Consider the following 52,759-nt stretch of genomic DNA (forward strand, 5'->3'; position numbering starts at 1 on the left):
TATGCCGATAAAACGGGTCAGACCATAGCAAAGATTGAAAAAGATATGGATCGTGACTTTTTCATGTCTGCCGAAGAGGCAAAACAATACGGTTTAATTGACCGTGTGATTGAAGAACGAACCTCTGTAATAACAGGGGAGTAGGGGGAATGAGGGGGGATGAGGGAGCATGGGAAGAATTCTAACTCCTAACAGACGCGATTAATCGCGTCTCTCCCCACTCCCCAATCCCCTTCCTTAAACAAACTGTCAACATTGAACTTTAAAATCGCAAATTAGCCCTTATTATTAATAGTTTAGGCTGAAAGCAGATAGCTGATAGCCCCAAGCTGGATATTCGATAGCTCATAGCTCAAGATGGATCTGGGAGATTGCTACCGTTTATTGGGTTTAAGGTCGGGAGCTTCTTTTGCTGACATCAAATCGTCTTATCGACGACTGGCGCAGCAATATCATCCCGATATCAACCCAGACGACAACAAAGCCAAAGATAAGTTTATTGCTTTGACAGAGGCTTATAAACTCCTACTGACGGTAGTACTGCCAGAGGAAACAGCTGCACATTCAAGTCAGGTGTCAACTGGGCGTGATGATGCCAAGGCAACGCAGTGGCCGAAAACACCAGTAACAACGGTGACAAGCCAACAATCAGGAAGACTAAAGCCGCCTAATCTGTTGGAAATAGAAGAACGGCTGAAGTGGAAGACTTATGACCAATTGCAGCGATTTTTGCAAGAAAGACGATTTCCTCAAGCGATCGCCCTGGCGGAAGCTTTAGCAGATCGTTTGTCAACAGATGCAGAAGTCCGCCAATGGCTAGCGATCGCCTATCAAATTTGGGGACGGGCACTAATTACCGAAAATCAGCTACTCAAAGCCAGGATTTATCTCAAAAAAGCTCTGAAGACAGACCCCCATAACAAGAGTCTTTGGTATGAAGTGCAGCGCGATTTCCAACGCTTAGAACAAATTTTTTAAAGATTTATAAAATTTATAGCACTTATCGTTTGTATGCAATACGCTTTGACCTCTCTCCTAAAAAGGTACCGTGTACACACAAGTTATCCAATTACCCAAAAGTCCTCCAAAACCTCACCCTGTCCTGACTTTAATCCCTCTCCTTACTAAGGAGAGGGACAGGTTTTGCGTAGCATAACCAGGGTGAGGTTTCTTTGGGCTATTCGATAAACCGTAAATGGCCTCATGGGACTGCTGCTGAGACGGGAGGCTCCCGCCTCCCAAAGAGCATTCCCAGTCAGAGATAATCTCTAAAAACTTGTTCTAGACTGGCTTTCACCTGAAGTTGACATTTATGATAGATGTACGCCCCTACTAGCTATTTTCTAAGGCACCTCAATCGGAATCAAAGCATTTTCTGGCAAATAGTTGCAAAAATGGCCTTCATCTGCAAGCACCAAAATCAGGTGCAGGGGATAATCTGGCGGAACTTGCAAGTCTGCCCACGGTACTGCTAACTCTAAACAATTATTTATTGCTACTTGAGCGCGACTGAAACGGGGATGCCATTGATGATTGTCTCCAGCTTCCCGAAACTGAATCGATTGCGTCAGCAAGTTAACTTCTAGAAGATGGTGGAAAAGGTAATTAAGTGGGGGTACATCTGGTACATCTGCCAAGGGAATTGGACTGTTGACCATTGTTTTTTCTGGATATAACCACAGCAAATTCAACTCTGCTGGCAAATCCTGCCCTGGTGCAGCGCCACTTTTAAAATCTAGCCGCAAATAGAAATTCAGGTGATCCACGCCATACCAAAGTCGCTGGATGACGCTGCTATTGTGCATCGTCCCCCGCGCCCCGCCGATTTCTATCCGTCCAGCTTTGTCCCAATCTTGTTCATCACCCTTACCATCAATGACGGGATGAATAAACCCTTGTGGGGCGTGGTTTGTCTGTGCTTGGTGGATTTCCACTGGTTGCTTGAGATATGGCGGTACAGGTTCATTTAATGCCTTGTAAATGCCAAACAGGTGTTCTCGAAACAACCGATCAAAGATGGCATCCTGATTTGAAGAATGTCCTGCACCAAACCACCAGAACCAATCGGAACCCTCTGCGGCATACAATGCTTCCCAGGCTTCTGGGTTGTTTTCTTCCGTCGCTTCGGGATGACTTGCGAGCATAACCCTTGCTGCTGTCAAATAATCCCAAGCACGATTTTTGGCGCGATCGCCGATCCAAGTGGTGAAGTTGCCATCCACCCAAGAACCACTATGTAGTTGCTCTCCGGGAATGGTGGCTGTGGCTGGAAATTCTTCCAGAAATTCGGAGACGGTGACAAGTTTGAGATGGGGTTCGTCGCTCAAACTTTGATACAAAGCTTCTAGAAAGGGTTTGCCGTCTTGGGGATAAAATTCCCAACAATTCTCCCCATCCAAAGCGATAGTAACTAGCCAAGGTTGTTCACTTTGACTGTCTCTTTGCATTTTAGCGATCGCTTGCAAATGTCCCACTAAATCCGCAGCCGCCTTTTTTGCTGGCATGGCGCTGTAGGTAAAGCCAATCAAATCTGATAATCTGTGGTCACGAAACACAATTGACAAGTCACCCTCGGCAGTTTGCAGGCGATAAGGTCGATACAACAGTTCTGGTTGCTGTACATTCCCCGCCCCATCCCGATGAAAAAAGTGTTTCAGCGTCCACCCTAACACGGCTTCATCTGAGCATATCCACTTAAATCCTTGGTTAATAATATCTGGAAGTATTGCCGGACTTACTGACTGTTCCGAAGGCCACAAACCACGAGGTATCTGTCCAAAGCGGTCTTTATAAAAGTTCCAAGCTTTCCGCAAGTGGCGGGGGATATCTTCTGCCCACTGAAATCGCTGCTGAGGTAGTGTCATATTGGGCACAGCTACCCGACCGGAGTTAGTATCAGCTAGCAAGGGCAAAATCGGGTGAGTGTAAGGCGTGGTAGTAACTTCCAGCTGCCCCGCCTCCTGCATTTTCCGATGTTGGGGGATAATGCGGCCCAGGATTTCTCGTTGTTTGGAATAAATGCGCTGGCGATCGCTTAAAGTAAAATTCCGACCCTGTTTTAACCAAGCAGCAATTTGTGGGTCATCCCAAAACAGAGGATCGATCCAAGCCAAATTGTGCCAAGCTAGCAAATCACCATAATCTGGCAATTCCCAATTTGCTAAACACCAAGCTTGCCCTTTTTCCTGCCTTTGCTGGTACAACTCGGCATAGCGGGGATGGGGGTCAATCAGAGTGTGGTGATTGGCATCGAAAAAGTGTTGGATAATGAATTCGCGCTGTTGCTGGGTGAGTTGTTCATCTGGTGTCAAGCTGGCTGTGAGATAAGGGTCAAAAGCAGTGCCAGCAATATAATCTTCCAGTTGTAATATCAGCGATGGAACTAAATTTACAGTTTGGTGTAACTTAGGATACCGCTCTAAGAGCAATACCAAATCCAAATAATCTTTAGTCCCATGCAAACGTACCCAAGGTAGACGGTACTGCTGACTCGGAGATAGTGAAACGTCGCTACCAGGGGATTTGTACAGTGGCTGATGTTGATGCCAGATAAAAGCAATGTAGAGAGGATGGGACATAGGAATAGTTAGGAGTTAAGAATGAGGAGTTAGGAGTTGAGTGAGAACTTCTAACTCCTAACTTCTAACTCCTCACTTTTACACCACTTGCTCAATTTCCGCAATTTCAGGAATCATTTCCTTTAGGCGGCGTTCAATACCCATTCTCAGGGTCATTGCAGAACTGGGGCATGAACCACAAGCACCTTGCAACCGCAGTTTCACAACAGGACCATCGAGTTCTACGAGTTCCACATTACCGCCATCAGACATGAGATAAGGGCGCATTTCATCTAAGACTGTTTCAACGTTGTCAATTGTGAGTTCCATAGTTTAGACCGGGTAAGTTAATGATGGGCATTGGGCATTGGGAATGGGGCATGGGGCATGGGGCATTGGGCATTGAATAATAATGATCCCTGTGCCAGATGCGCCGTTACTCATTAACCATTATCCAAAATTTTCTAATTAGCTTTGTTAAATCGATCCTAGACGCAATTGCAGCTAGTTTGTCAGTTGTTTAATTGACATTTAGCATTTGTGTTCACACGCGCAGCGCTTTTACTACACACTTACAGTAGATTGCAACAAGCGCCTCTGTACAGATTATTGTCAGGGCACAACAATCTTGTGCCCCTACCTGTGTACCTCATTTACCTGAAAAACGCTGTATCTAGAAGCTTAATATTAGAGTAACTGAACTCAGTAGTGCTGCGATCTCCATCTTAATAGTCATGCACAACCTGTTTGGTGATAAAATAAGACGTTTGCTGTTGTTTGATCTCTGATCGTAATCACTTTGACTTCACTGATATTTAGTTTAGTCCAATTTTCCTTAAGGGCATACCTCACAGCTTGGTTAGGAACAAGCTATGTTTTGGGTATTACTGGTTTATTTGCGATCGCATAGCAACTTTTACGGCAACTTTATCATTATTTAATAATAAAAAGCTATAAACACAGGCATAACTAATTAACCTGTCTAATTTCATTATCTGTAAAAGGATTTAGGAAACCTGGTTATTAAAGCAGCCCTCTAACCGATATAATCTGAGTCGCTATCAATAGATGAAACCATGACAGGTTGTTGATATAGTGGCACTGTAAATGTGACTGTTGAGCCAAGTCCTTCGCCCAGACTATAAAAATGTACCTCACCGCCCATTGCCTCCACTAGCTTCTGCGATATTGCCAGTCCTAAACCTGTACCGCCATAGTGGCGAGTGCGGGAGCCATCCACCTGAGAGAATAATTGAAACAGTTTATCTTGTTTGTCCAAAGAAACACCGATGCCAGTGTCTGCCACCCGGACTCTTACCATGCCAGGAAATTGCTGACATTGAAAGTTCGGCTTCGCTTTTTTGAGTACTAAATCAGCGCTGACGGTGATACCACCTTCATGGGTAAATTTGATGGCATTACCTACCAAATTGAGCATAACTTGTAGCAACCGTTGGTAGTTGCTTTGGACAATAATTTCATCGGAGATAGCAGGCATTTGCATTCGGAAGCTGAGGTTTCTCATTTCTGCTTGGGGACGCATGAAATTTTCTACAGCACTGAAGAGCTCATCTAGCTTGACTGGAGCGTAAACTAGCTCCATTTTACCAGCTTCGATTTTGGCAATGTCCAAAATATCGTTGATGATATTCAGCAGATGTATAGATAAGTGGTGAGCTTCTGCCAAAAATTGGTTTTGTTCTTCTGGGTCATCTGCCATCCCTTCTAAAATCAGCTTCAAGAAGCCAATCATGCCGTTGAGGGGGGTACGAATTTCATGGGATACATTAGCCAGAAACTCGCTTTTGAGGCGGGAAGCTTCTTCGGCTTTTTGACGCGCTGCTTCTAATTCTTTATATAAAGTAGCGTGTGCGATCGCAGTTCCCAATTGATCTGCTGCTTCTTTTGCCAGTTCTAATTCCGATTCTGTTAATATATAGCATTCATCCTGCCAATTCAAGGCAACCAATCCATTGGCCTGGTCTTGATAGCAAGTCGCAACTACCAAAGTTTTCTGCCGCCCAGACTCCGTGTATCCAGGCACTTCCATCATAACTGGTTCTAGGGTTGCCAAGACATGAGCAAAGGCAGGGTCAGAAGCTATATCTATTTCTAAGCCAAGCATTGATTTGAGTTCTGGCTGGCGATACTCAGCCTTCACCTCTACCTTTGAGCTTGAGGGCTGATAAGGACAAATAATGCAGCGCTCTAGTCGCAGTGCTTTACCCAAACTGTCAACTGTTTGCTGCCAAATAATATCTAAATCCAATGTCCGCCGAATATTTCTGGTAATCCGATTTATCAGTTTTTGGTGTTGCTGTGATCGTATTGCCAACTCTATTTGTGTGGGCGTTTTTGATGCCACACCCACTTGTTTTTTGTTGAGTGTCGCTTGCACTAACCGTCCCATCACTAAAACTGTAGTGGCAGACATTCCCAAACTCGGCATAATCGGACTAATCACTAAGTCCAACTCAAATAATTCCTGGTGGTAGCTAAACCAACACTGAAACCTTTCTGGCACCAAACTGATCAAAATTCGGTGCAATCGTTCCAAATAAGTAACCTTATCAACTGGGGCAAAGGTTTGGATTTCGTTCAGATCGTCAACTATTTTTTCGGTATTTAACCCCAGGAGTTCGCTATGCTGCCAACAAAAGGTCAGATAGCGCCCTGCCCCATCTTGCGTATACACCAACTCAGCTCCTAGAGTTGGTAATGAGCCATCAGTTTTACTGGTAATAGATTCCAGATTTTGGGAAAATAAATTCGGCAATTGGGAATTGGCAGTAATAATCATTAATTGAGTTGGATAAACAAAGGGTATCCGACCGTAATTTTACTAAAGCTGCTCAAATTCTCGCATAAATTTTTACAGCTTTTTTGTTTTTTATTGTGTATTTCTTGGTGTTTTGAAATCCAAATTGGCAAACTTCACTTTTTTAAGTTGTATTGACAAATGACTGATGGCGTTAATCGTTCCATTCACCGCGAGGAGGAACAGGGGTACGCACAGGGGTGCGCGTCAATTCATCATCTCTGAGAATTTCACCTCGCAACCACTGGCGAATCGCCACCTCAATCACTTTACTTGGATCATTAGTGAGATGCTGAATTTGCTCTAGTAACTTGGAGTCTAGGCGGACAGCAATTTCTACCTTTTCCGCTCGTGTGTTTTCCGCTTCGGTAGTTTTCTCTTGCATATTCATAGGTTTATATACTCTGAATTGGTTTTGTCTAAAGCTTTGTGAAGTAGTTATATTGATCATTTGGGCTAATTCACTGAAAAACCTTCAAGGGCACAATTACATGGTTCCCCAAAATAGCACTAAAGTAACAGCCTTAAGTTTCAAATCACATTTTTCATATAACTGACTAAACAATGGCTCTAGAACTTTTGTCGGTAAATCGGCGATAATGTGTAATTACAAGTCGCAATTGCCCATTATCCCTACATGATCCCGACATGTACTTATTTACATTCATTGTACGCTCCTAGCTGTTGAATACTAGCAGCGACAAATAGACTTTCATAATATTCTTAAAAGTCCACCTATTTAGATCGAAAGTTAAAGGGGGGGTGAAGAGGGGCATTGGGCATTGGGCATGGGGAATAACTCCCCACTCCCCACTCCCCACTAAAAGCTAGGAGCGTCTTGGCTAAGAAAGCATTAAAATACATTAAGTAAATTGCTCTTTTAACTTTGGTTGCTGCTAAGGCAAAGATAGTATATGACTGACGTTCCCGCAGTTCGCATTCGCAATTTTTGTATTATTGCTCACATCGACCACGGGAAATCAACCCTCGCCGATCGCTTGCTGCAAGCTACTGGTACTGTTGAAGACCGACAGATGAAGGAACAGTTTCTCGACAATATGGATCTGGAACGGGAGCGCGGCATTACAATTAAGCTGCAAGCTGCCCGGATGAACTACACAGCTAAGGATGGTCAGCAGTATGTGCTGAATTTAATTGATACCCCTGGACATGTGGATTTCTCTTATGAAGTCTCCCGCTCTCTTGTTGCTTGTGAAGGAGCGCTATTGGTAGTAGATGCGTCCCAAGGTGTGGAGGCGCAAACTTTGGCAAACGTATATTTAGCCTTAGAGAGTAACCTGGAAATTATCCCGGTTTTGAATAAAATCGATTTGCCAGGGGCAGAACCAGAACGGGTTATTGGCGAAATTGAAGAAATTATCGGTCTAGATTGCAGTGGGGCGATTCTGGCCTCTGCTAAAGAAGGAATTGGTATTGCTGAGATTTTAGAAGCAGTTGTCGAGCGCATACCGCCACCACCCAATACGATAAATGAACGCTTACGAGCCTTAATATTTGATAGCTATTACGACAGCTACCGGGGAGTAATTGTGTATTTCCGGGTGATGGATGGCACCGTGAAAAAAGGCGATCGCATCCATTTAATGGCATCCGGTAAAGAATTTGAAATTGATGAGTTAGGTGTCCTTTCTCCGACGCAAAAGCAAGTTGAAGAACTGCACGCTGGAGAAGTAGGCTATTTGGGAGCGGCAATTAGAGCTGTAGCTGATGCCAGGGTAGGAGACACAATTACCCTCAGTAAGGCGAAAGCAGAGTCAGCCTTACCAGGTTATGCAGAAGCGAACCCGATGGTTTATTGTGGGATGTTCCCCATTGATGCTGACCAATTTGAAGACTTGCGGGAAGCCCTGGAAAAGCTTGAACTCAACGATGCGGCGCTGCACTATGAACCAGAAACTTCGAGCGCGATGGGGTTTGGTTTCCGTTGCGGGTTCTTAGGCTTGCTGCACATGGAAATTGTCCAGGAACGTCTAGAGCGAGAGTATAACCTAGATTTAATCATTACAGCCCCCTCGGTGGTTTATAAGGTAATTACCCTGAAAGGTGAGGAACTGTACATCGATAATCCCAGCCGCTTACCTTCTCCCAATGATCGCGAAAGAATTGAAGAACCCTACGTCAAAGTAGAGATGATTACGCCGGAAACCTATGTGGGCAGCTTGATGGAGTTGTCACAAAATCGCCGTGGGATCTTCAAAGATATGAAATATCTCACCCAAGGACGAACCACACTTACCTATGAGCTACCCTTGGCGGAAGTTGTGACTGACTTTTTTGATCAGATGAAGTCGCGATCGCGCGGTTATGCCAGCATGGAATATCACCTGATTGGCTACCGTGAAAATCCTCTGGTGAAACTAGATATCATGATTAACGGTGATCCGGTGGATTCCTTGGCGATGATTGTGCATCGAGATAAAGCTTACAACGTCGGGCGGGCAATGGCAGAAAAACTCAAGGAACTAATTCCCCGCCATCAATTTAAAGTGCCAATTCAAGCGTCTATTGGCAGTAAAGTGATCGCCAGTGAACACATTCCCGCCTTGCGGAAAGATGTGCTAGCCAAGTGCTACGGTGGTGACATCAGCCGGAAGAAGAAACTATTACAGAAGCAAGCAAAAGGTAAAAAGCGGATGAAATCTGTAGGTACTGTGGACGTACCCCAGGAAGCCTTTATGGCAGTACTGCGCTTGGATCAAAGCTAATTTAAGAGTGCTTAATCCTCAGAGACTATAGTGGTTCTCACTTTAGTGCAATACAGTCTCAACCTCATCCTGTCTTATCTTTAATCCCTCTCCTTACTAAGGAGAGGGACAGGTTTTACGTAGTAAAACCAGGGTGAGGTATTTCATTCTCAGGGCTATTTCATTCTCATCTAGCCCGCCTCAGAATGAATTCTGAGTCTAATAGCGAAAGTCGTCTCAAGACGACTGAGAAAAGATTATAGTCGAATGGCACTAGGCTCCGCCTCCCCTTTCTTCACCAGAGGCAGCAGCCCTCTGGGAACACATTAAGAGCCTGAAGGCTCTTAACGAGGTAACACAAGGCTTTGGGCTTGATCTTAGTGCCATTCGATTATAGTCCGTTAAAACCTACTTTAGCTACGCAATCGTTTCACGGCGTCCTATTGTCACGTCCGACTTATCCCCATGTCTAAAGCCATTTGCTCTGCGTCTCGCTTTCTGGTCAAAGGAGCCACGAAAACAATATAATTCACCCTACTTACAGATGAGAAAGACAGCAGTTATTATGGCTCAATACTGATTATCGTCAAAAAGCTTGTATATTAGCACAGGAAACAACGTATTAGAATCCTAACAGAGGAATAAAACATGCTGGAATTATTGGGTTCAGGTTTGGTGTCGCTCTGGCTGGAAATGGCCGGAGTACAAATCAAGCCATTAGATGCCTTAGATGCATTGACTTGGCAAAGTAGCCCTGGCTTAGTTCTTGCCCCTGATCCCAATCCAGCTGGGGCGACTACGGTGCAGGAATATCTGAAAAAGTTGATCACATCAAAAGTGGTAGCCCCAAATCTGGCCCAAAGTCAGGGAATTTGGATGCAATCGGGGCCGATGCTGATGGCAAATCACCAAGGTACAACACCTCTGCCGGCTGCCTCATTAACCAAAATTGCCACGACATTAGTTGCTTTGAAAACTTGGGGGCCAGATTACCAATTTGATACTTTGGTTAGCGTCACTGGCCCAGTGGTAAATGGGGTTGTGCAGGGCGATTTGGTGATTACAGGCAGTGGCGATCCTTTGTTTGTTTGGGAAGAAGCGATCGCTCTTGGTAATACTCTCAATAAAATGGGCATCAAGCAGGTAAAAGGAAATTTGATCATTACTGGCAGTTTTGCCATGAATTTCCAACGTCTGCCGATGCTAGCGGGTCTGATGCTCAAGCAAACACTAAATCGTGCGACTTGGGGCCGCCCCGCTATTTACACGTACTCAATTATGCCGAAGGGAACGCCCAAACCTCAAGTTGTGATTACAGGTGGGGTGAAGGTTGAAGCCCAACCAAACGCTCAACAAACTTTGTTACTGCGTCATCGCTCCTTGCCCTTGAAGCAACTAATCAAGGAAATGAACGTTTACAGTAACAATGATATGGCAGAGATGCTGGCAGACTCAGTAGGGGGAGCAAATGTGGTGCAATCAACCGCCGCCAGCCTTGCGAGGGTGCCACAAATGGAAATTCAGTTAATCAATGGTTCTGGACTTAGCCCCCAAAATCGCATTTCCCCCAGGGCTATCTGTGCCATGCTCATGGCTATTCAAGTTGAGGCATCTACCCATCAACTAAATCTAGCTGACTTGTTCCTGATGTCTGGATTTGATCACCGAGGGACACTGCACTCCAGACACATTCCCCTTGCTACTGTGATCAAAACTGGTACCCTCCGGGATGTGAGCGCTTTAGCAGGAGTGATGCCCACACGCGATCGCGGTTTAGTTTGGTTTGCGATTATCAACCGGGGGACAAATCTCTCGGGTTTGCGGACTGGACAAGACCAACTATTGCAAAGTGTTGTCAAACAATTACAAGTATCTCCAACCGTTCCTGCTGCCCTCACTCCCCACTCAGCTATCAACTCTTTACCCCCGCTAGGCGCAACCAGTCGGAATAAAATCTTGTTCAAAAGTTAGTTTATCTTGGTAAAAATAACTATATATAGATTTGTCACGACTAAGCAACAATTAGGCTTATAAGAATGTTGGCTGTGATTATGCGATTTCCCAAAATATCCCGATCTCTACGTCAACTTACTACTCATGTTTTAGCGATCGCGCTCGGAGTTGTACTAATGGTTAGTACATTGCAAGTGTTGCCCTCCCAAGCCGAACCAGCACCCAGAGTAACTGCTCTTGATACTTCAAAACTAGCTGTCCAACGGCAATCACCAGCTAGTGCTGCCATCGGTAGCACTAGCTTTGTCACAGCAGCAGTGAATCGTGTGGGCACAGCAGTTGTCCGAATTGATACTGAGCGGACAATTACTCGTCGCGTTGATCCATTTTCGGAAGACCCCTTTTTCCGTCGGTTTTTTGGTGACGGGTTTTCCCAACAGATGCCTTCTGAGCAGCAGTTGCGCGGTCTAGGCTCAGGTTTCATTATTGACAAGAGCGGGTTAGTTCTGACTAATGCTCATGTGGTCGATAAGGCTGATAAAGTAACAGTCCGGCTCAAAGATGGCCGCACCTTTGAAGGGAAAGTTCAAGGTATTGATGAAGTCACAGATTTGGCAGTAGTCAAGATTAATGCTGGTAACGATTTGCCAGTTGCGCCCTTGGGTTCTTCCAGTAATGTCCAAGTAGGAGACTGGGCGATCGCAGTTGGTAATCCTTTGGGATTTGATAACACCGTTACCTTGGGAATTATCAGTACCCTCAAACGCTCCAGCGCCCAAGTTGGTATTAATGACAAACGCTTAGACTTTATTCAGACAGACGCCGCCATTAACCCTGGTAACTCTGGCGGTCCACTATTAAATGGTCAAGGTGAAGTGATTGGAATTAACACAGCCATTCGTCCTGACGCGATGGGTATTGGGTTTGCCATTCCCATCGATAAAGCCAAAGCGATCGCCGCGCAACTGCAACGTGATGGTAAAGTTGCTCACCCATATTTAGGCGTGCAAATGCTAACTTTGACACCTGATCTTGCCAAGGAAAATAACACTGATCCCAACTCTCCGATTCAGATACCAGAAATTAATGGTGTTTTTGTGATGCGAGTTGTCCCAAATTCTCCCGCCGCATCTGCCGGTATCCGGCGCGGGGATGTAATTCTTCAAGTTGATGGTAAAGCTATTACCAGTGCTGAACAATTGCAGAACTTTGTGGAAGACAGTCGTCTTGGTCAAGTATTACAGGTGAAAGTGCAACGGGGTAATCAGACACAGCAGCTTTCAATCCGCACAGCCGAATTGCAAAATAATTCGTAGAGCCGCACATCTGTTACTGGTGTCAACTTAAGCTGAAAGCCAGTCTAGAATAACCTTTCTCTCGTTCCCAGCCAGAGGCTGGGAATGCCCCCTGTGAGGCTCCACCTCGTTTATTAGCGGCAGCAGTTGCCGTAATCATTAAAGCATCTGTCTTAGCTAACCCCGCGTAATGCTGAAATAATATTATGTCCGTTTGATTGCTTATTAAACCCGAATAACTCCAAAGAGCCAAAGCTGTGCTTTGTCTTCCCTCCCCGCAAGCTCTTAGGGGTTGGGGGTGGGGTTCTTTTATTATGGGTAATTTGGCGGACATGAAATAACATCTTGGGCTGAGTGATGCCGAAATTTACCTTAAATCTACTTACCAACAGTTAAAACTAGACCTTCATGGGCTAGTATTGCTTGAGGAAAAGCAGATTTAATATCGACTTGAACCCGGTCAAGAAAATCATCATGGTCATCTGGGTGATGATGAGAAATGACTAGCCGTTGGACGCCTGCATTTAGAGCTGCATTCACCGCAGCTTGCCAGAGTAAATCAGCAGAGTCATGATTGTGAGACGTAGGAGGAGTGTAAGTGGCATTGGCAATCAGCAAGTCAACGCCTTTAATAAATTGTAAAATCCGCTCTCGCTCCACTTGATCTGCATTCTGGTGCAAATCCGTGACATAAGCAACACTATAGTCTTGCCAAGTAACTCGGTAGCCAACTGAGCGCTGAGTTTGATTGATTAATGCGGTTGTAATGGTGACATCATCTAGCTTCACCTCACTGTCTGGAGTCAGATTGTAAAACTGCAATTCCGACTGCATTACCTGTAAAGGGTAAGGAAAGTGTGGTTGGAGCATCTGGTCATACAGACATTGTTTGATTGAGGCTCCATTTGAGGCAGCTGTGCCGTAAATGTGAAAACAATTTTCCCCAATAAATGCGGGAGCGAAAAAGGGAAACCCTTGAATCCGATTTGCTTGGCAGTTGGTAAAAAATAAATGGGCTTCTAGTGGCTGTTGCAGTTGTTGCCAAGTTTTACCCAGTATGCGTAAGCCAGTACCGCCATCAAAAATCAAGCGTTTCCCAGCTACATGTATTTCTACACAAGCGGTATTACCACCATAACGATTGGTGTTGCTACTTGGGGTGGCAATCAAACCTCTTACACCCCAGAATTGCACGATAAATTCACTTGCTGGACTACTTGGCATGGTAGCTGACTTTTCAGATAGGTATGTAGCTCTGGGAACCCGACAACTCAAAATTTGACATTTTCCTTGAAATTAGACCTTAGTGAGCAGGTCATCGTAGCGCCGCACTTCCAACAGCCTGTTTTTTTCGTCCACAATGACTACCGTAGGAGAGTAACTTTTTAACTCTTCTGGAGTGAACTGCCCGTAAGTCATTATAATCAAGCGATCGCCAATAATGCCCAGACGTGCCGCACCCCCATTTAATTCAATGACTCCTGAATGGGCTGGAGCCGGGATCGCATAGGTAATAAAGCGCTGACCGTTGGCACTATTAACTACTTGCACCTGCTCATAGGGTAAGATACCAGCTTTTTCCAAAAGGATTTCATCAATGCTGATACTACCCACGTAGTTGATATTTGCCCCTGTGAGGGTGCAGTTATGAATTTTTGCCAAAAGGAGAGTACGCTGCATTTGGTTTGGGATTAGTGGCAGTTTTTGCGTTCCGTAACAAGCGAAAGTTATTAGAGTGAGGAGCGAGAAGTGAGGAGTTAGGAACGCGATTAATCGCGTCTCTAACTCCTAACTCTTGTACAGACGCGATTAATCGCGTCTCTCCTAACTCTTCTATTATCCTCTATAAGCTTTAACGGATTTTTCTACTAAAGCTGCAACCTTGTCCACATCTTGCCAACCGAGAATTTCAGTCACCTTTTTTTCCAAATTTTTATAACTACGGAAAAATTCGGCAATTTCATCTAAACGGTGTGGCGCTAGGTCTTTCAGTGATTTTACTTGAGTGTAGCGCGGATCTTTGTCAGGAACACAAAGGATTTTCTCATCGCGATCGCCTCCGTCAATCATCTCCAAAAAGCCAATCGGTCGTGCGGCAATAACACAGCCTGGAAAGGTTGGCTCGTCAATGATCACCATACCATCTAGGGGATCGCCATCTTCAGCCAAAGTATTGGGTACAAAGCCGTAGTCATAGGGATATTGTACCGAAGAATAAAGTACTCGGTCTAGAGCAAAAGCTTCTAGTTCCTTGTCGTATTCGTATTTATTTTTACTTCCGCCAGTAATTTCAATCAGAACGTTGATTAGACCCGGTTTTGGTTGGGCAGGAATACGAGATAAGTCCACAAAAAAACTCCTCCGGTAACAGTGAATCATCAGGGAACTCAGCTTCGCTCCCCGTGTAGAATTTTAGGGCAATATGGATCTCTTCCCAAGGTATTTATTCTACGGGATGGGGCATTGGGCATTGGGCATTGGAAACAGACAAGGAAGAAACTTATCCCCTTGTCCCCCACTCCCCTTGAAATGGAAAAAGCGTTGCGAGGAAACTTCGCAACGCTTTTTTCAAGAGGGTATTATGGATATCCTCCGCCCTTGATTGCTGTTAGAGGCATTTCTGCCACTACTTTGTCAAGACAACTGAAACCCGGAGTCACACAATACAGATTCAGCTTATTCCTGATAAGCTAAATCCAAATCTACAGAGATTGTCTCAAAATCTGTTTTCTAGCTTTCCTGCTGGCGAAATGCTACTGGGAAGCTTTATCAATCTTTACTTCCTTGGAGGTTTTGGATTAGGGGTTGCTGGTTATTTTCAACATTCGTTGAAGAATAGTGGGCGATAACAAATACGGGTAGGGTGAGAGTTAACAGAGCGATCGCAGTTCCCACAATGTCTGCCAAACGTTGGGAATATGTGTCGGCAGAATTGGCAGACTGGCTATTTGAATTCATACAAAATTGAAGTTATTCGTAATACTGTGCAGGTCTACTCTCTCAATGAGAGTCTTGATGCTATTTTAGCTATTTTTCAATTGTAAAATGTCTAGCATTGTACAAGCTAAACCAGTTTTACAACTGTCATGATAGCGTTTTCATACATGAAATTCTTAATACCAAATTACAAGTCAACAAATCATGTTTTATTTTGTGATTAATGTTTTCAGATGTTTCCCTGTATGGTGTAACAGTTCGCATACGCAAACCCAACTTTAACAGCATCATAAATTACATTTTTTCGCTGCTTAAAGATTAATTAGCAAAATGTATTTGTCCGATACTTTATGATTATATCATTCTGCAACGCCTTTGATAAGGTCATTTTACTGAAATTGCTAATTTGTGATACAGAACACAAATTAGCAATTTCACTGAATATCTATCGCTGCTTTCGATTGTTGTATAGTAGATATACACAAAAATATTTGACACAAAAGAAGAAACTGGTAGGAATGATTTTTGTAACCACTCATAACTACCGAATAAATACAGATACCTCAACTGTTTTGTGCAGCATGGATTCAGTAATACCACTAAACAAATATTTCAGAATTTCAATTTTCAAATCTATGTAATATCACAGCAATTTTGTCAATCTATATATAGGTAGAGTAAAAATGCTTGTCAGTTCTGCGGTTCTAGCTGACAACGAGTTGCTGCTTGGACGCGCAGCAGAGAAATTGAGCTATTAATAATGTAGCCTGTATAAAATTGCATTGAGGCAATGTGCAATCTTCACTCCGCCTAGTCTATTTACCTGAAAATAACTGTAAAAAAGGCGATCGGTATAGTAGACATCTTCAGAAATGAATTATGCCTTACGTGTTTAGAGATATCGATGTAGTATAAGTCGCATTGGCATTGTCAGCTGATGCATTGGCATTGCAGGGTATTACGCCATGTGCGATTTTCTCTCAAACCTAACCCCCAACTTCTTCCCTCGTTCCCATACGGAGTATGGGAATGCATTCGTTGAGTCTCTGGCTGAATGTCTCACTGGAGGCAGTAGCCCCTAATCAGCCATTCCTAGCTTTGCATGGGAACGAGAGAACCAGAGAACAATGGAAAATCGAGCTTTTTTCGACTTGTGTGTACACCGTAGCCTTATTAAGGAGAGGGATTGGAGGTGAGGTTTTGATATGTACTTCATGCAGATGGGAACTGCTATGACAAATTAATCAGCTAAAAAAACCGCCACTAACGTATGATAGGGCGGTCTGGTTAAGCAATCGGAGGGTAATTACAGATTAATCTGCTAATAAATGAAATTGTTGTAACGAAGTTTGCACTTGCAAATTCGGGATTGGGTAATTCAATTTTGGATTTTGGATTTTAAATTTTGGATTAAATTTCAATCTAAAATTCAAAATCTAAAATTCTTGCTCACCCACTCCCTACTCCCTTCGGTAAACACTCGTTGGTTCCTTGATAAATCGGGTGTAAAGATGCTTAAACGTAGACTTAATTACGCGAGGCATACCAAAATCGATGGGCATCAACTTGTCTGGTAGCCGCCAATCTTCTATTTTTAATAAGTCAGGATTTAAATGCGGAAACTCTATGGCAGCAAGTTCTGGACAAACTCCTAGTCTTTGGGAAGCTGCAACTGTAGGCACTTGTTCAGGAGAAACATTGAGGATTTCTACCATTGCCCGATCTAAGGCAAATATATCTGATGCGGCTGCTAAAATGCCAAGTTGGCGAGGTTCACCGTTGCTGGGTCCATTACCTTCATGACCGATTATGCCATCTAATATGGTTAAGTTAGGGTTAATTGCCCTGGCAGTTTCTACTAACATTTCACCAAATCTATTCGCATCTTTTCCGGCTTCCATGTGCCACCAAGCTTTCATTTTGCCAGGGACGCAACCAAACAAGTTTTTTACGCCCAGTGTTAATGTCAACTGCATATGTGATTTCACTTTAGGTAGGTTAATCACTACGTCTGCTTCCATTGCTTCTTTAGACAGCCGCAAATGGTTGAAATTGTCACTAACGGTTTGGTAACGCTGACCGTGAAAATCGATAATGGGAAGATTGAGTTCTTCTAAAATAGACAGATAGCCGTTTGCTACTGCTACGCCCTTAGCACTGCCAAAAGCCGGACTATCGCCCAAAAATGGCTTACCGCCAGCCTCAATTACCATCTGGGCAACTTCGTAAACTAGTTCGGCACGAGTGATACACTCTTTACCAGGACGTGACCCTGTAAGTAGATTCGGTTTTAGTAAAACGCGATCGCCTTTTTTCACAAACGCTGCCATTGCTCCAAATGGTTCCAGGAGAATAACTAAGGATTCTCGTAAAGCCTCTCGTTCGTAAGATGTAGCCCGAATTAAACTGACGGATGGTTTTTGAGTCTGCATAGATAGATAGGGGAGTGGTGAGTGGTGAGTGGGGCAATACTGTTCGGTTAAGGCAAGAGACGCGATAAATCGCCGTCTTTACAATAATCAGTCCTTCGTCCTGACGGCGATTTATCGCGTCTTTGGGAGTGGGGAGCAAGAATTTTAGATTTTGGATTTTAGATTGAAATTTAATCCAAAATTTAAAATCCAAAATCCAAAATTGAATTGCCCTATGCCCCATAACCGATTATTCTGTCTTGAGCGGTAAGATACCACTCATTTGTTCTAGATTTAAGACTGTGGCTAAGTCTGCTTCACTCATCAATTCTCGTTCTAAAACAATTTGGCGCAGGGATTTGCCAGTTTCTAAAGATTCTTTGGCGACAGCTGCGGCATTTAAATAACCGATGTGGGTATTTAGTGCGGTTACTAAAGCTAAACTGCCTTCGGCATAAGCTAAACAACGTTCCCGGTTAGCAGTAATTCCCTCAATGCAGCGTTCGGTGAGTGCGGCGATGGTATTACCCAGAATTTCGATACTGTGAATCAAGTTATAGGCAATCAGTGGCATCATCACATTTAATTCTAATTGTCCGGCTTGTGCGGCTAATGCGATCGCACTATCGTAACCCATCACCTGAAAACACACCATTGATGTCATCTCTGCCATGACTGGGTTATATTTACCTGGCATAATCGAGGAACCGGGTTGCACTGGAGGCAGTTGAATTTCTTTCAAGCCAGTTTTTGGCCCCGAATCCATCAGCCGTAAATCATGAGAGATTTTGACTAAATCCTGCGCTAAGTTCCGTAAAGCACCGGAAACATTTACAAATGGTGCCATACTTTGCATGGCTGCCATGAGATGGGGCGCAGGTTCTAAAGGAGTGTCAATCAATTCTGAGAGAACTTCCACTACACGGGCGCGATATAGAGGATGAGTATTTAACCCCGTTCCGGCTGCACTACCTCCCAAACCCAACACCATCAAATCACCAGAGGCGGTATAAATCCGGTTTTGATGTTCTGTAAGAATTTGCGCCCAAGCCCGAAAATTCTCACCTAAACGCACGGGTACTGCGTCTTGCAAGTGGGTTCTGCCAGATTTGACGATATCTTGAAATTCTACAGCTTTGTTTTCTAAGGATGCGATCGCACTATCTATTGCTGGGTGTAATGTCTTGGATAATGCCAATAAACCACCAATGCGAATTGCGGTCGGAATCACATCATTGGTAGACTGCCCATAATTAACGTGATCATTGGGACTAACACGTTTATAATTCCCCTTTTCTTCACCAAGAATTTCTAAGGCGCGATTTGCCAGAACTTCGTTGACATTCATGTGGTGGGATGTTCCAGCACCCGCTTGATAAACATCCACGACAAATTGATCGCGGAATTTCCCAGCTAAGATTTCATCAGTTGCTTGCACAATCGCCTGACTAATATCTTCAGGAATGCAATTCAGTTCACCATTCACAATTGCTGTAGCTTTTTTAATTATCAATCCAGCATTTACGTAAGTAGGTAGAGGCTTGATGCCGCTAATGGGGAAATTTTCGATAGCCCGCAGCGTTTGAATACCGTAATAAACGCTACTAGCAATTTGGCGATCGCCCATTGAATCGCGTTCGATGCGGAATTGAGAGTTTGTGTGTTCAGTCATCAAAATCACTGGGTAGAAACCCCGTCATAAAGGACGGCTTTATATTAGATTTGCGAATTTCACAGAATAAATATTATAATGTGAGGTATGACACAGAAGGCATTCAAGTACCGATTCTATCCAACTCCTGAGCAAGAAAAATTGCTTAGGCGAACGATGGGTTGCGCTCGTTTGGTTTATAACAAAGCACTCGCCGCAAGGACAGAAGCTTGGTATGAACGACTTGAGCGAGTCGGGTACGCTGAAACTTCTGCCATGCTGACTCAATGGAAAAAGCAAGAAGACTTGCAATTCCTCAATGAGGTTAGCTGTGTGCCAGTGCAACAAGGATTGCGGCATCTGCAAACAGCATTTACTAACTTCTTTGCAGGTCGGGCGAAATATCCCAACTTCAAAAAAAAGCATCATGGTGGCAATGCGGAGTTTACCAAATCCGCCTTTAAATGGCGAGACAGTCAAGTGTACTTGGCAAAATGTATTGAACCATTGGCCATCCGTTGGAGCCGAGAAATTCCTTTATGTGCAGAACCATCTACCATTACTGTGAAGCTCTCGCCCTCTGGCAAATGGACTGTTTCTTTGTTGGTTGATGTTCAGATTGAAGCATTGCCCGAATCTCCTAATCAAATTGGTTTGGATTTGGGTATTACTAACCTTGGTGCCTTGAGTAATGGCGAAAAGATTGTTAATCCTAAAAGCTTTAAACCTAAGCGCCGTAAACTGCGTAAAGTCCAGAAAGCGCTTAGTCGTAAGAAAAAAGGATCTAATAATCGACACAAAGCTAGACTCAAAGTAGCTATTGTCCATGCAGAAATTAGCAATGCGCGTCAAGATTTTCTTCACAAATTAACAACTCGACTGGTTCGTGAAAACCAAGTGATTGCAGTCGAGGACTTGTCGGTGAAGAATATGATTAAAAACAGGAAACTTGCCCTTGCTATCAGTGATGCTAGTTGGGGCGAATTGGTCAGACAACTTGAATATAAGTGCGACTGGTATGGTCGCACCTTTGTCAAAATTGATCGTTGGTTTCCTAGTTCCAAGCGATGCGGACATTGTGGACATATCGTTGAGAAGTTGCCTTTAAATATCAGAGAGTGGGATTGCCCCAAGTGCGGCACACATCACGATAGAGATATCAATGCTGCTAAAAATATTCTTGCCGCAGGGCTTGCGGTTAATGTCTGTGGAGCGACTGTAAGACCCGAACAGAGTAAATCTCGGAAGGCTAGTGCTATGAAGCAGAAACCTAAGTCGTGAGTCTTAGGAATCCCCGTACCTTTCAGGTTGGGGAGGATGTCAAAGTATTGTTTTAAGAGAGCTACAGAAAACAGATTTTCCCACGCAGCCACACTAATCTGCATATATTTTGCATATTTACTTGGCTGCTTGTTGCTTTACACTTGTTAATTTTGGTTTTTGAATTCCCTATGAGCATACCCAACTGGATTACCTTCTCTCGCCTATTGGGGATACCATTTCTGCTTTACGGTTTATATAATCCTACTCCTCAAGCTAAGTGGATATGTTTGGCGATTTTTCTGATTGCTGCATTGACTGATTGGTTAGACGGCTATTTGGCGCGAAAACTCAACCAAATTACTGACTTGGGTAAATTTCTTGATCCCTTAGTCGATAAATTGCTGGTACTTGCGCCGTTGATGGTTTTTATTGAACTAGGAAAAGTGCCAGCTTGGGGAGTGTTTTTGATTTTAGCGCGGGAATTAGCGATCGCTGGTTGGCGGGTGAATCAAACGACGATTACCGGAGCGAACATTTGGGGTAAACTCAAAACTGTTAGTCAAATAGTTGCGATCGCGCTTCTGATTGCGCCCCTACCTGAAGTGTGGCAAATTCCCTCTCTGATTGCCTTTTGGGTTTCTGTCGCCCTGACTTTAATATCTGGGGGTATTTATCTTTTGCCACAAAAAGCTAGCACTGCTGATTGAAAACAGCGAAACACCAAAACGGAAACCAGGAGGTTTGCGTTCACATAAACTGCCATAATTGAAAATAAACTGAAGGATGATATTTCCGTATCTGTTTATCGGAAATCGAAGGGTTAAAAACCTGTACCATTACACGTAGCTCGGAGGCGGAGTGTCTTCAACTCCGCTCAATTTACAGCTATTTTCAGGTAAATAGACCACGCAGTAAGCGCACAGCAATGCTCATACGTGTCAACTTAAGCCCAAACCCCTTTAAAACCTCGTTTCTAGCCTCTGGCTGGAAATGCAGATCAATTGCGGCTCTGCCGCAAGTCTTGAGGCGGCAGCCCCCCCGTTAGGCATTCCCAGTCAGAGACTCTTGACGAGACAATCTCTAAAAGCTAGTTATAGAGTGGTTTTTACGTTAAGTTGACACCAATGAGCAATGCTGTGCCCCTACGACAGATGTGGTTCAAATACTTGAATTCTGCTGTAAGTCGGGGTTTAAATCCCTGTCTGAAATTGTCTAAAATGTTTGAATTTTGAATGCGTAAATTTTTAATTTTTAAAATGGAGTGGTATCGGTTTATATGTTGGAACAAGAAAGAGAAAATTTGCAGTTTTATGTTAATCAGTTAGCTACAGAAGCTTTACAAAAATCAGAACCATCGGCGTGGTTTGATATTTTATATGCCGGTGCTAAAGGTGATGCAGCACAAATTCCTTGGGCCAAGTTAGTTCCTCACCCTTATCTGCAAGATTGGTTGACTAATCGTGAAGCATTTACCTCACAGCAAAAGGCGTTAGTAATTGGTTGTGGCTTAGGAGATGATGCCGAAGCTTTAGCGAATCTGGGATTTGAAGTAACCGCCTTTGATATTTCTCCAACAGCTATTTCCTGGTGTCAGCAGCGATTTCCTGATTCGACTGTCAACTACGTAGTTGCTGATTTATTAGCAATTCCCTCACAATGGCATCAAGCCTTTGAGTTTGTTTTTGAATGTCGCAATATTCAAGCTTTACCCTTAAATGTGCGTTCTTCAGTTATTTCTTCAGTTGCCCATCTAGTTGCTCCAAATGGAACACTATTGCTGATTACTCGTGTCCGAGACACAGAAGTTGAACCGAATGGCCCACCTTGGGCATTATCAAGCTCGGAACTTAAACAGTTTGAAAGTTTAGGATTATATCAAGTAGAACAACTTGTGTTTTCAGACTCTGAGCAATTTGAGGTTAAGCAGATGCGAATTGAATATCAAAGACATAATCCTATTAGCCACTCAGTTTAATCTCAAAGAGTTTAAGTTCAGTCCCAAGGCGATCATTGTCTACCCAATAGTTAACATCAGCAAAGCTTTCGATATTCTGAGATGTCGATGGTTTGGGCGATGCCTACGGCAACCCCTTGGATGTACATAATTTGTCTGAAAAAGTGCGATCGCTAAAGCAAATGGATCTGAGAGAAAAAGTAAATTTTTCAGATAAAATATTAAATTCAACTTTTGATATATTAGTTTAAGATAATGCTAAAAGTCTTGTTAATCTGAGTATACTTTTGTTTTAAATTTCTACCCCAATCCCGATGATCAGGTAAGGGTTTTCGTCGGCTTTGTTACATCCTTTTTTGGACGCCTCATAATTTTCTCCGTCCCTTTTTCTGTCTTGTCCCCTTTCTCTGTCTTCAGCCTTATTGGTGGAGACAAAACACTTCCACAGACCTTTTTGTTCCAGTTAGAGGAGAAACCCCATGAGCCTCACCGCCTTCCGCACCCTTGGTCGCTCCGGCTTAATCGTCAGCCCACTTGCCCTCGGCACTATGACCTTCGGTACCCCGCGATGGGGTGCGCCCGACGAGGTTTCGGCGTCTATCTTCCACACCTATGTCGAGGCGGGTGGCAACTTCATCGACACTGCCGACGTCTATGCCAAGGGTCGCAGCGAAGAACTAATCGGTAGCTATATTGCCGATCGCAGTCTGCGCGATCAACTGGTGCTTGCAACCAAATTCACCTTTCACAGTGGCGAACCAGGCAACCCGAATGGGGGCGGTAACGGACGCAAGAACATGTACCGTGCGTTCGAGCGATCGCTGCGTCGGCTACGCACCGACTACATTGACCTCTACTGGATGCACGCCTGGGATCTGGTCACGCCCGTCGAAGAGGTGCTACAGTCGCTCGGTGATCTGGTGCGCGCTGGCAAGATCCGCTATTTTGGATTCTCAGACGTGCCCGCCTGGTACACTGCCAAAGCAGCTGCCCTTGCTACAGCGCACGGTATTCCCGCACCGATTGCCTTGCAGCTTGAATACTCCCTTACCGAGCGCAGCATCGAGCGCGAACATCTGCCTGCTGCCCGTGACTGTGGACTCGGCATCTGTCCCTGGAGTCCGCTTGCTGGCGGCTTTCTTGCTGGCAAGTACCAGCGCGAGGGCGAAGGAGCTACCGGACAGGGACGGCTCAGTGGCAGCAATCCCTTCGGCAATCAGAAGTTTACTGATCGTAACTGGCGCGTCCTCAACAGCCTGCGGACGGTCGCCGCGCAAGTTGAGCGTCCACTGGCGCAGGTCGCCCTCGCCTGGGTTTCGGCGCAGTCCGGCATTACCTCGCCCATTCTAGGTATCAGCAAGCTCGAACAACTACACGATAACCTGAACTCGCTGGACATCCGCCTCACCCCGGAACAGTTGCAGATGCTAAACCAGAGCAGTGCGCTTGACCCCGCCTTCCCCTACGGCATCTTCACAAGCGAGGTGAACCGCAGCCTCTTCGGCGGTACGACCGTTCAGGGCTGGGGATAGCTGCTTCGGTTCATCAGCAACACAACAGACATTACGCAATACCGACACCACCCGTTATGCCATAAACCTCTCCTGTGATGTAGCTTGCCTCCTGTGAAGCAAGCAGTACGTATACAGGAGCGATCTCTACAGGCTGTCCGGGTCGTCCCAGTGGAACCGTGGAGCCAAATTTCTCAATCTTTTCCTGAGTCTGACCGCCACTGGGCTGTAGCGGCGTCCAGAAAGGACCGGGCGCTACAACGTTGACGCGCACACCTTTCTCAATCATTTGTTTAGAGAGTGCTTTGCTGAAAGTAACAATACCTGCTTTGGTGAGCGCATAGTCAATGAGTCCCTCTGAAGGTTCATACGCCTGAATAGAAGCTGTATTAATGATCGCTGCGCCCGGTTTTAGGTGCGGTACTGCCGACTGCGTAATCCAAAAGAGCGCGTATAGGTTGGTCTTAAGCACCTTGTCGAACTGCTCGGAGCTAATATCCCCAAGGGAAGGCTGAGTCTCTTGTGCGCCGGCATTGTTGACAAGAATATCTAAACCCCCCAGAGATTCTACTGCATCTGCCACCAGTTTTCGGCAAAAATTCTCATCCGTAATGTCACCTGCAAGAGCCACGGCTTTGCGTCCCGCTTGTTCGATCAGTTCTATCACCTCTCGTGCATCCGCCTCTTCACTGGGAAGATAGGAGATTGCTACATCCGCCCCTTCACGCGCAAAGGCGATCGCTACGGCACGCCCGATACCGGAATCTCCTCCGGTGATCAACGCCTTTCGGTTTGCAAGCTTTCCACATCCTGTATAGCTCTTTTCGCCGTGATCCGGCTGAGGGTTCATCTGTTGAGCAAGTCCCGGTGCAGGCTGCGGCTGACGGGGGAAGGGCGGTTTTGGATATTGCAGACGTGGATCTTGCATCTCCAATCGATCATTTGTCATCTGTTGTTCCCATGTTGTGGTGTATCCAATTCTAGAATCGCTTTTGGATTGCATACATCCACTTGGGGCAACATCATTGTTGTAATTAGTAACAGCTTTAAGACTCTGGTGCATCTGTTCGACTCTACCTTTCGGCAGACTCCCAACAACTAGATGTTGCGTCTACTTGGTGGGAGAAAGTAGTGAGTATGATTTGCGATCGCAAATCATGCCAAAAATTGGTGAGTATTTCTGTTTGGGCTGCAACAGTTGGTTCACAAGCAATTTCGCCAGGAAAGTCGCAGCACCAACCTTTTAAAACTGATCGCTTAACGCCTTGTGAGTTGCAAATTGCAGAATTGGTTGCTTTGGGGCGAACTAACTCAGAAATGGGGAATCAACTTTGAATTACTGAAAATTTTGTCAAGCTAGCCTGAAAGCGAATGTTTCGTAAGTTTGAAGTTTCGTCTCGTGCAGAGATGGTTGCACAACTTTTAGCTACGAGGCATCATTTACCGGGGGCAAATCCCGATTCATTTAATTTGATGCTGAACTCCCGCCAATAATTTTTCAGTTTGGTGAACTTTGGATTGTTTTCAAATCTGAATGTTTTTTAGTTTCAATTTTTGCATTCAGCCGTTGCAGGAGTAGAAGGCTGTTCCACGCTATTGTTAGCAGTTTTTGCTTCTACAAAACCTTCTCGACCTGTAATCAATCTAGAGCGACGATTACGAGTGATATAATTCCACCCCCACTGAATTGCTACTACTAATTTAGTGTCAAACTCGATTAAGAAGTAGATGTGAATTATTAGCCAAAAGAGCCAAGCAATGAAACCTTGGAGTTTAATTATGCCTAAATCTACAACAGCTAAATTTTGCCCAATCATCGCCAAAGTACCCACGTCATTGTAACGAAATTGTGGCAAAGTATTACCTTTAAGCCTTCGTTGAATGAGTTTAGCTACATACTCTCCTTGTTGTTTGGCTACAGGTGCAACACCAGGTAAGGGTTTACCATTTTGATGGGAGAAGTTGCCTAAATCTCCCACTACAAAAATGTTTTTATAACCCTTGATAGTCAAGTCCGGTTCTACAATCACACGCCCGTCGCGATCGCACTCTACACCTGTACTTTTTGCTAGGGCTTTCCCCAAAGGCGAACCTTGAACACCTGCTGCCCACAATATAGTTTTTGAGGTAATTTCTGTCAATTCATCGCCTTGCTTGAAAGTAACGATGTTATTTTCAATATTTGTCACTCTGGTGTTAGTGTAGACAGCCACACCCAACTTTTGCAAAGATTCTGCTCCTACTTTCGATAACTCTGGCGCAATGTGTGGGAGGATGCGATCGCCCCCTTGCAATAGTAAAATTCTCGCTTCTGAGGTGTTGATGCTGCGGAAATCTTCTGTGAGCGTTTGGTATGCTAATTCCGCGATCGCCCCTGCTAATTCTACACCCGTGGGACCACCCCCCACAATCACAAAAGTCAACAAAGCACGGCGTTTTTCTGGATCAGTTTGTTTTTCTGCCGCTTCAAATGCCGAAAATATCTGGCGACGCATTTCTATGGCATCTTCAACAGTTTTCAAGCCAGGAGCAAATTCTTTCCAGTTATCTTTACCAAAATAGGAATGGTTAGCACCTGTGGCGACAATTAATGTATCATAAGGTACTACTTCATCACCCAGAATAACTTGTTGCGCTTTTGGATCAATATCATTTACTTCTCCCAACAACACTTTTGTATTCTTGCTTTTGCTAAATACAGATCGCAATGGTGCGGAAATATCAGCAGGTGATAGCGCACCTGTGGCAACTTGATATAAAAGCGGCTGAAATAGGTGAAAGTTACGTTTATCAATGAGAGTAACATTTACATTTGCTGTCTTTAAAGCTTTTGCTGTATACAGTCCACCAAAGCCACCACCAACGATAACTACCTGATGCGGTGCATTCTTCTCAAGAGAGGCTACCATAATAAATATTTCCTTGTGTTAAGAAGTTGTAACTATTCTTAACAAAGTTCTAACAGAATTATCATGCAGGTTGCCGTTTATTTAGAACAATTAAAAAAATCATGAAAGTAGCCAAAGTTAGTTTTTATTCGGATTTACCGAACAAGAAACATCTCCTAGTTGGTGGTAGCCGGACGGTAATTGTTCTAGTGACTCCTCGCTTGAATGTTATGAGCGATCGCCTTCTTGATTAATAGACTTATCCGAAAATTAGGTTTTGACCCTTGCTGTACAAGGCTTTGATACTCATTTGCGGATATGTCTAATCATTAGTTTGGTTTTACGAACTTAAGAGTCATGCGATCGCTCTCCCCAATGGCGACGAAGCGTTGCCTATCCTTTTCACCTTGGCTCAGGGTTGGAGGTAGCGTCCAAACTCCGCCCGGATAGTCTTTAGTATCTTTTGGGTTGGCGTTAATCTCTGATTTGCCCACTAATTTGAAGCCGGCTTTCTCCACAGCAGCAATTACCCCATCTTCTGACATATAGCCAGTTTTAATACTCTCTTGTAAAGAAATATCTGGTTTGCCACGGTGTTCTTCCACCCCTAAGATGCCCCCGGGCTTGAGTGCTTTGTAAGCCGCAGCGTAAACCTGCTCGGCATAGCCAGCTTTGACCCAGTTGTGAATATTACGGAAGGTAACAACCATGTCCACGGAGTTGGCTGGGGCTAGGGTGATTTCGTTTGGGGGATTGATTTGGGCTACTTTAACCTTACCAAAAACTTCTGGATGATCTGCTAGTACAGTTTGGAAAGTCAAAGCGGGTTTACTCGTGCGAGGAGCAAAGTTAGTAACGATGAGTTGACCCTTTGCAGCTAGAAATGGGGCTAATATCTCGGTATACCACCCGGTCCCCGGCCACAATTCAACTACGGTCATGTTGGGGCGTAAACCGAAGAATTTCAAAGTCTGGGCTGGGTGGCGGTACTTGTCTCGGTCACGATTTACAACGGAGCGATGACTGCTGGTAAGTATAGTTTGAAGCGTGCTTGTGCTATCAAATGTCGCTTTTTCCCTTTCGTTGGCTAGAACATTTGGGGGCATTACGGATGCCAATAGGAGTAAAGCTAGAGTCAGGGCTTTCAATAAGCCAAGGCGGGGGGTGAGATTTTGTGTAAATTTCATTAACAGTTAGTTCTGAGGGATAATCAGCTAGTGGGAACGCTCTTTGTAATCCCCTTGGAACTCAATCAGCTGCCAAGTGGCTTCCCAGCTTGCCGCGATATCTTTGTGATTGGATATGAGGATTTTAGCAGGGTACAGTTACCATAGTTACACGCTCAAAGAGGGGGCTAAGGCTAAAGTCTTGTTTTGATCAGCAAGGAAAACGCGATCGCAGAGGTTAAACAGTTCTACCTCAGTCTGTGTATGTCGCATCAGCCGCAGGAAATCACCTTCAGCGTCAACACTCAGGGCAATATAGTTGAGGAACATTTTGAGGTAGCCTACGCGCGATCGCTCTGGCATAGTTGCGGCTGTGGGGGTTTGCCATAAACGATCAATATAGTTGCGTACCTCTACTAAAGGAACGGGCGTAATCGGCTCGAAGCGCAAAGCTTGCCGAATTTGATTAAAAAGCCAAGGATTCCCGATCGCCCAGCGTCCCACCATCACACCCGCCGCCCCCGTTTGAGAAAGCACTTTAACAGCAGTTGCCGCAGAGTCGATATTGCCATTGGCAAGCACTGGACAATCGACTTGTCTTACCGCTTTAGCAATCAAATCATATTTTACTGCCCCGTGGTACATATCTTTCACCGTGCGACCATGCAAACTCAGTAAATCAATGCTGTGGCGATTGATTATATCTAGAATTTTGTAAAAGTTATCTGTATTTTCAAACCCTACGCGCATCTTGACGGTCAAAGGTCGATCGTTGACAGCAGAACGCAGTTCTCCCAAAATCCGATCCACTTTTTCTGGTAATAGCAGCAATCCACCCCCAACATTTTTGCGATAGATTCTAGGTGCTGGACAGCCCATGTTCAAGTCAACTCCAGCGATATTATATTTGCAGAGTTCCTTTGCTGTTCTTACTAAGTCTGAAATGCTTTCGCCAATCATTTGAGCAAAAACGGGGCGACCCGTGTCATTTTCGGTGATTGCTGCCAGAATGCTACGATTGAGCCGTGAGGTATCATTGACGCGGAAATACTCGGTGAAGAAATAGTCAGGACTGCCGTAGTGGGCAATCACCTTCATAAACCAGAGGTTTGTCACATCCTGCATGGGCGCAAGAGCCGTGAGAGGTAGATATGGATGGAGCGATTGGGGAAGCGATACCTGGGACATAGATATGAAGAGCGATCGACAAAGCATCACTCTATCAAAAAATGGTTACTTGTTAGGAACTGCGAACATAAAAGCCCAAAACTGCAATCAAGCTAAAATGCCATCAGCCCAACATCAGAACATAACTTAATACTCTGCATTACTGTTTTCTTCCACTCCTTGGTTTATTTAGAATTACATAGTACTTTATCCATGCTCCCGTATTCCTGCTCAATCAAATTCAACAGCTTTTCTTGTAACACATGGCGATGGAAAACCTCATCCCCAATTCAAATTACAATATTCATTCCTCGATAAAATTCATCCGTTAATAGTCATTGTCAGCCACACAAATCCCTTTACACTTAATACCGTTGGTGGCGGTGCGCTGACAATGAGAACATAGAACTTTTTCGTTTTCTGTTTCTTGATTTATCTTTATACTAATATTTGCCGTAAGAAAGTCTTTTTCGGTCTGGAGTTTTACAGTCATAAAGTTTTTTTTGACCCGACAAAGGTTTCTAGTTCATCTAACTCTCCAACTTCTGGAATTTCATCTTCTTGTGGTGCATCTGGAAATTGTTGAGCAATTTGTTTAACCCAATAAATGATTGTTGTATGAGCAACTCCTGTAGAACGCTCAATTGCGCGAAATCCCATACCATTAACGTACAGCTTCAAACATTCTTGTTTAACTTGATCAGAATATCCTTTTGGTGGATTATAGACATCGATGAATTGGCGATCGCAATTTACACAAATGTAATGCAAGCTTACCTCGCCGCTTACCATTCTTTCTTGCTCCAGTATAATGGCAGTATAAATATTGCATAGTATATAGACTGAATTCATCCCTGCTCCGAAAAACTTACCTAAACTTTCTCAAACGTGTTGATAAAGAATAGTGTTTTCTTCCTGCTTCAATCAAGGGAGTCGGCTCCTACTTGTCCACAGGCGTTAGGTTCCGCTCAAGCCAAGCGTACTTTATCAAGAGGGGCATTGCAAAGGTTGATCGCCGCGTTCTCATCCCGATCTTGAGAATGCTTACAGCTTTGACAATTAAATACTCGGTCAGACAACTTCATATCTTGCACATGACCACAGTTTGAGCAGGTTTTAGAACTCGGATACCATCTATCTACGACTTCTACTTTTGTGCCAAAATGCGCTTGTTTGTAAACAAACTGACGACGAATTTCATAAAAACAATTATTACTTACAGCACTCGCCAATTTATGGTTAGCAACCATCCCCTGGACGTTCAGATCCTCAATGCGAATAACATGAGCTTTGCGGCTTATATCAGTAGTCATTTTCTGAGTGGTATCTTGTCTAATATTAGCTATATGAGCGTGTTGTTTTGCCAATTGCGCGTAGTAAATTCTCCCCTTATTTGATGGCGTAATTTTTAGTTTTTTGTTACCGAGAATTTTGTTACGATTATGCCACTGCAACCGACTCAGCTTGGTTTTCGCTATTTTAGTCGTATGAGGCATATCGTAAAAACTACCATCAGAACAAGTCGCTAAAACTTTCACGCCGAGGTCAACACCAATTTTTTCTTCTTGATGAACAATGGGAGGAACATTTGCAGCATCCAAGATAAACGAAACCAACCATTTGTCAGCAATTCTCGAAACCGTAAATGTCTGAGAACTGCACGTAAAATCAATCTCCTCCTTTAATCTGAATTGCTTTAAACCAGGAAGTGTTATTACCTTACCTGCATTTATGACAACTCGATTAGTGAATGGCAGTGGTGGCTTACCTTTTTCTGGATAAATCCCAGCAGTCTTGTAAACTGTAAATGAGTCACCTTTCTTCTTCGACTTCTTCTTAGGAAATTGACCTAAACCTTTGCGCCATCTTGAAAAAGCATTTTTCAAGTCGATAAACGCTGACTGATATACTGTTGATGGATATAATTTAATCCAGGCATATTCAGACTTCTGCATCGTCACTTGAGTAAATAGTTTTTTGATAGCATCAATGCGTTTAGAATCAGATGCTTTTACGTCCTCAAAACTCCAAGATGCAGTTAGCAGTTCCAATCCATAGTTATAAACAAAGCGTTTAAAACCAGCATTGCCACGCATTAACGAGGTTTCAACATTATTTAGTTTTAACTCTCGCTTGATGGCAAACATAGCTAAACTTGTATAAACTTATTTACTTAAAATTTGTATACATTACTTTAGACAAGGATCAACACCTTGAGCAATTAATTTTACTTTTTCCTTATATTTGCGTAATCCATACAAGCGACTAGAGAAACAATGTACGATTGACAACAAATCTTGAACCAGTTCTTCTTGGGGTGACAGTGCCTCGCTATTAGCTACCACAACTATTCCACCTCCCCAGAGGATGATTTGCTCTTTGCCTTGTCAAAACCAAAGCGGCACAGTCTATCTTTGTGGGCTACGTATACGTATTTGACTTTACCTTGAATCGCCCACTGAATAATCTGGAGAAACTTTTTACGCTTAAAGTTAAGTCCTCCTCCTATTTCTTCGATTCTGTCAGTAACAGCTACACCGTTGGCAACACAAAACCTATCCATAGATTCAACTTGGGCTTTTAAATCATCTTTTTGTCCATGCGACGAAACACGACAGTAGACAATTAAACTTGATTGGAAATTTACCCGACTTGAGGTTTCGGGCTAGTGCTAAGTGCGATTCTGTGTAAAGTCTTTGATTGCCCAGCGTCCTTTCCGGGGTTAGTTTTCCTTCTGTCTCCCAAGACCTTAAAGTAGATGAAGAAACGCCGATTAATTCTCCAAATTCTGCAACTTTCCACATGAACTTATCTAAAATACCTAATTATAGATAAGTTTAGCAAAGTTTTTTGTAATTTAGTTTAACTCTATTATGCAACGCCCTAATTTTTTTACTTTTCCTGTTTGGTTTTAATTTATTGATAAAGGATTATGGCGCAATTTAATAGTAATTGTAATTGTTCGTAACTAATGCTGCATCTCGAACCGGATTTGGTCAGGCGGGATCAGATGCCTAAAGCAAAACTGAAACCCTTTGTCTTAGAGTCAACGACGGGCTGCGCTTACGCAACTGGTAATGATCGCCAGTCCCAAAATTACGCCCCAAACCCTCATTCGTTCTTAAAAGGGAACTCTTAACGGCAACAGGTGAAGCAGGTGCTAACCAGTGGATCTCCCGACTTGTACCGCTAAAGCGGAACCCGTAGGGTAGTAACTGCACCAAGCCGAAGGGCATCAGTGTCTCAATTCCGAAGATCCTAGCCGCAAAAACACAGGAAATTGTTAAATAGAAATAAATACTACTGTAAATCTATCGGAATAATGTATGATGCTCTCAGTTCTACTCCCAGCACAGGAATGTTGCGATCAGATATTGGCAAAATTCCCAAGGAAACAGGCGAGTGTGAACACCACCCTACAGATCAAACTCTGGAGAATCTACATGGGCTACAAACATATAGAAGTTAAACCAGTTGCTGGTTTCATCGGTGCCGAAATCGGTAGCGTAGACCTTTCCCGTCCTCTTTCTGACGAGCAAGTCCAAGAAATCCGTAAAGCGTTATTGAAATGGAAAGTTGTGTTCTTTCGTGGTCAGAACATCGATCATGCTGCCCAGGTTGAGTTCACATCTCGTTTCGGTGAAGTAACTTTCGCGCATCCACTGGGAGAGCCTGAACCAGTCCCGGGATTCCCACAGATTAAACCCGTAGATCGTAAGCTCTATGAGAAGCAGTACGGTTTTCGCACTGGTGGTCCTTGGCACACAGATGTAACGGCAGCTATTAACCCACCAGCATGGTCAATTTTACGCGCGGTTAATGTCCCCAGCTTCGGTGGTGACACCCAGTGGAGTAATCTAGTTGCGGCTTATGAGGGACTGTCAGCACCCCTAAGGGCGCTAGCAGACACATTGAAAGCTGAACATCGCTTTAATGGGGGCGGGTATCAGCCCCGCAACGGCAAATTCGACGAGCGCATTGCTGTCAATCCACTAGTCTCAATCCACCCAGTAGTCAGGGTTCATCCTGAGACTGGTGAACGTGCGTTGTTCGTGAACCCTGGCTTCACCTCGCACATTATTGACGTGTCACCACAAGAGAGCAAGCTGTTACTTGAGTTGTTCTTCAACCAAATCACCAAACCTGCCTACACCACCCGTTTCCGTTGGAATAATGGTGATATCGCGTTCTGGGATAACCGTGCCACTGTGCATTTAGCTCCTCAAGATTTAGATCATTTGGATGTCGAGCGTCTGTTATATCGCACCACCATTACTGGTGATGTTCCAGTTGGAGTTGATGGTTTCCGCTCCCAAGTGGTTCAAGGTGAGGTGTTCAACGCAGAAGTACCAACTGTCTTCAAGCAGAAAGCTGAGTCTAAGGAACCACAACCAGTGCTTTCGTAAACCTGAGTTCTGTTAGCTTTCTTCTGTACGAGAGGCTGTCTCTTGAATTCCCCCTTTTTAAGGGGGAACAAGGCAGTAATGATATCTTTTGCCGAGGATGGAGATGTATATATATCGCAGCTTTTTAAGGAGAGAATGAAAGTCTAAGTCTTTCTTTTTAAGGAGTCTCTAAAAGTATCTAAATATATCACTAAAAACTTTTCAAACACCTTCTTAGAGAGAAAAGGGAGAAAAGCTAGGATAACACTGCCTAAACTTATGCCTAAAGGTATCAACATTAATATCAAGTGACCAGTTATGAGAAAAGTGCAAATTGGAAAATATTCGATATCCAGACGTGATTTACTCTACGCTTTCTATGGATTAGTTTCTTTTACGACTTTAGCCAGTTGTGGTACAAACAAGACCAGTATCAGCAATAGCAGTGCAAATAACACTAATATTAAGGGCAGTAGTAGTCCTAAAGTTGTTCGTCTTGGCTACCAAGTTTCAGGGGATCTAACTCATGAAAAAGGCGTAATTTAAAAACGTTTAGCTCCTCAAGGAATAGGTGTTACTTGGTCTCAATTTGTGTCCGGACCACGGCTCTTAGAAGCCTTAAATGTGGGTAGTATCGACATGGGTCCAACCGGTGAAACACCGCCAATTTTTGCCCAGGCTGCTGATACCAATTTGATCTATGTAGTTAACACCCCACCAGGTACTGGAGAAGGTTCTGCGATTATCGTGTTAAAGGATTCTCCTATCAAAACATTGGCAGATATTAAAGGTAAAAAAGTTGCTTATTCTAGAGGTACGGCTCAGACCTTTTTTGTAGTGAAAGCTTTGGAACAAGCCGGGCTGACAATTAGTGATATTCAATCAGTAAACTTAACTATTGCGGATGGGCGTGCAGCATTTCTCAACAAGACCGTTGATGCTTTTGTAGAAGGCGACCCGAATCTGATCAAGCTTCAACGAGAAGGCAGTATCCGCATTTTGCGAAATGCACAAGGAATTAATACACCAGGGGGTTATTACTTAGCTTCACGAGATTTTGCCACTAATAACGCTGACCTCCTAAAAGCAATTTTGTCAGAGTACTATCAGATTGGGGAGTGGGCAAATAAAAATAGGCGCGCAGCTGCCGAAATCCTTGCCCCAAAGGTCAAGACTGACGTGGATACTATGGAGTTAACGCTGGCGAGAAGAAAGTATGACATGAGACCGATCAATGAGGAAGTGATTAATGCTCAACAAAAGGTTGCGGATCTTCTATATCAACTGAAAGTCGTGCCGAAACTAGTCGATATTCGAGGAGCAACTCTAACCGCCCAACAGTATGTAGCAATTACACCAGATGCCGTTAGGAATAAGGCTTAAACGCTCCAAAGTAATCACTGTAACCCTATAAAGGGTGCGTTACACTTCTTTGGCGCACCCTACAAGAGCGATCGCACTTCGTTAATGCATCCTACAAGAGCGGCGATCGCACTTATCCAATATAAAGAACAAGATAGACGATCGCACTTTTACCCATATAGTGATCTGAGCGATCGCCTGACGGTAAACTCTACACCAAATTGCGATGGCAACGAGAACACCGCAGGCATCGCACTATATGCCTCAATCCAAACGACAAGATTGGCGATCGCTCCTGATTTATTAGCTTATGGCTAGCACTTCTGCCATAATTACGTCACTGAATATTTTTGCTAGAAAACCCAAAGCATATCTGTAATTGGCAAAATCACATGAAAAGTATGTGTTATTCTGACAATCCCTAGTAATGTCACCTTTGTTTTGAATCTAAAAACAAAATCAAGTTATCTCAGCTGTAAAATATAAGTGTAGAGCCAGTAGTAGATTAAACCTCGGCAAAAGTAATCTCTAAAAATGCCAGGTTAATTTTATGCTTCTTTGGTGTCTAAGAAAAAATCAAGTTATACCAGCTGTAAAATATGAGGGTGGAGCCAAAGGTGACTAGTATTGATAATTACAACTTCTCTTTTTCAGGAGAAGCCACAATCCCACAGGCTCCTCCTGAATTTAAATCAGGTTTTATCGGCATTGTGGGTCGTCCTAATGTCGGTAAATCTACTTTGATGAATCAATTGGTAGGAGAAAAAATTGCCATTACATCACCGATAGCACAAACAACACGTAACCGTTTGCGCGGTATATTAACTACACCAGAGGCGCAGTTAATTTTTGTAGATACGCCAGGAATTCATAAGCCCCATCATCAATTGGGTGAAGTGTTGGTGCGAAATGCTAAAATTGCCATTGAATCGGTAGATGTAGTGCTATTTGTAGTAGATGGATCTGTGGCTTGTGGAGCAGGCGATCGCTATATTGCCGATTTGCTCAGTCGCAGCAAAACACCGATAATTCTGGGCGTGAACAAAACCGACCAACAACCGCCCGATTCCCACTTTTTAGATGATAGTTACGCCCAGATGGGCAAGTCCCATGAATGGGAAATCGTAAAATTTTCTGCCAAGACTAGTGCCGGATTACCACAACTTCAAGAATTATTAATTGAACATTTAGAAATTGGGCCATTATACTATCCCCCAGACTTAGTAACTGACCAGCCAGAGCGCTTTATTATGGGTGAATTGATCCGAGAACAAATTTTATTATTGACTCGTGAAGAAGTACCCCATTCAGTAGCGATCGCCATTGACTTAGTAGAAGAAACTCCCAGCATTACCCGTATACTTGCTACCATCAACGTCGAGCGCGATTCCCAAAAAGGCATACTCATAGGCAAAGGCGGAGCGATGCTCAAAGCAATTGGTAGTGAAGCCCGCGAACAAATCCAAAAGTTAATCGCTGGTAAAGTTTATCTAGAATTGTTTGTCAAAGTCCAGCCAAAATGGCGACAGTCGCGGGTGAGTTTAGCAGAGTTAGGCTATCGCGTGGAAGAATAGAAAAGAGACGCGATTAATCGCGTCTGTACAGTTAGGAGTTTTCTCGTTCCCATACTCCGCATGGGAACGAGAGAAACGAGAGAAAAAAAGTAAATAACAAAAGGCAAAAGACTATTAACAATTCAAAATTCAAAATTAAAGACATTTTCAGATGAAGAGGAGTGCGGTCTTGGGGTCTCCCCAAGAGGAGCAACTCCGGGGGATTTAAACCCCCACTGGAACTAAGGCTACCTGTAGAGGTAGGGGTCTTAAATCCTTTAATTTACAATAACTAATAACAAATGACTCTTAATTAATAAAAATGTCTTTAGATACTCGCTATCCCTTAAATTTACCCGCCAATGCTCCGCCGTTGCGCGTGTTAATTGTCGAAGATGATCCGATGATGCAACTGGGATTAGAGCAATCGTTAATGGCTCATCCTCAGTTGGAGATTGTTGGACAAGCAGAAGATGGTTATTTGGGAGTTCAAGCCGCACTGCAACTGAAACCTGATTTGGTGGTTATGGATATTGGATTGCCGCGATTGGATGGCATTGCAGCGACACAGCAAATTAAGGCGGCTCTGCCAGCAACTCATGTGGTGATGCTGACATCTCATCAAACGGAGACGGAAATTATTGCCGCACTGTCTAGCGGTGCAGATGCCTATTGTATCAAAGGTGCAAGTGTGGAAAGATTGTTAAGTGCGATCGCAGCCGCAGCTGATGGTGCAGCCTATCTCGATCCCCAAATTGCGCGACGAGTAATTGATAATCTCAAACCGCCCTCACCCACCAGCAATAACGTCAACTTATCTGGGCGCGAGTTAGAAGTGTTGAAACTCATGGTAGACGGCTTGAGTAACCCAGAGATTGCTGAAAAACTTTATCTGAGTCCCAACACCATCAAAACTCACGTCCGGGGGATTATGAATAAATTAGCAGTAGACGATCGCGTGCAAGCAGCAGTTGTAGCACTGCGTTCTGGATTGGTTTAATCCCATTTACAAGTAGAGGTGTGCATATATATGTACGCCTCTATGGTCAATTTATTTGTTGCCAAGATTGTTGAAAAATAGTCTCCCTCAATCTATTTTAGTTAAAAGAGTTTGAGAATTGATTCGGGTCTAAATTAACAGGAAATAAGAAAATTTCCTTGCCTTCTAAGTTTGCCTTTTGGTGAAGCAAAATTGCCTTTTCTAAAGAACAATATTTAATTGGAACCCATCCATCGCTATAAAAGTAGACAGTCACTCGGCTCATTGCATACTCTTTCAACGGCAGTGGAACGTACCAGGACGAGTCCACAATTTGAACTTTACCTGTCCAATCCATGCTTTGAACCTCAGCTACTAAATATATTTGCTTTGACTCATCACTCTCACTACTTTGACTCATCCAGATGAATAAAAGTAACTATCATAAGTCATAAACTAATATGCCTTTAAGTTAGATATTTAGGTAGGAGTTCAAGAGTCAACGAAGAGGACAAGGTGAAAACCCCATAGCGAAAGTTTGACAGGTTGTCTTTTGACGCAAGTATTCTTTTAAAATTATCGTTCCTAAATACTGGTGGAAAAATAGCATCAAAAATTTTTGGATTTTCCTTTAATTGCCTTTCCCCAGTCAGCCTGGACTACTTCGCTTACTTTTTAGAAACTCTATGTTCAACTTTACTCTTGAGAAGAATTTGGGATGGCTATTATTAATTTCGGTTCTGATTGCTACACCAGTTAATGCCCACACCGAAAAGGTATCTGGGGACGTAGGCGGGATGTTGCATATTGAACCCCATGACAATCCTCAAGCTGGCAAAACCGCTCATGTTTGGATTGTCCTCACTCACAGAGGCGGGCGACTAATCCCCCTGACACAATGTAACTGTCAGTTGGCTGTCTACCCCGAACCTCACAGTGAAACCGATACCCCATTGCTGAAGCCCAGTTTACATAATGTCTCAACCAAGCAATATAAAAGCATTCCCGGAGCCGAGATCATATTTCCCAAAGTAGGAGCTTATGAATTGGAGTTAAGCGGTACTCCCAAATCTGGAGCTAGTTTCAAGCCCTTTGAGTTGTCTTACAACGTCACTGTCGGCTCATAGAAGCTGAAGTGGTAAAATGTCATGCTGTAGCAAGATCCCGCAGGGGTTCAGAAATCGTGGTGCGATCGCGTCCATTGCGGTGGCGATCGCATAACCTAGTTTTATCTCGTTTCTCTTCTTGAAATTCTGATCGTTGTTCACGAATATCAAAGACTCGTTAACGGAGCTAAAAAACGAGGTTTTAAAGGAGTTTTCATGTCTTTGAACCACATCTGTCGTAAGGGCACAGCATTGCTGATACGTGTCAACTTAACGTGAAAACCAGTCTATAACTAGCTTTTAGATTGTTTCGTTAAGAGTCTCCGACTGGGAACGCCGTTCTAGAGGCGGAGCCTCTAGAAAAGCGGCAGAGCCGCCAAGAGCAGCATTTCCAGCTTCTTGCTGGAAACGAGGTTTTAAAGGGGTTTGCGCTTAAGTTAACACCAATGAGCATTGCTGTGCCCCTACCGCATGGTCTATTTAAGACGAAAATAGTTGTAAAATCCTGCCAAACGATCTGAAGGTTTCAAACTCAGGGATGATGAATAATTAGCAATTAAATTGACAAAATCACACTATAAAAAGTGATATTAAGCGATAGACAGCGATCGCAAAGGACTAACGGGCATGATTAAATCTTGGATGGTGATTGGGGGTGTGGCTTTCTTAGTTGCCTTAGTAGCTAACGTAATTACACCTAGCGATCGCCAATGGTTCAACCGCTTACAACGACCGAGATGGCTAACTTTTGAGGGTGCGATTCCAATTATCTGGACTGTAATATTTATTTGCGGTGCTTGGTCAGCTTATATTGTCTGGGAAAAAGAGCCAGGAAGCACCCCAACCTGGTTAATCATGGGTTTATACCTGCTATTAGAAATTATTACCATTGCCTATACGCCTGTAATGTTTAAGCTTCGCAGTCTGAAAGTGGGTACAATTCTTGGTGGCACAGGTTTTTTCATTTGTGCTTTATTGATACTTGCAATCTTAACTATTTCTGGTTGGGCAGCATTGTTACTAGTTCCTTATTTGCTTTGGAGTCCCATTGGTACTTATACCACTTGGCAGATGATCACTCTCAATCCTCAAGATGCCTAAGATTCGTACCAGGGAATGATTCAACTTATGCCCTAAATTGTCAGACTTGCAGTGTATGACTTGACAAAATACACAAAGCTTGAGTGCATTATGATTCCATCTTGGATAATAATTGGGGCTGTAACTTTCTTCATCGCCCTTGGTACTTTCTTGATTACGCCGCGTGATGTTAAATGGTTTGCACAGTTAAGTCGCCCTCGCTGGCTAGTTTTTGAGCCGCTAATTCCGCTCATCTGGACTGTGATTTTTATTAGCGGTGCAGCTTCAGCTTATATTGTCTGGCAAAAAAATCCAGGAAGCTTAATTACTTGGCTACTAATGGCTTTGTACATCTTGGTGGAAATTATCACCGTCGCCTACATACCGCTAATGCTGAGGTTTCGCAGTCTGAAAACGGGAGAAATTCTTGGACTAATCGGTTTGATTTTAGCCGTTGTCCTGGCAATCTGCGTTCTACCAATTTCTCTAATGGCGGCGCTGTTACTCCTTCCCTATCTAGTTTGGACTCCCATTGGTACTTACACTACCGACGAGTTAAAGGAGTTAAACCCTCAAGATGCCTAACGTATCTATATCTATACAAGACGCCCATAACGTGCGGTGACAACATTGGCTGGATTGGATTGATTATTCAGCCAAGCCCACATTTGATCGCCAACCGAAAAATGCCACCACTCTCTGGGATTGCGTTGAAAGCCGACTTTTAACATGACATCCCGCAATAACTGACGGTGAGCATGATACTTTTGTGCTTGTTGACGATCGCTATTGGCATAATAATCGGGATGCGATCGCTCTGACATTTCATCAATCGGCGAACCCATATTTACTATTTGTCCGGCATCATCTACCAGCGTCACATCCACCGCCGCACCTGTACTGTGAGGAGGCGGAGTTTTTTTATCTAAACTTGGTACAGCCCAAATTTCATAAACCGCCTCCCAAATCTCTTGGCGTTGCTTTGGTGATAACTCCACCTCAGTCAGTCCCCTATCCTGCACTGCTTGGGCGAAGCTGTAATCTACCATAAACTGCTGGACTGCGATCGGGCGATAGGCATCAAAGATTTGGATACGCCAGTTAGGATGCAAAAGATCAAGGTAATTTTGAGCTTGGAGCAAATTTTCAATCACGCTTTGACGGAGATAATAAGGGGAGTGTTCGCCATAAATAGCACCTAATTTTTCATAAGGGTGGGGAGATTCCACCGCAAACAGTTCTAAAGGAATCTCTATTAGCGGTTCACCACACTCGAAAATTGGGATTTGATGATAAGCCCTCATCTAGTCAGCCACACAAAAATTACAGATTTTAACCAAAGCATAGCATTCAGGGAGTCCCACCCACATAGAGTCATAGCTGCATATACGGCAGTGCTGCGGCAATGCCGTACAGAACCCCCTTAATATTCACATCGATCTATCTGGTTCCACTCGTCGATTTTGAGGCGCTCAAGTGGCGACTGCGGCATCAGTCCGGCGTTGTATAGACCTCTTACATAAATCAATAAATTTGAACCCCAAAGAGCCAAAGCTACGCTTTGTCTCCCCTCCCCGCTCTTCGAGAGGTGTTAAGGGTGCGTGTTAGGGACTTTTGCAAGAGGTCTTATGATTATCACATCGATACACCCATATGTCTGCACGGCTGCATTGACCAGTCTCTTCACCTGGTCACACTAGGTGACGTCTGTAGGTATGGCGAGTGCCTTGCCGCCGCTGCCGATCAACTAGTCTGCTAACGACTGGAGGCGGTCGGTGCGCCGCGCACCCAGCACAACGCTCGCGCCCTGTGCAAAGAGAAGCCGAGCGGTTGCTTGGCCCAGTCCGCTGCTCGCACTCGTGATGACGACAACTTTTCCTTCGATGTTATTGCTCATAAAATCTCCTTCACTTGGTCTTCTCTGAGTTGCCTTGCTTAGTGAACTACGGAATGCAACCAGAGAGAATATTTTTTGCCCCTTAGCGGCCGGTCATTTGCTCGAGGTTTTCGGGATACCGAGCCCCTTGCACCGTGATCTTGGAGGCCGCATCATCGATGTCATGCAGATCGTCGGGCGTGAGTTCGACTGAGACTGCCCCGATGTTTTCGTCCAAGCGATGCAGCTTTGTGGTGCCTGGGATCGGAACAATCCACGGTTTCTGAGCCAGCAGCCAAGCGAGCGCGATCTGAGCAGGGGTCGCCTGCTTCCGTTCTGCGATGCTGCCAAGCAGATCAATCAAGGCTTGATTCGCCTTGAGAGCCTCCGGCGTGAAGCGAGGCAAGGTGCTGCGGAAGTCGGAACTCTCAAAGGTCGTGCTTTCGTCCATCTTACCAGTGAGAAAGCCCTTACCCAGTGGGCTGTACGGGACAAAGCCGATTCCGAGTTCCTCAAGGGTCGGTATCACTTCCTTCTCAGGAGTCCTCGTCCACAGCGAGTATTCGCTCTGGAGAGCAGTGACGGGCTGAACTGCGTGCGCGCGACGGATCGTTTGCACTCCTGCTTCAGAGAGTCCAAAGTGCTTAACCTTACCTTCACGAATCAGTTCCTTCACCGCTCCTGCCACGTCTTCGATCGGCACGTTCGGGTCAACCCGATGCTGATAGAGCAGGTCGATCGTTTCGACCTTGAGTCGCTTGAGCGATCCCTCCACGGTCTGCTTGATATGCTCCGGACGGCTATTCAGTCCGGGCGAACCCTTCATCCCGCGGGGATCTAAATTCGGACTCAGGTCGAACCCGAATTTGGTGGCGATCGCCACTTGCCCACGGAAAGGAGTGAGGGCTTCACCCACAAGTTCTTCGTTTGTGAACGGGCCGTAAACCTCGGCGGTGTCAAAGAAGGTAACGCCACGATCGACGGCGGCCCCCAGAAGAGCGGTCATCTCCTGTGTATCTTTGGGTGGACCATAAGAAAAGCTCATTCCCATGCAGCCAAGTCCGATCGCCGACACTTCTAAATTGCTGTTTCCAAGTTTGCGTTTTTGCATTTTGCTTTCTCCTTCGAGGTTCCACCTCATTTATTCAGATTTAATTTTGAATTGTTAATTACTGTCCCTCATGCGTCAATTCGTTCAAGCATTTCAAGGCGTTCAGTGTTCGGGGATATCCAACCCAGTTTCCAAGTTTGCGCTTTTGCATTTTTTGAACTCCTGTCTTTGAATTAAAGGTTGCAACTGTCTTACTTCACGCTCAGAACCGATATTGCTCGTCACTGACCTTTTCCATCCAGTCCACGGGCTTGCCGTCGAGCCATTCCTGAATGGCGATGTGTGTCATGGCTGTGGTTGCTGTGGCACCGTGCCAATGCTTCTCACTCGGCGAGATCCAGATCACGTCCCCCAGCCGAATTTCCTCGATCGGCCCGCCCCAGCGTTGTACAAGGCCGTAGCCAGCCGTCACGATCAGGGTCTGTCCCAATGGATGGGTGTGCCATGCTGTCCGAGCGCCGGGATCGAACGTGACACTGGCACCAGACGTGCGTGCCGGATCGTGTGCCTCGAACAGGGGATCAATGCGGACAGTGCCGGTAAAATACTCAGTCGGTCCTTTGGCAGAAGGCTGTGAGCCACTTCTTTTGATGTCCATTTTCTTAATTCCTTCACTTGATGCCATTTTGGTTGCTAGCCGAATCGTAGAGATTGAGCACTGATCACCTGCTCTATCAGTAGGGATGGGAATTTTTTAAGAAGCAAGGTTAGCCTTGATCGTTTTGGTTGTCAGTAGGCGAATCTCTTGCCCAATCAAAACTGAGTTTTTTCTTAAATAAAAATCCAGAATGCCTACAAGAAGCCGGAATCATTTTTCATTGCTTTAGGTTCATTCTAAGAATCCTCAAGGGCAAGCAATATAACGATCGTCTAAGATTGTTGTACAATTCTGCAAACTTAGAAATGAACCCTATCAAAATAATTGAAAAGTCCGATATGGATTTAATGAAGCACCCGCAGGCAAAACGTGAGGCACACAGAGCGCAAGCTAACAGAGACGAACTGAGTGATGGCTCTTTGGTGCACCACCGATACGCGATGTGGGGCGGCTGCGAGAAGCTGCTAGAGAGACTGCTAGTTAAATAAAAATCATCACATGCAGCAATGCAACACCAATATCCAACATCCAAAATCCGAAGCCGACTATGGTATTAGGGAGTTTTTTTTTGCGGGTTTGGCTGTTTTTATATCCAGTAATTGAGCTAATTCGGTTGTATTAAATGACTTGACGAGACTTAAACCAAGTGACTTACTAGAAATGCTTTGGGTATAGGCGGCGTTAAGATAAGGAGTGTATTGTGATCTTCTTGCAACATAGGTTTGGAAGAAAGATAAACTCAAAACATTCATGTAACGACGCGCTTGGGAAGCATCACCAATCATATCGGCAGGTAATGCTATTTGTTGATTTGCAGGGTTGCCATTGCCAATAGTGGAGAAGTGGGTGCCACCTACAAGCATGACGAGATATTTTTGTGAATTCCCAAACCAGGAGAAAGGTAAAATTTGCTCGGCTAAAGCTGGTGCAACTGTATCATCACTACTGCTGACAATCATCACTGGAGTTTTGATTTGACTTAAGCCAGCTTTACCGAAAATAGAGCTAGTAATGGGATTAACTGCGATCGCGGCTTTCACTCTCTCATCCCGCAGGTTATAATCCTTGTCAGACTTGCTGATGCTCAGTTCCAAAGCGCGACACTGGAGCAGTAAAGACATATTCCAGGTATTTTCCAGTGCTGCTGGTTGACAGTCTTGTTTTAGCTGCTGAAAGTTGATTTTAGCACCTGCCAAGGCCAAGGCTGTGTAGCCTCCCAAAGATTGACCAAATACTCCGACTTGTTGCAGATTTAATCGACCTTTAAACCGTGAATCAGATTGATTATCTTTTTCCAATTGATTCAGTATATATGTCACATCCAAAGGACGATCTTTAAATTCACTTGGTTCTGCTACTTCAATGGCGTGTCCATTCAACAGAGAATGTAATTGTTTAGCATCACTACCAGGATGATTGGGAACGACGACGGCAAATCCGTAGGAAGCTAGGTGAGTAGCTAAATATTGAAAGTTGCTGCTGTCTAAACCCAAGCCGTGAGAAATCACAATTACGGGTGCAGTCTTCTGGATATTCGGAATGTAAATATCAGTTAATAAAAGCCGATTGCGCGTTGAGTCAAAAAACTTCCGGGTGTATTTTTGTGACTTCAACTTTCCCGGAACCTGCAAATCGGGCAATTGTGAGAAATTTGGTTGTGAAATGGTAGCAGCTTCTATTTTAGACTTTTGGGAAACTGCTGCGATCGCCCGATGGGTTTGATTAATAAGTTTCTCCAATTCCGTAGCTATTTCCAAAGTCTCTGCTACATCAAGGCGAATACTGCTGTTGGGATATTTACGCAACACATTCAAAAGTGTCAAGCCTCCCGATTCCGCAGAGGCTAAAATTAGCGCCGAACGCAAGGCATCAAATTCTGGTTCTAGCTGAGGAGATTTGGTTCTAATCACTTGCGCCAACCGATGCAGCAAAAATTTACCTTGCGGTGTGTAAAGAAGTTGCGAAACTACTGCTGGACTAACTTTCACACGATTAACTAAAATCCGTCGCAATCCCTGAAGCTTTTCAAGAGGCAGATATTGCTGATACGCTGCCAAATCGTTGTCAATTACACCTGTTTTGGCGTAGTTTTCTAAAGCAGTGACTGAAATGGAAAGCTCTAAAGCTGAATAAGATGCATAAATCCGCTCTGCTGCCAAAACAGAATTACTAATACCAAATGTTGGCAGCACTATTGAAAAAATCAGCAATAGAGAATTTTTTCTGAGGGTGCTAACCCAATTACCAAACAAACTATTCATCGCTCAACTGTTTCGGTAGTCTGGTTTTATCAGGTGTTGGCTTTGGTAGTTATTCGGGCACCCTGCTTGGTTTACTTAAAGTTATTAGCCTCAATTCAATCTGGTTCAGTTAGAGGATGTTTGAAAAGTATTTTTGGTAACATCAAAGCATTAAGAACCTAACCCCCTAGCCCCCCTTCCCTACGAGAGAATGGGGGTTTCAAAGCCTCTCTCCCTGTGGGGGAGAGGTTTGGAGAGGGGTTTCTAGTATACTTTACGACTTTTCAAACATCCTCTAAAGCCAAAACCAGCGTAGGTTGGGTTAAGGAACAAAACCCAACATTTTATGTGGTTTGTTGGGTAACACGAATGTTCAACCCAACCTACAATTATCTTATTCAAAGACTTTTTTAGTTGGCTATAAGGTGAACAATTAAATACTACAGAGTCACATAGGTGGGTACAGTATCCATCTTGCCATCGACTCACTAAATAATTACGAATTACGAATTACGAATGATTTTGACTCCAGTAGTTTGCCTTCACCATTAAATCATAGCAAATAAAAAATACCCTACCTCAGTATTTATGTTGTAGCTTTGAATATGACACTAATTTACTAGATGAAAAACCCAGTAATAATCCTGAAAATCATTTTTATTAATCAGCTTTCCCCAAGGCGATCGCTACTGAACCTGTGACTACTAAACTCGCTCCTAATACTGCTAAAAAAGTCAAGTGTTCTGGTGATATCCAATCAGGTGCAATAACTGATAAAACTGCGACTGATATTAATGTCAAAATTGGAGCTAAAGCTAATACTGCACTGACTCGTGATGCTTCCCAATGTTCTAATGATTCGGCAAAAGCACCGTAAGCAATTAAAGTATTTAAAGCACAAAAAACTAACATTCCTAAATGAAAAGTATCAAGTATAAAAAGTGATTTGACTCTGGCTAAAGGAGTGAATAATAAAGCACAGCCCCCGTAAATAATCAGCAGAATACTAGGGGAAGATAAAGATTGTAATAACTGCTTTTGTGCCAAAGCATAAATAGCCCATGTTGCTGCTCCTAGCACAATCAAAACACTACCTAGTATATATGTGCCATGCGCTGTAATTAAATTTGTTAGTTGTTCCCGAAAAAATAAAAGATAACCGCAAGTCATTACACTTACACCAATCCATTGATGCAGCCGGTAACGTTCTTTAAAAACTACTAACCCTCCTAAACCTAATAAAAGGGTAGATAATTGAACGATAACTTCAGCGTTAGCAGGTGATGTTAGTGCTAAACCTTGCATAAAGAAAAAGTAATTAATCCCTAAGAAAAGTGTAGCGATCGCTAATAACTTCCAAGCAGCAGAATATAATTGTTCTAACTTTGGTAATTTACCGCGTATTCCTAAATACGCAGCAAGCAGTAAAAAAGATACTAAAAACCGAAACCAAATGACTGTATAGACATCAAGTACTTGCAGAGTTACCGTCAGAGCAATAGGTAAAATTCCCCACAATAAAACCGTCAACAGCGATAACGCTAGCCCTAAGCGCCACCGACCAGAACTTTGATGTAGTGACATTCTAATATCCTACTCAAAGTAGGGCTGATCATAAGTTAAAACATATCTAATTTGCATATCTAAATTTTGTTAACCTATTGTGGAGTAAGCATATTAGCAGCCTAGCTAATGCAAGTTAAATATAGAATAGCTTACCTACCCTACTGAATTTACTTGTAGTCCGATGGCGTTTTTTGTTCACATAAAATTTGTAAATTGCGTAATTACTTTACATGAATAATAAATTTAAACCTTGCTCACAGAGGTATAATTTTTCACGTTGTTATTTTATGAAAAAACTATGGGAATTATACCCATAATAAGCCTACTAATCTTTACTACTGGCTTATCAACTTACTTGCTACTGACCTCAAAAGGTCGATTTTTGCTCAAATCTTTGGTGACAAAAATAAAGCGCCAAGGCTGGAAATTCAAAGATGGCCAGCCTAACTACCTGAGATCAAGATTTTCAAAGACTATAACAATTGCTGCCATTATTCTGGTAGCAGTAATAGCTGGAAATAGTGTATCAGCGCAGGTTACGGGGTCGCCTCCAGTTTCGCTCAAGAGCGTATCGGTTCCAGAGCCTGACAATCTTGGAGACTTCGTAAAAGACAAAGTAGCTGCAATCAAGTTAGGAAAAACTCTTTTTTGGGATATACAGGTTGGGAGCGACGGGCTGACCTCCTGTGCTAGTTGTCACTTCCATGCTGGAGCCGATAATAGATCCAAAAATCAGATCAATCCTGGGCTTTTTCGGGTCAACGCCGATGGTACACCGAATCCAGATACAGCTTTTAATGTAGGTGGCGCACCAAACTACCAGCTCAAGCCGGAAGATTTTCCCTTCCACAAGCTGGCCAGTGATTCTAAAACTGTTGTGTCTGACCGTAACGATGTTAGCTCATCTCAAGGAGCTTTCAATGCGAAGTTTATTGGTGTCACACCTGGTAGTCCGCAAGACCAAGTAAAAACCGAGCCAGATCCGGTGTTTAATGTGGGAGGTACGAATGTGCGCCGCGTCCAGGGGCGCAACACGCCAACCGTGATTAATGCAGCATTCAACTTTCGCAACTTCTGGGACGGAAAGGCGCAAAACATCTTTAATGGGGTGAATCCATTTGGTTTAAGAGATCCTAACGCCTCTGTGGTAAAAGCAAATAACCCAAATCAGCTCGAGTTTGTCAAAATCAGTCTGAATAATTCGTCTTTGGCTTCTCAGGCGCTCGGACCGCCACTCAGTTCCACCGAGTTGTCGGCTGATGGTCGCACCTTTCAAGAAATCGGTGGTAAGTTCGGGCAAACTAACAAAAGAAAATCTCTGACTGGACTGCCGGAAGATGATCTTATGCTCGGGCCACTACTCAGTTCCATTCAAGAAATTGATGATAATCTCTCGCAAATTGACGACATAAGTTCTATCAGTGGACTGCTGCAAAATGTTCTGTCAATTACGGGTACAAAGCTCCCCCGAGTATTGGCGCAAAAGTTATCTACCCTCAGACCACTAGGCAAACAGGTTGTGCATCCACAAGACAGCGTTTTAGGTGCAAATAGTAGATCGCCTAAAACCGGGCTGAAAGATAAAACCTACGAACAGCTGGTTCAAGATGCCTTTAAGCCGGAGTGGTGGAAGTCTAATCGACTCATCCAAGTTGATGCTCAAGGTAGACGGAGTTTTGTCAACAAGGTTGATAACTCTTCCCAAACCAATGAGTACACGCTGTTGGAATATAACTTCTCGCTATTTTTTGGGCTTGCAGTTCAGTTGTACGAGGCTACACTCATTGCCAACGATACGCCCTACGATCGCTTCTTGGAAGGAAACACCAGCGCCCTCACCGTGCAGCAGCAACAAGGGAAGAAACTATTCGAGGGCAAGGGGTGTATTGGTTGCCATAGTGGATTGGAATTAACATCTGCCTCAGTGAGCAGCGTGGCTCAAAACGGACGAATCAAACGTTCACCGTTTGGTACAAAATCCCCTGAAGACACTGGCTTTTTCAATATTGGTGTCAGACCTGCCACAGACGATCGCGGTTTGGGTGGTAATGACTCTTTAGGTAATCCACTCTCGGAGGCACGGTTGGCTCAACAGGGGAAATTTAGGAATCTCCTGGGCGTAGACCCTCCTACCCTAACTCCACCGTTGAATGTAAGTGAGAGTGTAGTTGCAGACGGAGTTTTCAAAGCACCTGGGCTTCGGAATGTGGAACTAACTGCCCCCTACTTTCACAACGGAGGTCAGGGGACTTTAGAGCAAGTGGTTGATTTTTACAGTCGGGGTGGTGACTTTGGAGGTCTTCCAATATTGAATCTGTCACCAGAGGAAAAACAGCAATTGGTTGCCTTTTTAAAAGGACTTACCGATGAGCGAGTTGTCCATGAGAAAGCACCTTTTGACCACCCGCAACTATTTGTTCCCAATGGACATCCGGGTAACTCTACCTCTGTTACCAATGACGGCACTGGTAATGCTACAGATAGCCTACTGGAAATTCCTGCTGTTGGTAGGTATGGTGGTAGTGGCACTCGAAATTTCCTGAACTAACTAGCAACTTTGGCTACTTATCTTAATTATTAAGCCATTAATGTATTGATGGCTTAATAATAAAAACTGAATTTTGTCAACAAACGTGCTTAACCTCTGTAGAAATGCAGGGGTTATACTTTTTTCCAACTTTAAACATTAGATGAATGTGCCAAAAAGTATCGCGGGTTTTGCCAAAGCTATAAACCAAAAGTGAAACCAGCTAGCAAGTCTCATTGGGGTAGTAAGCTGCTGGCTGGACATCTGGTTTACAACGGCAAGCGCAAATTCTCACTTGGTGAACTAGCATTGCTGATTCCGCAGTGCCAAGTATCGGAACGCCCCCTGCTCCCCTGCCATAAAAGCGATGGGATATTTTTTTACTTGAAAGTCCCTAATTAAATGCTCCTTCTTTAGCAAAGAATAAACAAAAGTCAATTCATCCTCATGACAAGTCAAAGATATAACCTTTGAAAGGTGCAACACCAGCCCAAGAATTTGTATAAATAATGGGGTATTAAAAACACAGCAAAGTTATGAATAGCACACAAGCTCCTCTAAGAGATGAAATTCGAGAACTTGCTGAGGAAGCTTTTCACCAAAAGCTGATCTCTGGGCATGGTGATGGCCCAGACATAAATGAGTATCAAATTGTCTACCAAGGCAAACCCAGGCATCTGCCACTAGAACAAGCACGTTTTTTCTTAACTAACTTGCTTTACAGAAGTCGCATTCATTAGGACTTGCCATTAGATATCTAATGGTAGTTACCTAGAGTTAATACCAATCATTCACGATCGCACGATAAATTCCTGATCGGCAATTAGCAAGATAGTCAACAATGCCTCTAGAAAATCTCTCTAGAGGCAGTTGTCTTTATGGATTTTATTAAGTAAATTTTCTCGGAAAAATCTCTTGGTTTGATTGCGATGTCTAACGACAAGCCGCTTTGCGTCTATGCAAGCTTTAATACTACTTTCTATCAAATAATCTACCAAAAGGGTGTTTGGATAGTTTGAATTGTCATGGTTTAGTGAAATTTATTAACTTAAATTTAGGAGACATCATTGTGGAAAGTAATACCAAAGGGCAGTTGATAATTATTGGAGGAGCTGAAGACAAGGAAGGAGATTGCCAAATTTTGCGGGACTTTGTGCGACGCGCTGGAGGTACGAAGGCGTACATTGTAATTATTACGGCGGCGACAGAATTACCAAGAGAAGTGGGAGAAAATTATATTAGAGTATTTGAGCGGCTGGGAGCCGAGAATGTTCGCATTATTGATACAGAAACCCGCGAAGATGCATCTTCATCTACCGCATTAGAAGCAATTAATAAAGCGACTGGGGTATTTTTTACTGGGGGAAACCAGGCTCGGATTACCAGCATCCTCAAGGACACCGAGATAGATACAGCGATTCACAAACGGTTTTCTGAAGGTATAGTTATCGCAGGCACAAGTGCCGGAGCTGCCGTGATGCCAGATGTCATGATTGTGGAAGGCGACTCAGAAACACATCCTCGGATTGAAAGTGTGGAAATGGGTCCTGGTCTTGGTTTCCTACCAGGAGTGGTAATTGACCAGCATTTTTCCCAGCGCGGACGCTTGGGACGCTTAATTTCAGCTTTGATACTACAGCCTGCTGTTTTGGGATTCGGTATTGACGAAAATACCGCTATGGTAGTGACAAATAACCAAGTTGAAGTGATTGGCCAAGGTGCGGTTACGATTGTTGATGAATCAGATGCTACATATAACAATATGGGCGAAATTTTGAAGGATGAGGCTTTGGCGATTTGCGGAGCAAAGCTTCATATTTTGCCACATGGCTTCAAATTTAACTTGAAAACCCGCCAGCCTATCCTAAATAATCGCTCTGAGGCAAATGTTTCTGTACCTGTTAGTAGTTTAATCAGCACTTAAGCTTTAGCAGGTGCTGTTTAAACTGAATAAATAATTAATACTTGTACATTAGTGACATTTGTCTCTTGAATATCCTCCCAAGTACTCTCAGAAATAGGGGACATAATCTCGCTTTTTCAGGAGGAAAGGGGGGATTAATTATTAATATTACTTTCAGCAAACTCCTATAACTACAGCAATTTAGTATTAACCGTTACGAAAATTTCTGGGAACAGGGGTTCAGGTAATTTTTCCAGTTATTGTGTAATCTCTTCTTTAAGCAGAATTGTCTTATTTTGTGTTTCAGTAATATCTAAAATAATATTTATCCGAACAGAATTCAGGAGTCAGGAGTCAGAATTCAGCAATGTTTTCTGACCGAAAGAGCGGATGAATAAATGGGTTTAAGACCCCCACCAAATTTTAAATTTGGTGGTCAATAAGACAGTCGCGGGTCTGAATCCCCGACTGATTGATTCTGACTCCTGAATTCAGAATAGCTGAATTCTTCTTCAATAAGATATTGCAACAGCGATCGCAGATGCTGACAAGAGTTATTATATTTGCGATCGCCACTCATAACTTGTTCTCAGGGTGCTAATCTATCAACTCCTGGCCAATAGAGTATTATTGACTCAAAGATTATGTTAAATTTGTACCCTGAGAATGAGCCTCTTCAACCTATAGCAGGAGTGTCATATTCCATTAAGCGGCTACTATGAATAACTAGGAAATCAAATCGTAGTATATCTGCCTTTCAAATTATGGACTGGAAGTACAGGTGGAAAAATGGCTATCGACCAAGCCGAGATGAAGCGGCAAAAAATCCTCATTTGTTAGATGAGAGTCAGTTCGAGAACGAGCAAGACCGAAAGCTAGCTGAAGAATCTGCAAGGAAGCATTTGGGCGTACCGACATTAACTTTAGACAAAGAGCAGTCTATATTACCTCATGCTGCGCCTAATAAATAGGTTTAATACTAAGGGACGCGGATTTAATAAAATACAAAACCTCACCCCCAACCCCTCTCCTTACTAAGGCTACGGTGTACACAAGTCTTTGAGAGTTGCCCCACAAGCTGTTGGTTCACAACACAAGTCTTTTGGTTCACAACACAAGTCTTTTGGTTCACAACACAAGTCTTTTGGTTCACAACACAAGTCTTTTGGTTCACAACACAAGTCTTTTGGTTCACAA

At 43.8% G+C, this 52,759-nt stretch carries 51 protein-coding genes and 2 pseudogenes (1 of these 53 running past the window's edge); 25 read left to right on the forward strand and 28 right to left on the reverse strand.

Going from position 1 to position 52,759, the window contains the following annotated elements; genetic code table 11:
- Nucleotides 1-144, forward strand: the 3' portion of a protein-coding gene (locus V7K31_RS17745; protein ID WP_335095711.1) for an ATP-dependent Clp protease proteolytic subunit. The gene continues 468 nt to the left of window position 1, outside the view; only the last 144 of its 612 coding nucleotides appear in the window; the start codon falls outside the window, past its left edge; the stop codon is at nt 142-144.
- Between the two features lie 213 nt (nt 145-357).
- Nucleotides 358-978: a J domain-containing protein gene (locus tag V7K31_RS17750; RefSeq protein WP_335095713.1), complete on the forward strand. Its 621-nt coding sequence runs from the start codon at nt 358-360 to the stop codon at nt 976-978.
- A 365-nt stretch (nt 979-1,343) separates the two neighbouring features.
- Here V7K31_RS17750 and V7K31_RS17755 read toward each other — a convergent pair whose 3' ends face one another.
- The 4 genes from V7K31_RS17755 to V7K31_RS17770 form a co-directional block, all read right to left on the reverse strand.
- Nucleotides 1,344-3,578, reverse strand: a complete 2,235-nt coding sequence (locus V7K31_RS17755) for a glycoside hydrolase (protein WP_335095715.1) — start codon at nt 3,576-3,578, stop codon at nt 1,344-1,346.
- Between the two features lie 78 nt (nt 3,579-3,656).
- Entirely contained in the window at nt 3,657-3,887 is a 231-nt protein-coding gene (locus V7K31_RS17760; protein WP_012408256.1) for a NifU family protein, read from the reverse strand.
- A 706-nt stretch (nt 3,888-4,593) separates the two neighbouring features.
- Nucleotides 4,594-6,357 (reverse strand): sensor histidine kinase, encoded by a 1,764-nt coding sequence (locus V7K31_RS17765; RefSeq protein WP_335095716.1) that lies wholly within the window; start codon nt 6,355-6,357, stop codon nt 4,594-4,596.
- 172 nt (nt 6,358-6,529) lie between these two features.
- Nucleotides 6,530-6,766, reverse strand: a complete 237-nt coding sequence (locus V7K31_RS17770) for a hypothetical protein (RefSeq protein ID WP_334944363.1) — start codon at nt 6,764-6,766, stop codon at nt 6,530-6,532.
- Nucleotides 6,767-7,289: 523 nt separating this feature from the next.
- On the opposite strand from V7K31_RS17770, the gene lepA reads away from it, so the two are divergent.
- The 3 genes from lepA (at nt 7,290) to V7K31_RS17785 (ending at nt 12,349) form a co-directional block, all read left to right on the forward strand.
- Nucleotides 7,290-9,101 carry a translation elongation factor 4 gene (lepA, locus tag V7K31_RS17775; protein WP_335095717.1) on the forward strand — a complete coding sequence of 604 codons (1,812 nt, stop codon included), beginning with the start codon at nt 7,290-7,292 and terminating at the stop codon, nt 9,099-9,101.
- 627 nt (nt 9,102-9,728) lie between these two features.
- Nucleotides 9,729-11,051, forward strand: a complete 1,323-nt coding sequence (locus V7K31_RS17780; protein WP_335095718.1) for a D-alanyl-D-alanine carboxypeptidase — start codon at nt 9,729-9,731, stop codon at nt 11,049-11,051.
- Between the two features lie 80 nt (nt 11,052-11,131).
- Entirely contained in the window at nt 11,132-12,349 is a 1,218-nt protein-coding gene (locus V7K31_RS17785) for an HhoA/HhoB/HtrA family serine endopeptidase (RefSeq protein ID WP_335095770.1), read from the forward strand.
- 357 nt (nt 12,350-12,706) lie between these two features.
- Here V7K31_RS17785 and V7K31_RS17790 read toward each other — a convergent pair.
- The 6 genes and pseudogenes from V7K31_RS17790 to V7K31_RS17815 form a co-directional block, all read right to left on the reverse strand.
- Nucleotides 12,707-13,613: pseudogene (locus V7K31_RS17790) on the reverse strand (MBL fold metallo-hydrolase).
- An 11-nt stretch (nt 13,614-13,624) separates the two neighbouring features.
- Nucleotides 13,625-14,008, reverse strand: coding sequence for an aspartate 1-decarboxylase (gene panD, locus V7K31_RS17795; RefSeq protein WP_335095720.1), 384 nt, complete (start codon nt 14,006-14,008; stop codon nt 13,625-13,627).
- A gap of 156 nt (nt 14,009-14,164) precedes the next feature.
- Nucleotides 14,165-14,677, reverse strand: a complete 513-nt coding sequence (locus tag V7K31_RS17800; protein ID WP_334831161.1) for an inorganic diphosphatase — start codon at nt 14,675-14,677, stop codon at nt 14,165-14,167.
- Nucleotides 14,678-15,097: 420 nt separating this feature from the next.
- Nucleotides 15,098-15,286, reverse strand: a complete 189-nt coding sequence (locus V7K31_RS17805; protein ID WP_334944383.1) for a hypothetical protein — start codon at nt 15,284-15,286, stop codon at nt 15,098-15,100.
- Nucleotides 15,287-16,725: 1,439 nt separating this feature from the next.
- Nucleotides 16,726-17,697 carry a DUF362 domain-containing protein gene (locus V7K31_RS17810; RefSeq protein WP_335095721.1) on the reverse strand — a complete coding sequence of 324 codons (972 nt, stop codon included), beginning with the start codon at nt 17,695-17,697 and terminating at the stop codon, nt 16,726-16,728.
- Nucleotides 17,698-17,926: 229 nt separating this feature from the next.
- Nucleotides 17,927-19,348, reverse strand: a complete 1,422-nt coding sequence (locus V7K31_RS17815; RefSeq protein ID WP_335095722.1) for an aspartate ammonia-lyase — start codon at nt 19,346-19,348, stop codon at nt 17,927-17,929.
- Nucleotides 19,349-19,435: 87 nt separating this feature from the next.
- Between V7K31_RS17815 and V7K31_RS17820 the strand changes: the two genes are divergently transcribed.
- The 4 genes from V7K31_RS17820 to V7K31_RS17835 all read left to right on the forward strand — a co-directional run bounded on the left by V7K31_RS17820 (nt 19,436) and on the right by V7K31_RS17835 (nt 24,076).
- Nucleotides 19,436-20,608 carry an RNA-guided endonuclease InsQ/TnpB family protein gene (locus tag V7K31_RS17820; RefSeq protein ID WP_335095723.1) on the forward strand — a complete coding sequence of 391 codons (1,173 nt, stop codon included), beginning with the start codon at nt 19,436-19,438 and terminating at the stop codon, nt 20,606-20,608.
- A gap of 170 nt (nt 20,609-20,778) precedes the next feature.
- Nucleotides 20,779-21,297, forward strand: a complete 519-nt coding sequence (gene pgsA / locus V7K31_RS17825; RefSeq protein ID WP_335095725.1) for a CDP-diacylglycerol--glycerol-3-phosphate 3-phosphatidyltransferase — start codon at nt 20,779-20,781, stop codon at nt 21,295-21,297.
- 569 nt (nt 21,298-21,866) lie between these two features.
- Nucleotides 21,867-22,565, forward strand: coding sequence for a class I SAM-dependent methyltransferase (locus tag V7K31_RS17830; protein ID WP_335095727.1), 699 nt, complete (start codon nt 21,867-21,869; stop codon nt 22,563-22,565).
- A gap of 458 nt (nt 22,566-23,023) precedes the next feature.
- Nucleotides 23,024-24,076: an aldo/keto reductase gene (locus tag V7K31_RS17835; RefSeq protein ID WP_335095728.1), complete on the forward strand. Its 1,053-nt coding sequence runs from the start codon at nt 23,024-23,026 to the stop codon at nt 24,074-24,076.
- 31 nt (nt 24,077-24,107) lie between these two features.
- Here V7K31_RS17835 and V7K31_RS17840 read toward each other — a convergent pair whose 3' ends face one another.
- Nucleotides 24,108-25,004 (reverse strand): SDR family oxidoreductase, encoded by an 897-nt coding sequence (locus V7K31_RS17840; RefSeq protein ID WP_335095729.1) that lies wholly within the window; start codon nt 25,002-25,004, stop codon nt 24,108-24,110.
- Between the two features lie 182 nt (nt 25,005-25,186).
- Here V7K31_RS17840 and V7K31_RS17845 point away from each other — a divergent pair, with 182 nt between their 5' ends.
- Nucleotides 25,187-25,390, forward strand: a complete 204-nt coding sequence (locus V7K31_RS17845) for a hypothetical protein (protein WP_335095731.1) — start codon at nt 25,187-25,189, stop codon at nt 25,388-25,390.
- Nucleotides 25,391-25,602: 212 nt separating this feature from the next.
- Here V7K31_RS17845 and V7K31_RS17850 read toward each other — a convergent pair whose 3' ends face one another.
- Nucleotides 25,603-26,964 (reverse strand): NAD(P)/FAD-dependent oxidoreductase, encoded by a 1,362-nt coding sequence (locus tag V7K31_RS17850; protein WP_335095733.1) that lies wholly within the window; start codon nt 26,962-26,964, stop codon nt 25,603-25,605.
- A 101-nt stretch (nt 26,965-27,065) separates the two neighbouring features.
- On the opposite strand from V7K31_RS17850, the gene V7K31_RS17855 reads away from it, so the two are divergent.
- A complete protein-coding gene (locus V7K31_RS17855) occupies nt 27,066-27,197 on the forward strand; it encodes a hypothetical protein (RefSeq protein WP_335095735.1) in 132 nt (43 codons plus the stop codon).
- 75 nt (nt 27,198-27,272) lie between these two features.
- Here the strand turns inward: V7K31_RS17855 and V7K31_RS17860 are convergent, their stop codons facing one another.
- From V7K31_RS17860 to V7K31_RS17890, 8 genes and pseudogenes are all read right to left on the reverse strand, one after another.
- A complete protein-coding gene (locus V7K31_RS17860) occupies nt 27,273-28,130 on the reverse strand; it encodes a class I SAM-dependent methyltransferase (protein WP_335095736.1) in 858 nt (285 codons plus the stop codon).
- A 147-nt stretch (nt 28,131-28,277) separates the two neighbouring features.
- On the reverse strand, nt 28,278-29,297 hold the full coding sequence (locus V7K31_RS17865; RefSeq protein WP_335095737.1) for a tRNA-dihydrouridine synthase family protein: 1,020 nt from the start codon (nt 29,295-29,297) through the stop codon (nt 28,278-28,280).
- 477 nt (nt 29,298-29,774) lie between these two features.
- Nucleotides 29,775-30,108: pseudogene (locus V7K31_RS17870) on the reverse strand (IS1 family transposase); the annotation flags it as partial.
- Between the two features lie 136 nt (nt 30,109-30,244).
- Nucleotides 30,245-31,423 (reverse strand): RNA-guided endonuclease InsQ/TnpB family protein, encoded by a 1,179-nt coding sequence (locus tag V7K31_RS17875; protein WP_335095738.1) that lies wholly within the window; start codon nt 31,421-31,423, stop codon nt 30,245-30,247.
- Between the two features lie 42 nt (nt 31,424-31,465).
- Nucleotides 31,466-31,621: a hypothetical protein gene (locus tag V7K31_RS17880; RefSeq protein WP_335095739.1), complete on the reverse strand. Its 156-nt coding sequence runs from the start codon at nt 31,619-31,621 to the stop codon at nt 31,466-31,468.
- Nucleotides 31,622-31,623: 2 nt separating this feature from the next.
- The gene (locus tag V7K31_RS17885) at nt 31,624-31,902 is read right to left on the reverse strand and encodes a recombinase family protein (protein WP_335095771.1); all 279 of its coding nucleotides are present in this window, start codon (nt 31,900-31,902) and stop codon (nt 31,624-31,626) included.
- Complete coding sequence (locus V7K31_RS31915) at nt 31,862-32,080, reverse strand: MerR family transcriptional regulator (RefSeq protein WP_442941309.1); 219 nt, start codon at nt 32,078-32,080, stop codon at nt 31,862-31,864. The genes V7K31_RS17885 and V7K31_RS31915 overlap by 41 nt, the downstream gene beginning before the upstream one ends.
- A 210-nt stretch (nt 32,081-32,290) precedes the next feature.
- Nucleotides 32,291-32,512: a hypothetical protein gene (locus V7K31_RS17890; RefSeq protein WP_335095741.1), complete on the reverse strand. Its 222-nt coding sequence runs from the start codon at nt 32,510-32,512 to the stop codon at nt 32,291-32,293.
- A gap of 90 nt (nt 32,513-32,602) precedes the next feature.
- Between V7K31_RS17890 and V7K31_RS17895 the strand changes: the two genes are divergently transcribed.
- The 6 genes from V7K31_RS17895 (at nt 32,603) to V7K31_RS17920 (ending at nt 37,576) form a co-directional block, all read left to right on the forward strand.
- The gene (locus V7K31_RS17895) at nt 32,603-33,682 is read left to right on the forward strand and encodes a TauD/TfdA dioxygenase family protein (protein ID WP_442941310.1); all 1,080 of its coding nucleotides are present in this window, start codon (nt 32,603-32,605) and stop codon (nt 33,680-33,682) included.
- Between the two features lie 297 nt (nt 33,683-33,979).
- Complete coding sequence (locus V7K31_RS17900; RefSeq protein WP_335095743.1) at nt 33,980-34,207, forward strand: hypothetical protein; 228 nt, start codon at nt 33,980-33,982, stop codon at nt 34,205-34,207.
- Nucleotides 34,208-34,228: 21 nt separating this feature from the next.
- The gene (locus tag V7K31_RS17905; RefSeq protein WP_335095773.1) at nt 34,229-35,044 is read left to right on the forward strand and encodes an aliphatic sulfonate ABC transporter substrate-binding protein; all 816 of its coding nucleotides are present in this window, start codon (nt 34,229-34,231) and stop codon (nt 35,042-35,044) included.
- A gap of 84 nt (nt 35,045-35,128) precedes the next feature.
- The gene (locus V7K31_RS17910) at nt 35,129-35,341 is read left to right on the forward strand and encodes a hypothetical protein (protein ID WP_335095745.1); all 213 of its coding nucleotides are present in this window, start codon (nt 35,129-35,131) and stop codon (nt 35,339-35,341) included.
- Nucleotides 35,342-35,622: 281 nt separating this feature from the next.
- A complete protein-coding gene (gene era / locus V7K31_RS17915) occupies nt 35,623-36,597 on the forward strand; it encodes a GTPase Era (protein WP_334939586.1) in 975 nt (324 codons plus the stop codon).
- Nucleotides 36,598-36,898: 301 nt separating this feature from the next.
- Nucleotides 36,899-37,576 (forward strand): response regulator transcription factor, encoded by a 678-nt coding sequence (locus V7K31_RS17920; RefSeq protein ID WP_335095747.1) that lies wholly within the window; start codon nt 36,899-36,901, stop codon nt 37,574-37,576.
- A gap of 97 nt (nt 37,577-37,673) precedes the next feature.
- On the opposite strand, the gene V7K31_RS17925 is transcribed toward V7K31_RS17920, so the two are convergent.
- Nucleotides 37,674-37,976, reverse strand: a complete 303-nt coding sequence (locus V7K31_RS17925) for a hypothetical protein (RefSeq protein ID WP_335095749.1) — start codon at nt 37,974-37,976, stop codon at nt 37,674-37,676.
- A 265-nt stretch (nt 37,977-38,241) separates the two neighbouring features.
- Here V7K31_RS17925 and V7K31_RS17930 point away from each other — a divergent pair, with 265 nt between their 5' ends.
- Entirely contained in the window at nt 38,242-38,682 is a 441-nt protein-coding gene (locus V7K31_RS17930; RefSeq protein ID WP_335095750.1) for a hypothetical protein, read from the forward strand.
- On the opposite strand, the gene V7K31_RS17935 is transcribed toward V7K31_RS17930, so the two are convergent.
- Entirely contained in the window at nt 38,677-38,823 is a 147-nt protein-coding gene (locus V7K31_RS17935) for a hypothetical protein (RefSeq protein WP_335095752.1), read from the reverse strand. The two genes, V7K31_RS17930 and V7K31_RS17935, sit on opposite strands and share 6 nt — an antisense overlap.
- A gap of 465 nt (nt 38,824-39,288) precedes the next feature.
- On the opposite strand from V7K31_RS17935, the gene V7K31_RS17940 reads away from it, so the two are divergent.
- Together V7K31_RS17940 and V7K31_RS17945 are read left to right on the forward strand one after the other, a co-directional pair.
- Nucleotides 39,289-39,762: a TspO/MBR family protein gene (locus V7K31_RS17940; protein ID WP_334939580.1), complete on the forward strand. Its 474-nt coding sequence runs from the start codon at nt 39,289-39,291 to the stop codon at nt 39,760-39,762.
- Nucleotides 39,763-39,852: 90 nt separating this feature from the next.
- Entirely contained in the window at nt 39,853-40,326 is a 474-nt protein-coding gene (locus tag V7K31_RS17945; RefSeq protein ID WP_335095753.1) for a TspO/MBR family protein, read from the forward strand.
- Nucleotides 40,327-40,337: 11 nt separating this feature from the next.
- Here the strand turns inward: V7K31_RS17945 and V7K31_RS17950 are convergent, their stop codons facing one another.
- The 6 genes from V7K31_RS17950 to V7K31_RS17975 form a co-directional block, all read right to left on the reverse strand.
- A complete protein-coding gene (locus V7K31_RS17950) occupies nt 40,338-41,045 on the reverse strand; it encodes a M15 family metallopeptidase (protein ID WP_335095755.1) in 708 nt (235 codons plus the stop codon).
- Nucleotides 41,046-41,488: 443 nt separating this feature from the next.
- Nucleotides 41,489-41,638 carry an SDR family NAD(P)-dependent oxidoreductase gene (locus V7K31_RS17955; protein ID WP_335095756.1) on the reverse strand — a complete coding sequence of 50 codons (150 nt, stop codon included), beginning with the start codon at nt 41,636-41,638 and terminating at the stop codon, nt 41,489-41,491.
- An 82-nt stretch (nt 41,639-41,720) separates the two neighbouring features.
- Complete coding sequence (locus tag V7K31_RS17960) at nt 41,721-42,728, reverse strand: aldo/keto reductase (protein WP_335095757.1); 1,008 nt, start codon at nt 42,726-42,728, stop codon at nt 41,721-41,723.
- 202 nt (nt 42,729-42,930) lie between these two features.
- Nucleotides 42,931-43,353: a (R)-mandelonitrile lyase gene (locus V7K31_RS17965; RefSeq protein WP_335095758.1), complete on the reverse strand. Its 423-nt coding sequence runs from the start codon at nt 43,351-43,353 to the stop codon at nt 42,931-42,933.
- A 518-nt stretch (nt 43,354-43,871) separates the two neighbouring features.
- Nucleotides 43,872-45,587, reverse strand: coding sequence for an alpha/beta hydrolase (locus tag V7K31_RS17970; protein ID WP_335095759.1), 1,716 nt, complete (start codon nt 45,585-45,587; stop codon nt 43,872-43,874).
- A 639-nt stretch (nt 45,588-46,226) separates the two neighbouring features.
- Nucleotides 46,227-47,150: a DMT family transporter gene (locus V7K31_RS17975; RefSeq protein WP_335095761.1), complete on the reverse strand. Its 924-nt coding sequence runs from the start codon at nt 47,148-47,150 to the stop codon at nt 46,227-46,229.
- A 280-nt stretch (nt 47,151-47,430) separates the two neighbouring features.
- Here V7K31_RS17975 and V7K31_RS17980 point away from each other — a divergent pair, with 280 nt between their 5' ends.
- From V7K31_RS17980 to V7K31_RS18000, 5 genes are all read left to right on the forward strand, one after another.
- Nucleotides 47,431-49,680, forward strand: a complete 2,250-nt coding sequence (locus V7K31_RS17980; RefSeq protein WP_335095763.1) for a cytochrome-c peroxidase — start codon at nt 47,431-47,433, stop codon at nt 49,678-49,680.
- A gap of 192 nt (nt 49,681-49,872) precedes the next feature.
- Complete coding sequence (locus tag V7K31_RS17985; protein WP_335095764.1) at nt 49,873-50,061, forward strand: hypothetical protein; 189 nt, start codon at nt 49,873-49,875, stop codon at nt 50,059-50,061.
- A 134-nt stretch (nt 50,062-50,195) separates the two neighbouring features.
- Nucleotides 50,196-50,399: a hypothetical protein gene (locus V7K31_RS17990; protein ID WP_335095765.1), complete on the forward strand. Its 204-nt coding sequence runs from the start codon at nt 50,196-50,198 to the stop codon at nt 50,397-50,399.
- Between the two features lie 326 nt (nt 50,400-50,725).
- Nucleotides 50,726-51,583 (forward strand): cyanophycinase, encoded by an 858-nt coding sequence (locus V7K31_RS17995; RefSeq protein WP_335095774.1) that lies wholly within the window; start codon nt 50,726-50,728, stop codon nt 51,581-51,583.
- Nucleotides 51,584-52,326: 743 nt separating this feature from the next.
- Nucleotides 52,327-52,533 (forward strand): bromodomain-containing protein, encoded by a 207-nt coding sequence (locus V7K31_RS18000; RefSeq protein ID WP_335095766.1) that lies wholly within the window; start codon nt 52,327-52,329, stop codon nt 52,531-52,533.
- The last annotated feature ends 226 nt before the right edge of the window (nt 52,534-52,759 follow it).

This window comes from Nostoc sp., from assembly GCF_036917675.1.
GTDB lineage: Bacteria > Cyanobacteriota > Cyanobacteriia > Cyanobacteriales > Nostocaceae > Nostoc.

Coding starts and splice junctions, on each gene's coding strand:
- V7K31_RS17765 (WP_335095716.1), bottom strand. CDS start 6,357: ATGATTATTACTGCCAATTCCCAATTGCCGAATTTATTTTCCCAAAAT.
- V7K31_RS17955 (WP_335095756.1), bottom strand. CDS start 41,638: ATGAGCAATAACATCGAAGGAAAAGTTGTCGTCATCACGAGTGCGAGC.
- V7K31_RS17820 (WP_335095723.1), top strand. CDS start 19,436: ATGACACAGAAGGCATTCAAGTACCGATTCTATCCAACTCCTGAGCAA.
- pgsA (WP_335095725.1), top strand. CDS start 20,779: ATGAGCATACCCAACTGGATTACCTTCTCTCGCCTATTGGGGATACCA.
- V7K31_RS17750 (WP_335095713.1), top strand. CDS start 358: ATGGATCTGGGAGATTGCTACCGTTTATTGGGTTTAAGGTCGGGAGCT.
- V7K31_RS17875 (WP_335095738.1), bottom strand. CDS start 31,423: ATGTTTGCCATCAAGCGAGAGTTAAAACTAAATAATGTTGAAACCTCG.
- V7K31_RS17835 (WP_335095728.1), top strand. CDS start 23,024: ATGAGCCTCACCGCCTTCCGCACCCTTGGTCGCTCCGGCTTAATCGTC.
- V7K31_RS17865 (WP_335095737.1), bottom strand. CDS start 29,297: ATGTCCCAGGTATCGCTTCCCCAATCGCTCCATCCATATCTACCTCTC.
- V7K31_RS17785 (WP_335095770.1), top strand. CDS start 11,132: ATGCGATTTCCCAAAATATCCCGATCTCTACGTCAACTTACTACTCAT.
- V7K31_RS17900 (WP_335095743.1), top strand. CDS start 33,980: ATGAGAAAAGTGCAAATTGGAAAATATTCGATATCCAGACGTGATTTA.
- V7K31_RS17910 (WP_335095745.1), top strand. CDS start 35,129: ATGCATCCTACAAGAGCGGCGATCGCACTTATCCAATATAAAGAACAA.
- V7K31_RS17975 (WP_335095761.1), bottom strand. CDS start 47,150: ATGTCACTACATCAAAGTTCTGGTCGGTGGCGCTTAGGGCTAGCGTTA.
- V7K31_RS17925 (WP_335095749.1), bottom strand. CDS start 37,976: ATGAGTCAAAGTAGTGAGAGTGATGAGTCAAAGCAAATATATTTAGTA.
- V7K31_RS17950 (WP_335095755.1), bottom strand. CDS start 41,045: ATGAGGGCTTATCATCAAATCCCAATTTTCGAGTGTGGTGAACCGCTA.
- V7K31_RS17860 (WP_335095736.1), bottom strand. CDS start 28,130: ATGAAATTTACACAAAATCTCACCCCCCGCCTTGGCTTATTGAAAGCC.
- V7K31_RS17755 (WP_335095715.1), bottom strand. CDS start 3,578: ATGTCCCATCCTCTCTACATTGCTTTTATCTGGCATCAACATCAGCCA.
- V7K31_RS18000 (WP_335095766.1), top strand. CDS start 52,327: ATGGACTGGAAGTACAGGTGGAAAAATGGCTATCGACCAAGCCGAGAT.
- V7K31_RS17770 (WP_334944363.1), bottom strand. CDS start 6,766: ATGAATATGCAAGAGAAAACTACCGAAGCGGAAAACACACGAGCGGAA.
- V7K31_RS17780 (WP_335095718.1), top strand. CDS start 9,729: ATGCTGGAATTATTGGGTTCAGGTTTGGTGTCGCTCTGGCTGGAAATG.
- V7K31_RS17965 (WP_335095758.1), bottom strand. CDS start 43,353: ATGGCATCAAGTGAAGGAATTAAGAAAATGGACATCAAAAGAAGTGGC.
- panD (WP_335095720.1), bottom strand. CDS start 14,008: ATGCAGCGTACTCTCCTTTTGGCAAAAATTCATAACTGCACCCTCACA.
- era (WP_334939586.1), top strand. CDS start 35,623: ATGAGGGTGGAGCCAAAGGTGACTAGTATTGATAATTACAACTTCTCT.
- V7K31_RS17970 (WP_335095759.1), bottom strand. CDS start 45,587: ATGAATAGTTTGTTTGGTAATTGGGTTAGCACCCTCAGAAAAAATTCT.
- V7K31_RS17855 (WP_335095735.1), top strand. CDS start 27,066: ATGAAAGTAGCCAAAGTTAGTTTTTATTCGGATTTACCGAACAAGAAA.
- V7K31_RS17815 (WP_335095722.1), bottom strand. CDS start 19,348: ATGACTGAACACACAAACTCTCAATTCCGCATCGAACGCGATTCAATG.
- V7K31_RS17760 (WP_012408256.1), bottom strand. CDS start 3,887: ATGGAACTCACAATTGACAACGTTGAAACAGTCTTAGATGAAATGCGC.
- V7K31_RS17945 (WP_335095753.1), top strand. CDS start 39,853: ATGATTCCATCTTGGATAATAATTGGGGCTGTAACTTTCTTCATCGCC.
- V7K31_RS17805 (WP_334944383.1), bottom strand. CDS start 15,286: ATGAATTCAAATAGCCAGTCTGCCAATTCTGCCGACACATATTCCCAA.
- V7K31_RS17830 (WP_335095727.1), top strand. CDS start 21,867: ATGTTGGAACAAGAAAGAGAAAATTTGCAGTTTTATGTTAATCAGTTA.
- V7K31_RS31915 (WP_442941309.1), bottom strand. CDS start 32,080: ATGTGGAAAGTTGCAGAATTTGGAGAATTAATCGGCGTTTCTTCATCT.
- V7K31_RS17980 (WP_335095763.1), top strand. CDS start 47,431: ATGGGAATTATACCCATAATAAGCCTACTAATCTTTACTACTGGCTTA.
- V7K31_RS17850 (WP_335095733.1), bottom strand. CDS start 26,964: ATGGTAGCCTCTCTTGAGAAGAATGCACCGCATCAGGTAGTTATCGTT.
- V7K31_RS17895 (WP_442941310.1), top strand. CDS start 32,603: ATGATGCTCTCAGTTCTACTCCCAGCACAGGAATGTTGCGATCAGATA.
- V7K31_RS17990 (WP_335095765.1), top strand. CDS start 50,196: ATGAATAGCACACAAGCTCCTCTAAGAGATGAAATTCGAGAACTTGCT.
- V7K31_RS17890 (WP_335095741.1), bottom strand. CDS start 32,512: ATGCCCTTCGGCTTGGTGCAGTTACTACCCTACGGGTTCCGCTTTAGC.
- V7K31_RS17840 (WP_335095729.1), bottom strand. CDS start 25,004: ATGACAAATGATCGATTGGAGATGCAAGATCCACGTCTGCAATATCCA.
- V7K31_RS17940 (WP_334939580.1), top strand. CDS start 39,289: ATGATTAAATCTTGGATGGTGATTGGGGGTGTGGCTTTCTTAGTTGCC.
- V7K31_RS17920 (WP_335095747.1), top strand. CDS start 36,899: ATGTCTTTAGATACTCGCTATCCCTTAAATTTACCCGCCAATGCTCCG.
- lepA (WP_335095717.1), top strand. CDS start 7,290: ATGACTGACGTTCCCGCAGTTCGCATTCGCAATTTTTGTATTATTGCT.
- V7K31_RS17810 (WP_335095721.1), bottom strand. CDS start 17,697: ATGCAGACTCAAAAACCATCCGTCAGTTTAATTCGGGCTACATCTTAC.
- V7K31_RS17930 (WP_335095750.1), top strand. CDS start 38,242: ATGTTCAACTTTACTCTTGAGAAGAATTTGGGATGGCTATTATTAATT.
- V7K31_RS17960 (WP_335095757.1), bottom strand. CDS start 42,728: ATGCAAAAACGCAAACTTGGAAACAGCAATTTAGAAGTGTCGGCGATC.